Raw genomic sequence first — 57,671 nt, 5'->3', positions numbered from 1 at the left:
CGTCGGTCGACAGGCGCCAGTGTTCGAGCAGCTCCTCGCCGTCGAAGACGCCGACCACGGTGTTCGAGTTGCCGACGTCGATGGCCAGCAGCACGTCAGGCTCCGCTTCCGTCGCCGCCGGCGCCACCGAGGTGGATGTCCAGGCCGATGTCGAGCTGCGGCGCGGAGTGCGTGATCTCCCCGACGGCGATCCGGTCGACGCCGGTGCGGGCGTAGTCACCGGCCGTCGCCAGCGTCACGCGTCCAGACGACTCCAGCAGGATCCGGCCGTGCCGGGCCTCCAGCTCACGCACGCGGGCGACCGCCGTGCGGGTGTCCTCGAGGCCGAAGTTGTCGAGGAGCAGGTCGCGGGCACCCGCCGTGACGGCCTCCTCCAGCTCCTCCAGCGAGTCGACCTCGACCTGCACCGGGCGGCCACCGCTGCGGGCGATGGCACGGCGCGTGGCGGCCGCCACCGACCCGGCCGCGGCGACGTGGTTGTCCTTGACGAGCAGCGCGTCGTAGAGTCCGACGCGGTGGCTGACCCCGCCGCCGGCCCGCACGGCGGCCTTCTCCAGCAGCCGGAGGCCGGGGGTCGTCTTGCGGGTGTCGCGGACCACGCAGTCGGTGCCGGCCACGGCCCGGGCGTACGCGAACGTGTGCGTCGCAATGCCCGACAGGTGGGTGAGGAAGTTCAGCGCCGTGCGCTCGCCGGTGAGGATCGAGCGCAGCGGGCCGGTCACCTGCCCGAGCCGCTGCCCGGCCGAGACGACGTCGCCCTCGCGGACCTCCAGCGCCACCTCGACACGCGGGTCGACCTGTTCGTAGACCGCCGGCACCAGCGAGGTGCCGGCCACGACGCCCTCGGCGCGGGCCACGAGGTCGGCGCGGCCGGTCGCGTCGGCGGACACGGTCGCGACGCTGGTCACGTCCCCGTGGGCCCCGAGGTCCTCCTGCAGCGCGCGCCGCACGGCGTCGCGGCTGGCAGCGGCCAGCCCGCGCGCGTCCAGCGGTGGCTGCGCGTGGCGCGGCGGGGTGATGGTGGTCGACTCAGGCGACGGCGCCATGGATCTCGCTCCCCGTGGAGGTCGGGCGGTTGTCACCGTCGACGAACACCACGGTCGGCTCCCAGGTGCGGGCCTCGGCGTCGTCGAGTTCGGCGTAGCTGATGATGATGACCGTGTCGCCCGGCTGCACGAGCCGTGCGGCCGCGCCGTTGAGGCAGATCGTGCCGGTGCCCCGCGGGCCCTCGATCACGTAGGTCTCCAGCCGGGCGCCGTTGTCGTTGTCGACCACCTGCACCTTCTCGTTGGGCAGCAGGTCGGCGGCCTCCATGAGGTCGCGGTCGATGGTGATCGAGCCGACGTAGTGCAGGTTCGCCTCGGTCACGGTGGCACGGTGGATCTTGGACTTCATCATGGTGCGGCGCATCAGGGCTCCGTGTCGTTCCTGCCGTCCACGCGCCGGGATCGGCGGCCGTGGCCGGCGTGGTTCCAACCGGTCAGTCGTGCGGCGTCGCGGTGGGCTCGGTCGCGGCGAGCAGCCGTTCCTCGTCGTCCGGGTCGCCGATCTCCACGTTGTCGATCAGCCGGACGTCACCCACGAAGGCGGCCACCGCCACGAGCAGCCGCCGTGACGGGCCCGGCGCGGACGTCGGCTCGGTCGAGGTGCCGCCGGCCTCCTCCCCGCGCGGTGCGTCGGGGGGTGCCAGCGTGTCGGGATCGACCACCTCGACGTAGTCGACGTCCAGGTCCGGGCCGCCCGTGAGGGTAGCGAGGGCCGCCTCGCGTACCCGGACCGGGTCGGGTGCCCGGCCCTCGGCCCGCGCCCGGCGTGCTGCCGACACGGCCGCCCGCAGCGCCCGCGGGATCGCCGCGGCCGTGGCCCGGCCGTCGGCGTCCAGGCGCTGGTTGCGCGACGAGCGGGCCAGTCCGTCGTCCTCGCGGACGGTCGGGGTGAACACCAGCCGGACGGGTTGGTCCAGGTCCTCGACGAAGCGGCGGATCACGACGTTCTGCTGGAAGTCCTTGCGCCCGAAGACGGCGACGTCGGGCTGGACGATGTTGAACAGCTTGGTCACGACGGTCGCGACCCCGTCGAAGTGACCGGCGCGTGAGGCCCCCTCGAGGACCTCGGTGATGCCGCTGACGTGGACGGTGGTGCGGGGCGGGCGGGGGTACATCTCCCGCTCCTCCGGGACGAACACGTACGCCGGCGTGTGCTCGCCGAGGGCGCGCAGCGCCGCCTCGTCGGCGGCGAGCGTGCGCGGGTAGGCCGCCAGGTCGTCGGGCCGGTCGAACTGGGTCGGGTTGACGAAGATGCTGACGACGACCACGTCGGCGAGGCCGGCGGCGATCCGCACGTTGGCGAGGTGGCCGTCGTGCAGGGCACCGAGGGTCGGCACCAACGCCACCGTGTGCCCGTGACGGCGTTCCGCGGCGAGGTCCTGGCGCAGCGCCGCGATGGTGGTCACGCGCCTCACGTCGACTCCTCCTCCAGCAACTGACGCAGCGCGACGACGGTGGCCGGGTCCACGGCGGGGGCGGCCTGGTCGAGGACCGCGGCGGTGAGGCGACGGTAGGTCGCCGCCAGCCCCGGCAGGTCGGCAGCGAGGGTGTCGAGGTGCCGGGCGATCGTGCCGGTGTCACCGCGCACCACCGGCCCGGTCAGCGCGGCCGCGCCGTCGCGCAGCACGTTGGCGACGCTCGCCTCCGCCAGCGGGGCGAGGAAGGTCTCCGGGTGCCGGATCCCGGCGGCCAGCAGCGCCTGGCGGGCCGCGGCCACGGCAGCGGCCGCCGCGTTGGAACCGAGGGTCAGGCCGGCGTGATAGAGCACGCGGGCCGACTCGGGCACGTCGACCGGGTCGCCGCCGAGATCGCGCACGAGGTCGTGGGCCCAGTCCCGGTCCGCGGGCGCCGCCGTCACCGCCCAGGCGACGCCGTGGAGGCGTTCGGGCTCGACCGCCTCGGACGGGACCGTCATCGCCGGGTGGCACGCGGCCACGCGCGCCCCGGCGCGCCGGGCCAGGTCCAGCGGTGCGAGCCCCCGCGAGCCGGCGACGTGCACGAGGTGGAGCGCCGCGTGCAGGCCGTCCGCGCGGGCGAGGTCGCGGACGACGGCCTCCAGGGCGTCGTCCGGGACGGCCAGGACCAGCAGGTCGGCGTGCGGGACGGCCTCGACGGGCGTGTCGAACCCGCGGACGCCGGCAACCGCGGCGGCGACCCGCGCCCTTGCCTCGGGCCGGCCGCCGGCCACGGCGGTGACGCGATGGCCGGCGCGGGCGAGCGCGACGGCGAGCAGCGTGCCGACCCGGCCGGGCCCGACGACGGCGATCCGGTACCTCACCGGCCACCCGCTCGGCCGTCGCCGACGTCGGGGCGCTCGAATGACGCTGGGGGCGCCGTGGGGCCTTCGGGACGCTCGAGGCGGCGGCCGGGCAGGTCCTCGAGGCGGACGACGAGCTCGATGCCCTCGATGGGGGCGAGCGCGGCCAGCAGGCCGGTCAGCCGGCGCCCGTCGGGCAGCGCACCGCCGGGCAGGAGCTCGAGCAGCGGCACCAGGACGAACGCGCGCTCGGCGATGCGCGGGTGCGGGACGACCAGGTCCGGCGTGTCGATCTGCCGGTCACCGAACAGCAGCAGGTCGATGTCGAGGGTGCGTGGCCCCCATCGCGCCTCGCGGGCACGGTCGCGACCGAAGGCGCGTTCCAGCAGCTGTGTCTCGGCCAGCAGGGCGTGCGGCGCCAGGTTGGTCACCGCCTTGACGACCAGGTTGTAGTAGGGCTCCTGCGTCACGGATCGAGGGTCGTCCGGCGGCGGCCAGGGCGGCGTCTCGTAGACGGCCGAGACGTCCTCCACGGCCACACCGTCGAGGTCGTCGATCGCGTGCACGGCCGCCGCCAGGGTCTCCAGGCGGTCACCGACGTTGGCGCCGAGCCCGAGCAGGACCTGCTCGCTGCTCATGACCGACCCTCCGAGACCGCTGAAGGCCCCACCAACCCCATCACGGGCCTTCACCGCCGCTCATGACCGATCCTCCGAGGCCGCTGAAGGCCCCACCAACCCCATCACGGGCCTTCACCGCCGCTCCTGACCGATCCTCCGAGACCGCTGAAGGCCCCACCAACCCCATCACGGGCCTTCACCGCCGCTCCGTTGCCTGCGCAGCGTCACGGCGACCTCGGCGGCGACGACGGGCAGCGGAGCGGCCGGCTTGTGCACGGTCACCTCGGTCGCCGTGACCCGCGGGTCGGCGAGGCACCGGTCGGCGATGCGGCCGGCCAACGTCTCGATCAGGTCGACCGGTTCCCCGCCGACGATGGCCGCGACGTCCCCGGCCAGCTCGCCGTAGTGGACGGTCTGGGTGAGGTCGTCCGACGCGGCGGCCGCGGACAGATCGAGTTCGAGAACGACGTCGACCCGGAAGCGCTGCCCGAGTTCGCGCTCGTGCGGGAGCACGCCGTGGTGACCGAAGACCTCGATCCCGGTCAGCGTGATGCGGTCCCCCATCCGGTGCGCTCCTAGGCCTCGTCGCCGGCCGTCGCCGTGGCGTGGGCCAGTGCCACGGCCTGCCGCGTCTCGGCCACGTCGTGGACCCGCACGATGCGTGCGCCGGCCGCGACCGCCAGCGCCGCCGTGGTGACCGAGCCGATCTGGCGTGCGGCGGGGTCGTCCACGCCGGTGACCCGGCCGAGGAACGACTTGCGCGAGGTGCCGACCAGCAGCGGCCGGCCGAGGGAGGTGAACTCGCGGAGGCGGCGCAGGAGCACGAGGTTGTGGTCGGCGGTCTTCGCGAACCCGATGCCGGGATCGACGGCGACCCGCTCACGGGGGACCCCGATCCGTTCCAGCGCGTCGAGGCGGTCGGCCAGGAAGTCGAACACCTCCCCGACGACGTCGTCGTAGCTGGCCTCCTGCTGCATCGTCTGCGGCGTGCCGCGCAGGTGCATCAGCACGTACGTCGCGCCGAGGTCGGCGACGGTCGGCAGCAGTTCCTCGTCGTAGGTCCCGGCGGACACGTCGTTGACGATCGCGGCGCCGGCCGCCACGGCCTCGCGCGCGACGCGGGCCTTGGTGGTGTCGACCGAGACGACGGCGCCCTCGCCGGCGAGCTCCTCGACGACCGGCAGGACCCGACGCAGCTCCTCGTCCGTGCCGACCGGCGCGGCGCCGGGGCGGGTCGACTCGCCGCCGACGTCCAGGAGGTCGGCGCCAGCCTTCAACAGCGCCCGGGCGTGGCGGATGGCCGCACCGGGATGGTCGTTCGGGTCGTAGCCGACCCCGCCGTCCGAGAAGGAGTCGGGGGTCACGTTGACGATGCCCATGACGACCGGACGCTGCGAGGTCGGCAGCGGGTCCAGGCCGGGCAGGGGCAGGTCGGGTGCCGGCCGCAGCCAGGCCGCCACGGCCGGGTCCACGCTCGCACCGACGAGATCGGCCAGTTCACGACCGCCGACCCGTCCGGCGGCGTCCACCAGCCGGGACGGCACGGCCGTCACGACCAGGCGGCCGTCGACCCACACCGACACACCTCGCGCGGCGGCGGCCGCGTCGGCGATCTCGCCGGCGCGTGGCAGTCGCGACAACGACAGGCGCGCCGGCCCGCCGGCGGGCACCAGCCCGGCGTCCTCGACGCGCGTGATGGGGGGTTCGGTCACGTTCGAAATGCCCTGTCCGTGGACGGGCGCGCCTCGCCGTCGACAGCGGGGAGGGGTCGCGCGCCGCGAGCCTACGGCACACACCGCGGTGAAAGGTCCCCGAACGGCGACGGATCTCAGCGACGCGGGTCGCCGCGCAGCAGGGTCAGCGCCTCGGCGCGCGTGCGGGGATCCTGGCGGAAGATGCCGCGGACGGTCGAGGTGACCGTCTCTGCTCCGGGCTTGCGCACGCCCCGCATCTCCATGCAGAAGTGGCGGGCCTCCACGACGACGATGACGCCCCGCGGGTCGAGCGCGCGCTCCAGTGCGTCGGCGATCATGGTGGTCATGCGCTCCTGCAGGCCGGGCCGCTTGGCGCAGACGTCGACCAGCCGGGCGAGCTTGGACAGCCCCGTCACCTGGCCTTCCTCGTTGGGCAGGTAGCCGACGTGCGCGTGCCCGACGAACGGGACCAGGTGGTGCTCGCACTGGCTGTGGAACGGGATGTCGCGAATCAGCACGAGTTCGTCGTGGTTCTCGTCGAACACGACCGACAGCACGTCGGACGGATCGTCGATCAGCAACCCGGCGAAGATCTCGTCGTACTCGCGGGCGACCCGCGCCGGGGTCTCCACGATCCCGGGGCGGTCGGGGTCCTCCCCGATCGCCTCGAAGATCATGCGAACGGCCTGCTGGATCTTGGCGTGGTCGAACGTGCGGGCGGGATCGACGCGGGCGAGCTCGGCGACCGAGTTCGCCTCCTCGTCGAGCTCGTGGCGGCTGGGCAGCTCGCTCACGACTCGTCGCGCTCGCTGCCGGTGGTCCCGGCGCCCGCGCCGAGCGAGCCCTGTGGTCCGTGACCGTTGCCCTGGCCGTTGCCGGTGCTGGCGCCCGTCAGGCGCCGCAGCTTGCGGATGACGGCGGTCGGCTCCTCCGCCTCCGGGGCCGACACGGCGCGGGTGGGCCGCTTGCTGATCGGCGCGAAGATCTCCTCGAGCAGCCCGCCGTCGACCGTCTCCACCTCGAGCAGCTTGGTGGCGAGGTTCTCCAGCACGTGGTCGTTCTCGACCAGGATCTCCAGGGCCTCGTCGTGGGCCTCGTCGAGCAGGTGGCGGACCTCCTCGTCGATCTGGAACGCGACCTGGCCCGAGTAGTCGGGCGCGTGGCCGAACTCCTTGCCGAGGAACGGCTGCGAGTCGCGCTGGCCCAGCGTGATCGGACCCAGCTTCGAGCTCATGCCGTACTGGGTCACCATCTCCTTGGCGGTCGCGGTGGCCTTGCGGATGTCGTCACCGGCGCCCGTGGTGATGTCGCCGATCTTGATCTCCTCGGCGACCCGGCCCCCGAGCATGACCGCCAGGCGGTCGATGAGCTCGCTGCGCGAGATGAGGTACTTGTCCTCGGTCGGCAGCTGCATCGTGAAGCCCAGCGCCTGGCCGCGCGGGATGATCGTGATCTTGTGGACCGGGTCGGCGTTGGGCAGCGCGTGCCCGACGATCGCGTGACCGGCCTCGTGGTAGGCGACGGTGCGCTTCTCGTTCTCGCCCATCAGGCGGGTCTTGCGCTCCGGACCGGCGATGACGCGCTCGATGGACTCCTCGAGCTCCGCGTGGCCGATCTCCTTCTTGCCGAAGCGGGCGGCGAGCAGCGCGGCCTCGTTGATGAGGTTGGCGAGGTCGGCGCCCGTGAAGCCCGGCGTCTGGCGGGCCAGCACGGACAGGTCGACGTCGGCGGCCAGCGGCTTGCCGCGGGCGTGCACCTTCAGGATCGCCTCGCGGCCGATGAGGTCCGGGCGGTCGACCACGATCTGACGGTCGAACCGGCCCGGGCGCAGCAGGGCCGGGTCGAGGATGTCAGGGCGGTTCGTGGCCGCGATCAGGATCACCGAGCTACGGACGTCGAAGCCGTCCATCTCGACCAGCAGCTGGTTGAGGGTCTGTTCGCGCTCGTCGTGGCCGCCGCCCATGCCGGCGCCGCGGTGGCGGCCGACGGCGTCGATCTCGTCCATGAAGATGATCGCCGGCGCGTTGGCCTTGGCCTGCTCGAACAGGTCACGCACGCGCGAGGCACCGACCCCGACGAACATCTCGACGAAGTCCGAGCCGGAGATGGAGAAGAACGGCACCCCGGCCTCGCCGGCCACGGCGCGGGCGAGCAGCGTCTTACCGGTGCCGGGGGGTCCGAACAGCAGCACGCCCTTGGGGATCTTGGCGCCCATCTGCTGGAACTTGGTCGGGTTCTCCAGGAACTCCTTGATCTCGCGGAGCTCCTCGATGGCGGAGTCGGCGCCCGCGACGTCGGAGAAGGTGACCTTCGGCGCGTCCTTGGAGACCATCTTGGCCTTGGACTTGCCGAACTGCATGACGCGGCCGCCGCCACCCTGCATGTTCTGCATGAGCAGGAAGAACACGACCAGGATGAGCAGGAACGGCAGGACGGTCGCGAGGATCGACGTCAGCGCACCCGGCTGTTCCGGGTCGAACTGCACGGAGCCGATCTGGCCCTGGTCGATCCAGTTGGCGAGCTGTTCGCGGTTGATCGACGGGCTGTAGAAGACCGTGAAGGGCTCGGTCGAGTCGCCGACGCGACGTTCACCCTCGATCTGCTCGGACCGGTTGCCGATCGTCGCCTCGAGGTCCTGCCCCTGGAGTTCGCCGTTCTCCACCGCCTGTGCGAACTGGGTCCAGGTCAGCTCGTCCGGGGCGGCCTGCCCCTGGACGAAGCTGACACCGAGCCAGAGGGCGGCGGCGAGCGCGAGCACCCAGGGCAAGGGGCCGCGGAGTAGGCGCTGGCCTGGCTTCACGATTCCTCCACCTGTCCGACGCGGCGGGGAGCGTTCGTTCGACGCCCGAGTGGCCGTGGACGCGCGCGGACGAGCATCTCACTGAAGGTTCGATGCTACCACCGCCGCAGACGGGATCCCCGGGCCTGCGTCGGGTACCCGCAGCCCCGTCCGTGCACGTGACCGGCGCTTCAGGCCCCCCGGTACACCTCGGGGCGCAGGGTGACGATGTCGCGCAGCGAGCGGTAGCGCTCCGCGAAGTCGAGCCCGTAGCCGACGACGAACACGTCGGGGACCTCGAAGCCGACGTACTTGACCGGCAGGTCCACCTCACGCCGGCTGGGCTTGGTCAGCAGCGACAGGATCTCCACGCTGGCGGGGCGGCGCGAGCGCAGGTTCTTCGTCAGGTAGTCCAGCGTCAGGCCGGAGTCGACGATGTCCTCCACGATCAGGACGTCGCGGCCCTCGATCTCCGTGTCCAGGTCCTTCAGGATCCGCACGACGCCGGACGACGACGTCGAGGCGCCGTACGAGGAGACGGCCATGAAGTCCATGGCCGTGGACAGCGTCAGGTGCCGGGCCAGATCGGCCATGACGAAGATCGCGCCCTTCAGGACCCCCACCAGCAGCAGTTCCCGCCCGGCGTAGTCGCGGTCGACCTCGGCGGCGAGTTCGGCCAGCCGCGCGTCGAGCCTGGCCTGGGGAATGAGGACCGACTCCACGTCGTCGCGGAACGCCGGCGGGATCGAGGCGAGTTCGTCCATGGCGGCAGCGCGCTTTCGTGACCGGGGGCGCGGGGGCGCGGAGCCTAGACGGCCGGCTGCACGACGAGCAGTGCCCGAGGGGCCTCACGGCCCGCCCGGACGACCTCGACGTCGGCGGCGACACCGGGAACCCACACCACCCGGTCCCCGGTCGCCACCACCGGCCACAGGTCGCGTACCGGGCGCGGCACGCCGGCGTCCACGAGCACGTCCTGCAGACGTCGCGTCCCACCGCCGGTGCGCAGACGGTCGCCGGGCTGGCGGTGTCGCAGTCGCAGCGGCGGCAGGTCGGGACCGAGCGCGAGCGACATGCGCTCGGTGCGCCCGCCCGGCGGGACCAGCCGCTGGGGCACCCGCACGGCGGGCGGGCTCCAGGCCCCGGCCAGTTCGAACGCGATCTGCCCGCCGTCCGCGGCCGGCGGCGGCGTCACGTCCGGGGTGAGCGCAACGATCCGGGCGGCCGTCGGCGCCCAGGTGGTGTCGCCCGGCACGACGATGCCGCGCGGCGCCTCGGCCGGTGCGACCGGCGGACCGAGCGTGCGCCAGCCACCGCCGGCGGTCGCCCGCAGACCGCCCGGCAGGTCGAGCGCGGCGCCCGGGAGGAGCGCGAGGATCCGTTCGACGGCGACGGCGCCGACCGGTTCGTCGAGCAGTTCGGCCAGGACCCGGCGCACGACGCGGCGGCGCAGCGCCTCGGGCAGGCGGGCGAGGGCGGCGTCGGGGAGACTGCGGACCGGGCCGGTGCGCACCACCAGCTCGCGGACGTGCGTCTCCGCGAGGTCGTCCAGCGCGGTCGCGTCGGCGCGGCTGAGCTCGGCGAGCCGTCCCAGCGCGCCAACCGGGTCCCCGGCCGCGCGCGACAGCGCCGGCAGCACCTCGTGACGGACCACCGCCCGTCGCACCCGCGGGTCGACATTGGTCGGGTCGTCGACCCACGGCAGGCCCTCGGCCGTCAGGAACGCCCGCAGCGCCGCCCGGCGCAGGCGCAGAGCGGGTCGGACCAGCTGCCGGCGGGCGTCCAGCGGTCGGCGGACCGGCATGGCGGCCAGCCCGTCGGTGCCCGTCCCGCGGGCCGCCCGCAGCAGCACCGTCTCGGCCTGGTCGTCGGCGGTGTGGCCCACGACCACCCAGTCCGCGCCGAGCTCCGCGGCCGAAGCCGTCAGCGCGGCGTAGCGGGCGTCCCGTGCCGCCGCCTCCACGCCCCTGCCACCCACCGCAACCTCGACGTCGATGCGGTGCAGGTCCAACCCGAGCCAGCCGGCGTGGACCTCCAGCACGGCCTGTTCCTGCTCGTCGGGGCGCAGGCCGTGCCGGACGTGCACGAGCGTGAGCCGCAGGTCCGGACGGGCCTCGGCGACCAGGTACGCCACCGCCGTCGAGTCGGGCCCGCCGGAGACCGCCACGACGGCCGCGGCCCCCTGCGGGACGTCGCTCAGCCCGGCCCGCACCGCAGTAACCAGGTCGTCACGTGGCCCGTCGGGCGGCAGCGGACCGAACGGCGGCTCCACCTCAGGCGGCCCGGACCCGGGCCAGCCAGGCGGCCGGATCGGCGACCTCGTGGCCGGCGGGCAGGTGTTCGGCGGCATGGAAGGCGAGGTTGAGCGCCTCGATGCCACCCAGGTCCAGCACGCCGCGTACGAACTCCTCGCCCTCGCGGTACTGCCGGCGCTTGAGCTCGAGCCCGGCGACGGCCGTGAGGACCTTCGAGGTGACGTCGCCGTGCCGCTCGGCCAGCGCCTCGCGGACAGCGTCCGGATCGCGGATCAGGTCCCTGGCGGCGGCGTCGAACATGGCGGTGTTGCCGTGACCCTCCAGCAGGCTCATCAGCCCCTGGGCCTCCGCCACGACGCGGGCCTGCTCCTCGGTGAGCACGGCGTCCACCAGTGGCTGGATGGTGCCAGTGTCACGGACCTCGGCGACCAAGCGCGGCAGTTGCGGCGCCATCTGACGCACCGCCTCGCGGTCCAGGCGGGCGTCGGCCAGGTACCGGTCGACGAGCCCGCGCAGGTGGTCGGCGAGCCACGGGGTGCCGTCGAACTGCAGCCGGTGGGTGATCTCGTGCAGCACCACGGTGCGCCGGATGTCGGTAGCCAGGTCACCGTGCCGCTCGCCGAGTTCCAGCACGTTCGGGCCGACGACCAGCAGCTGGCCCCCGCCGGGACCGCCGAAGGGCAGCACGAACTGGCCGAGCACCTTGGCCGACAGCAGGCCCAGCAGCGCGCCGATCTGCACGCCGACCACCCGCGAGGCCAGGACCCGGTTGCCGGTCAGCTTGTCCCGCAGCGGCTCGAAGGCACCGCGCAGGCTGGACAGGTTGATCTTGACCCACCCGAGCCGGCCGACCACTCGGGCCTCGGTCGGGGGCAGCCCGTGCCCCAGCCGCGTCCAGCGACGTGCGGCCGCGTCGAGGTCCGGCACGTCGGCCGCAACCTCGGCACGCAGGGCACGGGCGGCGTCGGGACGGTCCCGTCGGCGCGGGGCGACCAGCGAGGCGGCCCACAGTGCGGCGCGCTCGTCGAGCAGCGGCACGGCAGAGGGATCGCCCTCCGTCGTGGCCGAGAAGGGCGTGGGCACGGGCGCGCCTTTTGTCCGTCGGCTCTAGCGCCGGCCGGCAGCAGCCTCGCGCTGGGGCCGGTGCACCAGCAGGTAGTACAGACCACCGAGGACCGTCAGCCCGGCCACACCGGCGACCAGCAGGATCCACGCGGCGCCCCAGGTGAACTGCAGCTCGCGGTCCTCGTAGCCAGCCAACGTACGGGCAGGATTGTCCTCCTGCTCGCGGGGCGCCGGGTCCGGGCCCGTCGGTTCGCCGGCCTCGGCCGCGAGCACGATCGCGGTGTCGGGCGTGTCGGCGAACGCCACCGTGGGAGCCGCCAGCAGGCTGACGAGGAGCAGCACGGGCACCAGCAGCCCGAGAAGGCGGCGCATGGGTCGGGAACCTCCCAGATGCGAGAACGGCGTTGCGCGAGACGTTCGGCCGAATGCTAGCCGAGCGCCGCCCCGGCCCCGAAGCCGCGGGCCGTGGACGCGCCCGTGGCGCCCTACGCCTGCTCCTCGTCGGGTACCTCGCCGCGGTCGCGCGGCGCCGGCACGGCGATGTGCAGGTGGTCGAGGTGCACGGCGTCGGTGAAGGAACGGCCGCCGAAGCCGTCCAGCGCCCACGGGCTGCCGATGATGGGGCGCGCGTCGTGGTCGTAGAGCCACTCGACCATGCGGTGCACGGTCGAGCCCTCCTCGCGCGCCTCGACGACCAGTTCCTCGCCGACCCGGTGCACGTCGACCGCCCGCCCGCGCAGGTGGTCGCTCATGCGGTCGGTGCCGAACACGTGGTAGGGGTGGCCGGTCTCCAGCACGATGACCCCGTACGGGCCGAACTCGTCGGCGAGCTCGCTCATCAGGGCGAGCAGCTCCGGCACGATCGCGCCGCGGTGGATGTCCCAGCGGGCCGAGTCGGGCAGGTCGATCCGCTCGTCGTCCAGGACGGCGACCGCCTCGTCGGGCAGGTCGTCGGGCCGCTCGACGGGTTCACCGCCGGCGTCGGCGAGCTGGTCGAACACCCACGCGCCGTCGCGCAGCCGCAGCCGCACGTCCAGGGTGCGGACCTCCTCGAGGATGCTGCCGTCAGGCAGCCCGACGGTCTGGCGCACCACGACCATCTGGGAGGTGCGCTCCTCGGTGAGGCCACCGAACTGCGGGTACTCCACGACGCCGCGCGACCACGCGCCCTCGTGGTGGAGTGGGCCGGCCGCCTCCACCAGTGCGTCGCGGTCGTCGCCGTCGGCCACCCGGGACGCGAGGTCGCGCAGGCCGTCCTCGGGTCCGTAGTTGGTCAGCGCCTGCACGACCTCGGCCGCCAGCTGCTTGGCGTTGGGATGGGTCTCGTCGTCGGACGGCTCGTACGGCGGGGCCACCTCGGGCGCGGCCGGCAGCTCCGGCGGGGCGTCCTCGGCCCGTTCGTCGTCGCCGGGCGCCTCGACCTCCTCGGGCGCCGGCGCCTCCGCCTCTTCGTCCCCGGGCGCGGACGGCGCCGGTTCCTCGGTGGGGGCCGTCGTCGGCGGCGGCTCCACGGTCACCGGCTCGTCGGCGAGTCCGCACCCGGCCAGCAGGACGGCGACGCCGAGACCGGCGAGCGTGCGGGTGGACTTCACGAAGGCGCGTTCTCGTGCAGCGACAGCCGGAATTCGCGCACGAGGCTACCGCCGGAGCCGTGACGGACCTGGCCGGGTGTCCATCCCAGCCGCCGGTAGAACGCCTCGGCCGGGCCGCCCGCGTCGGTGACCAGCCGTGCCTCGGTGACACCGGCCTCGCGCGCGGCGGCGACGAAAGCCTCCACGAGCGCACGCCCGGTGCCGTTGCCCTGGGCGCGGGTGCCCACGGCCACGTGGGTGAGCACGGCCACGGGCGCGGCCGCGGGTTCAGCGGGCGCGTCCTCGCCGGCGGGGTCCGGTCGCGTTTCGGCGGCCGGCGCCGTCAGGTCCTCGGCTGTCGAAGGCCGTCGCGCGGGCCGGAGCGGGTAGCGCAGGGCCCAGCGCAGGTAGCGGCCGGCCCGGGTGCGCAGGAACGTCCAGGCCAGCCGCGGACGGGCCGCCAGTGCCAGCAGACCGCGTGCCGCGAGACGCACCCCGCAGCAGCGCACCACGAAGCGGTAGTGCTGCCGGTTGCTCAGCGTGCCGACGAGGAACCCGTCCGCGTCGCCGGCGGGTCCGGTCACGAACGCCACCGCGTGGGGGCTGCGTGCGAAGGTGCGGTGGTAGCTGCACAGGAAACCGCGGCCGAGCCGGGCGAAGAACCCGTCGGGCAGCAGCTGACGGTGCAGCCGCGAGGTCGCGCGCAGGTCGTCGGGCGCGGCGGGTCGAACGGTGGGCACGCGGAGTCCTGGACGTCGGAGCCGGCCGCGGAGGATCCGAGGCGGGCCGACGCTAGGAACCGGTACGTCATCCGAGCGAGCCGGGCCCGTGGCCGTTCGGACGGTGCGGTCACGGCCGCCGCCCGACGGCCATTCAGCGGAAGTCGGGATCGGTCTCGCGAACGAGCCGGGTCACGCCGTCCTCGAGCCGGCCGCGGCGCGCGACCGCTTCGCGCTGCCGGTGGGCACTCGTGCCGCCCGTCAGGAGGTCGTCGAGCAGGTCGCGGGCCGCCTCGTGGTCGCCGTGCCGCTCGAGCGCCGGCCCGACGTCCTCCAGCAGCGCCTCGACGAGCTCGCGGGCGGGGCGGGCATCGCCGGCGACGGGATCGACGAGCAGGTCGCCGAGTCCCGAGCGCGCGGCGCGCCAGGCCGCGGCCTCCAGCAGGGTCGGATGGGCCGCCGGTGGCGGGACGCCGGTCGCGTCGCGCTCGAGGGCGGTCGCCACCAGCCCGCGGCACAGGGCGGCCTGCAGCACGGTCTCGTCGAGACGCGTGCACGAGTCGGCGATGCGGAACTCCAGGGTCGGGAAGTCCTCGGACGGGCGCACGTACCAGTAGAGCTGGGCCGCGTCGAGGACCGTGCCGGTGCGCAGTAGCCGCTGCGTCAGCTCCGCGTAGTCCTCCGGGCCCGCGAACTCGGGCGGGAACCCGGCCGTGGGCCAGCGGCTCCACACCTGGGTGCGGTAACTGCAGTAGCCCGTGTCGCGACACTGCCAGTACGGCGAGCTGGTGGAGAGTGCCAGCAGGACCGGGAGCCACGGCACGACGTGGCGCATCGCGCGCAGCCCCGTGGCGCGGTCCGGCACGCCGACGTGGACGTGGCAGCCGCACACGATCTGCTCGCTCGCGACCCGGCCGTGCTCGCGGGACATCCGCTCGTAGCGCGGCTGCGAGGTGATGGACTGGTCCCGCCAGTCGCTCAGCGGCACGGTGCCGCTGGCCACCAGCCACGCACCCTGGTTCTCCGCGGCGGCGCGCAGGGCCCGCCGCCGGGCGGCGAGGTCGGCCCGCAGGTCGGCCAGCCGTTCGTGCACGCCGCTGTGGGTCTCGACCATGGAGCGCTGCAGCTCGTGCTCGTACACGTCGCCGTCGAGCTGCTCGAGGACCGCGTCGGCGACCGAGACCAGCGCGCCCGTCCGCGCGTCGAGGAGCTGGTACTCCTCCTCGGCTCCGAGGGTGAGGGGTTCCTGCGCCGTGCCCATCCGGTGTCCGCGCTCCTGGTCGAGGTGGTCGGGGCCGTGAGCCTGCGGTCCCCCGACCGTGGCCGGCGGCGGGCGGATCGGACCGACAGCCGGGGACCCCGGTCGGCTGCCGCGATGGCGGCGACCGACCGGCCAGGACGTCAGCGGTAGTCGTCGAGGTCCACGAAGCGGTAGCCGCGCGCCTCGATCCGGGCGATCACGTCCGGCAGCGCCGCCGCGTCCAGCATGGAGCGGTCGCGCGGATGCGAGCCGACGTGCATGAGCACGATCTGGCCGGGTTGCAGCGTGTCCAGCACCCGCCTGGTGACCGTGGCCTTCGACTGGCCGCCCGAGGTCCCCTGCCAGCCCAGCGTGTCCACCGTCCAGCGCACCGAGCCGTAGTTGGTGCAGTTGACGATGCCGATCGTGCGGGCGTCGCGGGCGCCGAAGGGGAAGCGGAACCACGGCCGCGGGTCCACACCGGTGGCCGCCCGGATCGTGCGGTCCGCGCGGACGACCTGCGAGCGCACCTCGGTGTCGCTGCGGGTGGTCAGGTCGGGATGCGAGACGGTGTGGTTGCCGATCGGGTGGCCGGCGGCAGCGATCGCGCGGGCCTGCGCCGGGAACTCCGTCACCCAGTCGCCGGTCAGGAAGAACGTCGCCGGCGTGCCGGTGTTCCGCAGGGTCCGCAGGATCGACGGCAACGCGTCCGCGTTGGCGCCGGCGTCGAAGGTCAGCGCCACGACCCGCTCGGAGGTCGGCAGCCGGGTCCATTCGGTACCGCGCATCGAGGTTGGCACGCCGGGTTCCGTCCGGGCCGAGCCGGTGCTGAGCGGCGCGTCGCCGCAGGCGCCGAACGCGAACGACTGGCTGGCCGCGCCGGCGCTGAGCGGGTTGCGCAGGTACCACGAGCGTCCGCGCACGACGCCGACGCCGCTGCGGCCGGTGCCGTTCCAGTCGCCGGTCACGGGGACGTCACCGACGTTGCCGAACCGGAAGTCGTGGTTGGGGGCACCGGCGGACCGGGCGTTGCGCAGCAGCCACCGGTTGTTGCGCACGACGCCGATGCCGGTGCGACCGTTGCCGTTCCAGTCACCGGTCACCGGCACGTCGCCGATGCGCCCGTAGGTGAAGTCGTGGCTCGCCGGGCCGGCCGAGAGCGGGTCGCGCAGCAGCCAGCGGGCGCGGCGTACGACGCCGACGCCGTCCCGGCCGTCGCCGTCCCAGTCTCCGACGACGGGTACGTCGCCCGCGCGACCGAACGTGAACGAGAGCTCCGTCGCCCCGGTGGCCAGGCGGTTGCGCAGGTGCCAGCGTCCGTCGCGGAACACGCCCGGAGTCGCGGTCCCGTCACCGTTCCAGTCGCCCATCACCTGGACGTCGCCGGTCCGGCCGAACGCGAACGACGGGCCGCCGCGCACGGACCACGTCCGGTCGCGGACGAGCACCGGCTGGTCGGGCGTCGCCGCGGCCGCCGGCGGGGCACCGGCCGCCACAGGCCCGACCAGCAGCGCGGCCAGGGCCACGCCCCCGGCCCGCGACAGCCACGACCGCTTCCCCCCACGCTGCGCGCGCACGTGCCACCCACCTGCTCGGCACCTGCCTCGAGCATGGGCCGAAGCCGGTCGGAGGACCAGAGTCCACCGACCCGTCCTGCCCGCAGCGGTCCCCGTCCGGGCCGGCGTCAGGCGGCGGCGTCGGGCGGCGGCGTCAGGCGGCGGCGGGGAGTCCGTGCGCCTGCGCGACCAGATCCAGCGCCCGCAGCTTGGCCTGCCGGTCGGGGCCGGCGGCGGCGAGGATCAGCTCGTCGGCACGTGCGTGACTCGCGAAGGCCGTCAACTGCTCGGCGACGTCCGCTGCCGTGCCCACCGCCGTGTGGCGCAGCATGACCTCCACCTGTTGACCGGCGGGCGAGGCCAGCAGCGCGTCCAGCTCCTTGGGGGACAGCCGACGCCCGCGTCCGAGCAGCAGCTTCGCCCGGCGCCGGCGCGCCGCGAGCAGGTGGGCCTGGGCCTCCTCGTCGGTGTCCGCCGCGATGACGTTCATGCCGGCGATGACGTAGGGCTCGCGCAGCTGCTCGGAGGGCCGGAACTCGCGACGGTAGAGCGCGACCGCCTGCTCGAGCGCCTGTGGCGCGAAGTGCGACGCGAACGCGTAGGGCAGGCCCAGCACGGCGGCCAGCTGCGCCCCGAACAGTGACGAGCCGAGGATGTAGAGCGGCAACTCGGTGCCCCGTCCGGGGATCGCCTCGACGCCGGGGATCCGGGAGGTCTCGGACAGGTAACCCTGCAGTTCCAGCACGTCCTCTGGAAAGCGGTCGGCCGCCGCGAGGTCGCGGCGCAGCGCCCGGAACGTGGCCTGGTCGCCACCCGGCGCACGCCCGAGCCCGAGGTCGATCCGGCCGGGGTGCAGCGAGGCCAGGGTGCCGAACTGCTCGGCGATGGTCAGCGGCGAGTGGTTGGGCAGCATGATGCCGCCGGCCCCGACGCGGATCGTGCGGGTGTGGGCCGCGACGTGCGCGATCAGGACGCTGGTGGCCGCCGACGCGATGGTGGGCATGTTGTGGTGCTCGGCGTACCAGACCCGCCGGAAGCCGAGCCCTTCGGCGCGGCGGGCGACGTCGACCGCCCCGGCAAGGGCGTCGCCGGCGGTCTCTTCCGGGCCGATCTCGGCCAGGTCCAGGATCGACAGGGGGAGCGACGTCACCGGCGGTCTCTCGTCTCGTGCGGGTCCAGGGGCGACCAGGCACAACGGTCGACCGCGCCCGGGGCATTCCCGCCGCGGGTCCGGACGCGTGCCGCCGCCACGTGCGCCTGCCGGGACGACGCGGCGAACGGCGGCATGAAGCCGTGCTTCACGTCTACCCTTCCCGGTGACGCAACGGCGCGTCGGCACCTCCCCCGTGCGGGGCCGGTCGACGCATGCCGTCGTGCCTGGTCGCGTGCGGGTCCCCGACGAGGAAGGACTCCACGTGACCCTCGACCTGCACCAGCAGGCCCTGGCCACCATCGACGCCGCGGCGGACGAGCTGCGGCTGGACGACTGGATGCGGGCGCTGCTGCACCGCCCCGAGCGCGCCATCGCCGTCCAGGTGCCCTACGTCGGTGACGACGGCGAGATGCGCGTCGTGCCCGGCTACCGCATCGCGCACTCGACCGCACGGGGCCCCGCCAAGGGCGGCACGCGCTTCCACCCCGACGTGACCGCCGAAGAGGTCGCCGGCCTGGCGACGCTGATGAGCGTCAAGACCGCGGTCGTCGACCTGCCGCTGGGAGGCGGGAAGGGCGGCATCACGGTCGATCCCAAGCGGCTGAGCGAACGCGAGCTGGAGTCGTTGACCCGCAGCTACACCCGGGCCATCGCCGGAAGCATCGGCCCCGACGTGGACGTGCCGGCGCCGGACGTCAACACCGACACGCGGCACATGGACTGGATCGCCGACGAGTACGCGCGCGTGACCGGCGCACCCGCACCCGCGGTCGTCACCGGCAAGTCGCTCGCCGCGGGCGGGTCGCTCGGCCGCGACACCGCGACGGCGGCCGGCTGCCGCACCGTCGTGCTCGCGAGCGCCCACCGTCTCGGTCTGCCGGCGGACGCCCGGGTCGCGATCCAGGGCTTCGGCAATGCCGGCGCGCACCTCGCCCGGTTGCTGGCGGCCGACGGCCTGCGGGTCGTGGCCGTGTCGGACAGCGGCGGCGCCATCCACGACCCGGACGGGCTGGACGTCGCGGCCGTCGCCGCGGCCAAGGCCCGCAGCGGTTCGGTCGTCGCCCACGGCGCCACGGAGATCGGCCCCGAGGAGGTGCTGACCGTCGACTGCGACGTGCTGGTCCCGGCGGCGCTCGAGGGCGCGATCGACGCCCGCCTCGCCGAGCGCGTACGCGCACGGCTGGTCGCCGAGGCCGCCAACGGCCCGTGCACCCCCGAGGCCGACGCGGTGCTGCAGGAACGGGGCGTCACCGTGGTCCCCGACGTGCTGGCCAGCGCCGGAGGCGTGACGGTGTCCTGCTTCGAATGGCAACAGAACCTGGGCGGCGAGCAGTGGAGCGCCGCCGAGGTGGCACGCCGCCTGGACGAGCGGATGAGCGCCGCGCTCGACGACCTGTGGCGGGTGTCGGAGTCGCGCCGCCTGCCGCTGCGTGCCGCGGCGGCGGTGCTGGGCGTGGGACGCATCGCCGCCGCCCTTGCCGAGCGCGCCGGCGTCGTCGAGGAGGCGTTGGCGTCCTGAGCCTCGCCTAGCGTGCGCACCCCGGGCCAGGTGGGTGATGACGGTGCAGGGACCGACGAGCGGGACGGCGCTGCTGGACGAGCTCGTGGACGACGTGCGCATCGGCGACAACCTCGTCCTGCTGGGCGCCGGCTCGCCGCCGCTCGACCTGCTGGTCGACCGGTTCACCGCGGCCGTCGGTGACACCACCCCGCTGGTCGTCGTGAACGTCGGCCGGCCCTGGGACGCGCGTGTACCGGTCACGGCGGCCGTCCTGGATTGGTCACCGGTCGTCACCGGCCGGACCTCACCGGTACCGGACGCGCTGACGCCCGGTGCCAGCTTCGACGACGCCCTGACCTCGCTCCGGGCCGCGGACGAGCGGGTCGGCGCCGGCGCGGCGTTCGTCTTCGACCGGCTGACGGCCGTCGAGGACGCGTGGGGCCGCGGCCGGGGACTCGACCTGTTCCTGGCCGCGTGCCCGCGGCTGTACCGCCGGCGCAGCCTCGCGCTGTGGCCGGTGGAGCGCGAGCGCCACCGGCCCTCCTTCCTGCGACGGCTGCAGGAGATCACGCAGGTCGTCGTCGAGGTCGACCAGGAGGAGGACGGCGACCTGCGTCTCACCGTGCGCAAGGCCGACGGCCGCCGCGCCGGGGTGGTCGGGCGCAGCGTTCGCGCGCACGTCGTCGACGGCGACCTGGTCGCGACGGATGCACCGGTCAGCGCCCGGGAGAAGCTGGGCACGGTCCTGCGTGACCAGCGGCTCCGCCACGGCCTGTCGCAGGCGGAGGTGGCGCGCCGGGTCGGCATCAGCCCGTCCGCCCTGTCCCAGGTCGAACGCGGGGTCCGGGGGCCCTCCGGTGACACCCTGGTACGGCTGTGGGAGGTGCTCGGCGTCCCGTTCGGACCCGAGGCGGACGCGCCCGCCGGCTACGTCGTCGCCCGTCGAAGCGGACGCGACCGCAGCCGCCTCCAGGACGGCCTCGTCGGCGAGCGCGTGGTCGCGGACACACGGGTCGGCGAGGTGTGGCACCTCGAGGTCGCCGCGGGTGCCGCCGGCGACCGCGCGCCCTTCGCCGTCAAGGGCCCCGAGGTGGCCACCGTCGTGCGCGGCGTGCTCGACGTCACGGTGGGCGGACGCACGGAGACGCTGCACGAGGGCGACGCGCTGGTGGCGACGGAGGCGAGCGTCTCGGGCTGGCGCAATCCCGGGGCCGAACCGACCGAGGTGCTCTGGCAGGTGGGGCCCGCGAGTTCACGGTGATGCTGTATCGTGAAGCTCTGCTTCACGGCGCGTCCCGACGAGCGGGGGGCGGGACGTGCCGAGACGATTCGCCGCCGAGGACGCCATGGTGACCAACACGACGTCGCCGATCCTGACCGCCGCCGGCCGTCGGTGGGTGGAGGGCCGCCTGGAGCGGGCCGAGCAACGGCTCGCGCGGCTCAACGCCGACCTGGCCAGCGAGCGCAGCGACGCGCTGCTCGAGGATTGCCGACACGCCGAGGCCCAGGTCGAGGAGCTGCGCCAGCTGCTGCGCGTCGCGGTCTCGCCGGGTGACGTCGCCGAGGACCCCTCGGTCATCGAGCTCGGCGACGAGGTCGAGGTCGAGTTCGACGACGGCAGCCGGGAGTCGTTCCTCGTCGTGCATCCGGTCGAAGCGCCGATGGACGACCATCGCACCTCGTTCGACTCGCCGCTGGCGCAGGCCGTCCTCGGGCACCGTCCCGGCGACGAGGTGACCGTGGTCTCGCCGGCCGGGTCGTACCGCTGCGTCATCGTCGGCCGTTCGCGCCTGGACTGAGCGGCAGCTGTCCGCGTCGTGTCCGACGCGGGCGGGAGGTCCGTCATGCACCTTCGCTTCCGTCACCGCGGCCCCCTCCGTGGCCGGCGAGGGACGACGCCGGGGACCGGTCCGGGCGCCGCGGCCGCCGTCGAGGCCGGTCGCCGGCCGGCCGTCGCGATCGTCGGCTCCGCGTCGCCGTTCACGAGTCGTCTGCACCGGCTGGCCCGGCAGTGCGGCTACCGCGTCAGCTCGGCCGCCGTCGGTGATGGATCGCCGCCGGTGCTGCCCGAGGGGACCACGGTCGTCGTCGTGGCCCCGGACGAGGGGGACACGGCCACCCTGCTCGACCTCGTGCCGTGGCTGCACCGCGCCCATCCGCTCGTCCGCCTGGTGGTCGCCGCGCGCGGCACGGATGGATTCGAAGCGGTCTTCGAGCTGGGCGCCGACGTCTTCATCGACCAGCGCGCCGACGACGACACGGTGATCGCCGCCATCGCCGGACCCGGCTGGCGCCACGCGCACTGACGGGACGCAACGACGAGCGTCGACCGCCCGGTCGCCCGAATTCCGGGACGGCCCGCCGCCGGCCGGCGAGACTTCCGCTCCCGCCGGCGGGGCTGCCGGCACGGACAGCGGGGAACGACATGGGGCACGTGGGGTCGTCGCGTCGAGCCGCGCGCTGGGGCGCCGCGGTCCTGGCCTGTGCACTGGTGGCGCCACCGGCGGCGTCGGCCGTCACGGGGACGGAGGCCGCGGCCTGGGCCGCAGACGACGACGCGCGGCGCGCCGCGGCCGCGAGCCTCGACACCGAGGTCACGACGGTCCCGGGCCGCTGGATCGTGCGCGCCGTCGACGGTCGCCTCGACGAGGCGCTGGCCGCCGCGCGCGGCCTCGGCGTCGGGGTCGACGACCACTTCGCGTCGACCATCAACGGCTTCGCCGCGACCGGGAACGAGCGGCTCGCGACGCGACTGCGCGCCGAACCGTCGGTGCAATCGGTCCGTCCCGTCCAGCGCATCGCCTTCGCGGCCACGCAGGCGTCGGCGCCGTGGAACCTCGACCGCATCGACCAGCCGAAGCGGCCACTCGACCGCACCTACACCTATGCCGAGACCGGCAAGGGCGTCCACGTCTACGTGATCGACAGCGGCGTGCGGGCCGACCACGCCGAGTTCGGTGGCCGGGTCGTCACCGGGCTGCGCGGGTAGGGCGCCAGCAGCGACTGCTTCGGTCACGGCACGCACGTCGCCGGCACGATCGCCGGCGCGACCCACGGCGTCGCGAAGCGGGCCACGATCATCCCGCTGCGGGTCGGGCGCCCGAACAGCAGCGGGATCTGCGGCGCGGTCGACACCGACCGTCTCCACGCGGCCCTGCGTTTCGTCGTCGACCACCACAAGGCCGGTCAGCCCGCCGTCGCCAACCTGAGCCTCGGCGGCTGGGCCGACCCGGACGTCGACGCCGCGGTCCGTCGGGTCGTCTCGGACGGCGTGAGCGTCGTGGCGGCGGCCGGCAACACCGGCGACTGGGCCTGTAACTACTCCCCCGGCCGGGTCGGCGCCGCCCTCACCGTCGCCGCGACCGACAAGAGCGACTACTCGCCGATGTGGTCGAACTACGGCAGCTGCGTCGACCTCTTCGCCCCCGGGGTCGGCATCCGGTCCGCGGCACACACCTCCCGCACCGGCACCGTCGTGTACGACGGCACCTCGATGGCGGCGCCGCACGTGACCGGCGCCGTCGCCCGCTACCTGCAGGGACGACCCGGCGCCTCGCCGAAGACGGTCCATGCCGCCATCGTGAAGTCGGCCGCCACGGGCCGCGTGTCCAACCCGGGCAGTTCGACCCCGAACCGGCTGCTGCTGGTCAAGGGGGCGGTGCCGACGCGTCTCGCCGCCTCGGCGAGTGCCAGCACGACCACGGTCGACGAGCCCATCGCGATCCGCGGCGCCCTGACGAACCGGGTCAGCGGCACGGTGCTCGCGGGCCGCACCGTGGTGCTGCAGTCCCGGCGCGTCGGCGCCACCTCGTGGTCGTCGGTCACGTCGAAGAACACCGACGCCCGGGGCGAGGTGGCCTTCTCGCACCAGCCCGGCCGGAGCACCGAGTACCGGCTCTCGCACGGCGGCACGGCCCTCACGCAGGCCGCGACCAGCCAGGTCCGCACCGTGAAGGTCCGGCAGAGCGTCGTCGCGAACGCGAGCGCCGTCGACGGACTGAAGATCGGCGCCACGATCCGGCCCCAACCGGCGAGTGGGGACCGCGTCACGGTGCTGCTCGAGTGGCAGGACCCCTCGACCGGCACCTGGGTCGAGGTAGACCGCAGCGACTGGCGCGGCACGGCCACCGACGGGTCCCTCGCCTGGTCCGCGGCCAAGCCGCCGTCCGGTGAGCACCGGCTCCGGGTCCGTGCCCTCGCCACGACCCGGAACGTCGCCGGCACCAGCGCGCCGATACGTGTCGTCGTGCCGGGCGAGGGCTGCACCACCGAGGCGTGTCCGCCAGCCGCTGCCCCGCCGGTTTTCGTGCGCGGGTGACCGGCTGAGCGCGCCTCGGTCGGCGGGCGTACCCGGTGCCCCGACGCCATCCGGACGGGGCTCACGGGCCGACCGGCACGGCTACTTTGCCGCCATGACCGTGCGTCTGCGCCTCCCCACGCTCCTCGTCCTGCTGCTCGGGCTCCTGGCGGCGCCGGGGCTCCTGGTCGCGGCCGGCGCCCAGGACCTGCCACGGCTGTCGGACGAGGTGACCGACGACGCCGGGCTGCTGGGCGACGACGAGGACGCCGTCCGCGAGGCGCTGGCCGAGGTGCGCGACCGCGTCCAGCTGTTCGTCCTCACCACCGACACCACCGGCACGCGCACCATCGACGAGTACACCAATGCCGTCGCGGAGGCCAACTCGCTGGGCGGCGACGACGCGCTGCTCGTGGTGGCGATCGACGACCGCAGCTACTACCTGTGGGCCGCCGAGGGTCTCAGCGGCGTGACCGACGCGGACGTCCAGCGCATCGCCGTCGACGTGGTCGAGCCCCGCCTGGCCGAGGGCGCGTTCGCCGACGCGGCGATCGAGGCGGCACGGGCACTCGCGGCCGCGGAAGCGGATGGGCCGGGTGGCGCGGCGGCACCGCCGCCGGCGCCCGAGCCCGCGGACGGCGGGTCACGAATTCCCTGGCTTTTGGTGGTCCCGCTGCTGGCGTTCGGGGCGCTGGCGCTGCTGTCCTGGGGCAACGAGCGTCGCGGCCGGCGCCGCACGGCCGAGGAACGCGACCGGCGGCTCGGTGAGCTGGCACGCCGGGCCAACGCCCGCCTGGTCGCCAGCGACGAGGCGGTGCGTGAGGCCACGACCGAGCTCGGGTTCGCCGAGGCGCAGTTCCATCCCGACGACGTCGCGCCGCTCCGTACCGCCGTGACGAACGCGCGGCAGGAGCTCCACGCCGCCTTCGAGATCCGGCAGCGGCTCGACGACGACGTCCCGGAGACCGTCGAGCAGCGCGAGCAGATGCTGCAGCAGGTGCTCGGCCACACCGACCGGATCGATCAGCTCCTGGCCGCCGAGTACCGGCGCCTGGAGGCGCTGCGTGACCTAGAAAAGCGCGCGCCGGAGGTGCTCGAGCAGATGCGCGGGCAGGTCGCGACGGCCGACGAACGGCGCGAGGCCGCCGAGCCCCTCCAGCAACGGGTCGCCGCCGCGTCGCCGACCGCGCGCGAGGCGACCAAGGGCAACCTGACCGAGGCGACGAAGCACCTGCGCGGCGCCAGCCGATCGCTGGCGACCGGCCTGGAGGCCGTGGAGCTGGGCGCGACCGCCGAGGCCGCCCGGGCGGTCCGCGAGGTGCAGGTCGCGCTGGCCGCGGCCGATCAGCTGATCACGGCCGTGGAGCACGCGGCCGAGCAGCTCGACGTGGCCAGCAGCGACATCGACGCCGCCCTGCGCGCCGCGGCCGCGGCCGTGGACGAGGCGGCCACGGCCGCCGCGCAGGCGCCGCCGGCCACCCCGGCCCGCGCCGCGGCTGCGACGGTGCGCGACGGTGCGACAGCGTCTCGTGCCAGCGCGACGCCGCCCCCGCCGCCGTCGCCGCCGGCGCTGCTCACCGAGGCGCGCGGCCTGCTCGAGCGGGCGCGGGCGCACCGGGACGACGACGTGCTGCTCGCCCACGAGCACGCCCGCGGCGCCGAGGCCGCCGCCAACCAGGCGCTCGCCCTCGTGCACGCCGCCCACGAGCGGCGCGAGCGGGACACCGCCGCGGCCCAGGCCGCCCTGCGGACCGCCACGGCCGTGTACGACCGCGCCGCGGACTACCTCGCGACCCGGCGGCAGGGCGTCGGTCGCGAGGCCCGGACCCGGCTCCACGAGGCCGAGCGCCACCTCGACCGTGCCCGGGCACTGCTGGATCCCGACCCGGCCGAGGCCACCCGGGAGGCCCGCGAGGCCGAGCGGCTCGCCGGTGAGGCCTATCGGCTCGCCAGCCGCGACTTCGACCAGTACGACCGCTACCGGGGCCCGTTCGGACGCGGACCCTACGGCGGGCGCGGCGGGCCCACGATCGTGATCGGTGGCTTCCCCATACCGCTCGGCGGCAGCGGCCGCGGCGGTGGTGGCTTCGGCGGGAGCGTGTGGGGCTCCCCCGGTGGCGGCCGCGGCATCGGCGGCGGGTTCGGCGGCGGCCGCGGTTTCGGGGGCGGCTTCGGCGGTGGCCGTGGCATGGGCGGCGGCTTCGGCGGCGGAGGCCGCGGCGCCGGCGGACGCTTCTAGACGTGCAACACATCGATTCGCGCCCGAGCGGGCGTCGTGACAAGGAGGAACGCGGTGGCACGCACGATCCTGGGACGGCTCGGGCAGTTGCTCCGGGCGAACGTCAACGCGCTGATCGACAGCGCCGAGGACCCCGAGAAGATGCTCGACCAACTGGTGCGTGACTTCACCGCCAGCATCACCGAGGCCGAGGCGGCCGTGGCGCAGAGCATCGGCAACCTGCGCATGCTCGAGGAGGACCGCGACGAAGCCCGCTCGGCTGCCGAGGAGTGGGGCCGCAAGGCGGCAGCGGCGGCCGCGCGTGCGGACCAGATGCGTACCGAGGGCTCGTCCGACGCCGACCGGTTCGAAGAGCTGGCGAAGGTCGCCCTGCGCAAGCAGATCTCCTTCGAGCAGCAGGCCGACACGTTCGACGGGCAGATCGCGCAGCAGACCGAGATGGTCGACAAGCTGAAGGACGGTCTGGAGAAGATCCGCCGCAAGCGCGAGGAGCTGGTCCAGAAGCGCAACGAGCTGGTCAGCCGCGCCAAGATGGCCGAGGCCCAGAGCCGCGTGCAGGAAGCGGTGCGCAGCGTGTCGGTCCTCGACCCGACCACGGAGCTCGGCCGCTTCGAGGACCGCATCCGCCGTGAGGAGGCGCGGGTGCGCGGCATGGACGAGGTCGCGGCGTCCTCGCTGGACGCGCAGTTCGCGGAGCTCGACGAGCTCGGCGACGACCTCGAGGTGGAGCGCCGGCTCCAGGCGCTGCGCAATCCCTCGCAGTAGCCGCCCGGCGACCGCGATTCGAGGTGGTACCCGGGCCGTCCGGTGGTCCGGCCCGGGCCGCCCTCAGGTCGCGACGGCCAGCAGGTCGACGAGCACGAACGTCGCGAGCCCGACGGTGACCGTGACGATCGGGTTGCGGGTGCGCCAGCCGGCCAGCGCGGCGGCGCCCCCGGCCACCAGGGTCGGCGCGGGGGCGACGGCGGCGCTGTTGCCGAGGTGCACGGCGATCATCGCGGCGAAGGCTGCCGGCGCCACGTCGCCGAGTCGGGTGCGGACCCACTCGGGCAGCCGTTCGGGGGGCACGACCGCGATCAGGGCGACGCGCAGCATCCAGGTCGCCACGGCGACCAGCAGCAGGACCAGGACGACCTTCACGAGGTCTCCTTTTCGTGACGTGGGGCGGCGGCGACGCCGACCATGATCGCCAGCACGATGCCGAGGCCGGCCGGCAGGGCACGTCCTGCGACCGCCACGCCGGCGGCGACCAACGCGACCCGGCGGGCGCGCGGGTCCGTGAACTTCGGCGCCAGCAGGGCCAGGAACGTGCAGGGCACCGCCATCCCCAGGGCGGGGTGCGGGGGCACGACGGCGCCCAGTCCCATCCCGAGGCCGATCCCGGTGAGGTAGATCACGCCCAGGACCGCGCCGGCGGTCAGCCAGTAGCGCCGGAACGACGACGGCTCGTCGGGGGCGCCGGCCGACGCGGTGGCGTAGGTCTGGTCGACCAGCACGAGGGGCCCGAGCCAGCGGAACCAGGTCGGTTGGCCCGCGAAGCGTCCGGCCATCGCCGCACCGTAGAGCAGCAGGCGGGCGTTTATCAGCGTGGCCACCCCGACGGCGCCGAGGAGCACGACCCCCTCGTCGAGTGCAGTCATGGCCGCCAGCTGGGCCGAGCCGGCGTACACCAGCCCGCTGGCCACCAGTGCCGGACCGGCCGGCACGGCGAGCGCGCCCAGTGCCACCCCGAGCACGGTCGCGAACGGCAGCACGGCTAGCGCGACGGGCAGGATGTCACGGGCGGCGCGGACGTCGACGCGTGGGCGTCGGCGTTCGCGTGGCAGGGCGATGGTCGTCACCGCGGTCACCTCCGGGTCGTGACCACCGTGCGCCGCCCGGCCCGTGGGCACCTCGGCGACACCTACCCACCTCGGCGCTCGCGATCACCCAGCTCCCACGTCACGGGCACCGACGCCGGTCGGCCCGGGGGCGCACGTCCGCCCGGCCAGCGCGCCGGCCTCGTCCGCAGCGGGGATGGAGATGGACGGGCTCAGATGGTGAGCACGAGGTGGCGTCGCAGCGAGGTGACCAGCGCATGCAGGCTGTTGGGCACCCGCCGCCAGCGCCGCCCGTCGGGGCCGGGATGGAACACGAGCCCCCATGCGGTCAGCCGCACCCCGTCGGCCAACAGGATGCGGGTCCGCCAGGTGTTGCAGACGAACGCCTCGACGCGGACGTCGAGCACCTCGGCCGCATCGATCCGGCGGGTCCGCAGCCCGTTGCACACCACCAGGCGGCCGCTCGGCTCCACGGCCACGTGCGAGCGCCGGATCGCGACCAGCGTCATGGCGGCGCCGAGGGCGAGAGCCGTGGCCAGCAGCAGGGCGGGCCGGGCGTGGCGCGCCACCAGCGGGACCGTCGCCAGGCTCAGCGCGGTGACGAGGCCGGCCGGGAACGTCCACACCCGGCGGAGCGACGGATGGCGGTAACGGGCGGCGTACATCGGGCGCGGATGTCCTCGTGGATGACGGATGTCCCGGACAGGTTCGCCGTTCATCCCTGACCCGAACGAACCAGCGTCCGATCGGCGCAGCCGGATGTGCCCGCTTCGCCCGGCTCCGGCACAACGGCCGCGCACACGCGCCGCCGAGCATCGACGTCGGTGGGCCCGGACGCGTGGACTGCGCCCGGGCCCGCCGACGGTGGTGCTGGGGTCAGCCGATCGCCGCGCCGATCGCCACGAAGGCCAGGACCAGGACGAACAGGATCCCGAGCAGTGGGGCGATGAACCGCAGGAACTTGTGGTAGCCGACACCGGCCAGCGCCAGACCGCCCATCACGACCGCCGAGGTGGGCGTGAACAGGTTCATCCAGCCGGACGCCGACTGGTAGGCGGTGACCACGATCTCGCGTCCGACGCCGGCGAAGTCGGCCAGTGGCGCCAGGACCGGCATGGCCAGCGTGGCGTGACCGGAGCTCGACGGGACCAGGAACGCCAACGGGACGTTCACGACGAACATGACGGCCCCGAACAACGCCGAGGAGGTGCCGCTGACGGCGCTCTCGAAGGTGTTGAGGATGGTGTCGGTGATCATCGAGTTGTTCATGATCACGGTGACGCCCCGGGCCAGCACGATGATCAGCCCGGCGGCGATGAAGTCACCGGCACCGGCCGCGATGGTGTCGGTCATGCCCTTCTCGCCCAATCCGGAGACGAGCCCGATGACGACCGCCATGACCAGGAACAGCGCCGCGAGCTCGGGGAAGTACCAGTCGAGCTGCCAGGTGTAGGAGTCGGCCTCCGGGCCGACCAGGATCTGCGCCCACGGCACGATCGCGAAGACCATCATCGCGAAGGTTCCGCCCATCAGCCACAGCACGAGGCGGTGCCGGCGGGTCATCTCGATCTTCTCCGCGGAGGCGACCACGTGGGCGTCCTCCTCGCGGAACCCGACCAGCGAACGGCTCGGGTCCGCCCCGACGCGCCGGGCGTAGCGGACGACGTAGGCGATCGTGACCGCCGTCAGCACGACGAACATCAGGGCCCGCAGGCCGATGCCGTCACTGATCGAGATGCCGGCCGCGGCCGAGGCCGCACCGGTCGCGAACGGGTTCACGGTCGAGGCCAGCGTGCCGACGCCGGCACCCAGGATGATGACGCCGGCGGCCGTCAGGCGGTCGTAGCCCAGGCTGAGCACCAAGGGCACCACCAGCCCGTAGAAGCCCAGCGTCTCCTCCGCCATGCCCTCGGTCGTCCCACCGATGGCGAAGATGACCATCAGCACGACGATGAGGGGCACGGCCCGGCCGCCGAAGCGCTCGCCGATGCGGGAGATGCCGGCCTCGATCGCGCCCGAGCGCATCGTCATCGTGATGAAGATGCCGATGGCCAGCACGAACAGGAACACGCCGGCGGCGCCGAACAGCTCACCGGCCTCGTAGGCGCCGATGTAGCCGGTCTCGCTGCTCTGCACGCCGTACAGGCCGTTGACCGGCGCCATGAACAGCTCGTAGAGGCGGTCGGTGAACGACAGGCCCACGTCGACGCGTTCGTAGCTGCCCGGGACAGGACCGCCGGTGGCGGGGTCGACCGCGTAGCGGCCGGTGGGGATCAGGAAGGCGAGGAGCCAGACGGCGACGGTCACGCCGAACAGCACGGTGAACGCGCTCGGGAAACGTAGGCGCTTCGGGGGCGGAGGTGGTTCCGTCCTGGCCGGGGTCGGGGTGGTGGCGGTGCTCATGGGGGCCTCCGAACGGGCAGGGATGTCGCCACCGATCATTGGGGACGCCCGCCCCGGGCCGTAGGGCCGCTGGGCACGGCGGAGAGGGTCCAACGGACATCGGTTTGCATGTCCATCGCCCGGCGCGCGTGAGCCGGCCGACGTGGGACCGTGCCCCCGGCGCAGCGGACCGTCGCTTGCGACCCTCACAGGAGCACCCACGCCATGACGTACCACGTCGGTTCGGAGGTCGGCAGGCTCCGGCAGGTCATCCTGCACCGCCCCGACCTCGAGTTGCAGCGGCTCACCCCCTCGAACAAGGACGAGTTCCTGTTCGACGACGTGCTCTGGGTCAAGAAGGCCCGCCACGAGCACGACGCGTTCGCCGACACGCTGCGGGACCTCGGCATCGAGGTGTTGCTGTTCCGCGACCTGCTCACCGAGACCGTGCACGCACCCGAGGCCAGAAAGCACATCCTCGACGCGGTCTTCGACGAGCGCGTGCACGGCCCGCTGGCGGTCGACGCGCTGCGCAACACCTTCGACGCGATGGACGAGGAGACGCTGACCCGCTACCTCATCGGCGGCATCACCAAGCGGGAACTGCTGGAGCGGGTGGAGGAGCCCGCCTCGGTGGCCTTCCGGGCGCTGGACCTCGACGGGTTCGTGCTGCCGCCCCTGCCCAACCACCTGTTCACGCGGGACACCTCGGCGTGGATCTACGGCGGGGTGTCCATCAACTCGATGCGCAAGAAGGCGCGCATGCGCGAGACGGTCCACTACGAGGCGATCTACCGCTGGCACCCGCGGTTCGCGGACGCCGGTTTCGACGTCTGGTCGCCCGGGTCGGCCAACGGCGTGGCGACGACCGAGGGCGGTGACCTGCTCGTGCTCGGCCGCGGCGCCGTGCTGGTCGGCATGAGCGAGCGCACCCGCCCCGCAGGGGTCGAACGCCTGGCCGCGTCGCTGTTCGCCGCCGGTGCCGCGAAGCGCATCGTCGCGTTGCAACTGCCGGAGAAGCGGGCGTTCATGCACCTCGACACGGTCATGACGATGCTCGACGAGGAGACCTTCACCCAGTACGCCGGCCTCGGCTCGTTGCCGTCGTTCACGATCGAGCCGGGCGACAACGACAAGGAGATGAAGGTCACCCCGCACCCCGCGGAGGACATGCACCAGGCGATCGCCGATGCAATGGGCCTCGAGCGGATCAGGGTCCTGACGGCGACGCAGGACGTCCACGCGGCCGAACGCGAGCAGTGGGACGACGGGTGCAACGTGCTGGCCGTGGCCCCGGGCATGGTCGTCGCCTACGAACGCAACGTCACGACCAATACGTTCCTGCGCCGCAACGGCCTCGAGGTGATCACGATCACCGGCAACGAACTCGGCCGTGGACGTAGCGGCCCACGGTGCATGTCGTGCCCGACCCGGCGCGACGGCATCTGAACCCCCTCGACGAGCCCGCGGGCTCACGACGCGAACAAGGCAGACCCGATGACCATCGACCTGCGCCGGCGCAATTTCCTGAAGGAACTCGACTTCACGCCGGCCGAGTGGAAGCACCTGCTCGACCTGGCGGCCGAGCTGAAGGCCGCCAAGCGGGCGGGTGACGAGCGCCGGCACCTGACCGGCCGCAACATCGCACTGATCTTCGAGAAGACCTCGACCCGCACCCGGTGCGCCTTCGAGGTGGCCGCCTTCGACCAGGGCGCCCACGTGACCTACCTCGACCCGTCCGGGTCCCAGATCGGGCACAAGGAGTCGATGAAGGACACCGCCCGGGTGCTCGGCCGCTACTACGACGGCATCGAGTACCGCGGCTCGTCCCAGCAGCACGTGGAGACGCTGGGCGCGTACGCCGGTGTCCCGGTCTGGAACGGGCTCACCGACGAGTGGCACCCGACCCAGATGCTGTGCGACATGCTGACGATGCGGGAGCACCGTGCCAAGCCGGATGGCGAGATCGTGTTCGCCTACCTCGGCGACGCCCGCAACAACGTCGGGAACTCGCTGCTGATCGCCGGCGCCATGATGGGCATGGACGTCCGCATGGTGGCACCCGAGGAGCTTTGGAACGAGCCGGCCATCATCGAGCAGGCCGGCAAGATCGCCGCGGAGACGGGTGCCCGGATCACCCACACCACGGACGTCGCGGCCGGCGTCGCCGGGGCGGACTTCCTCTACACCGACGTGTGGGTGTCGATGGGCGAGCCGGCCGAGACCTGGGACGAGCGCATCGCGCTGCTGCGTCCCTACCAGGTCTCCATGGACACCATCCGCGCCACCGGCAACCCCGAGGTGAGGTTCCTGCACTGCCTGCCGGCCTTCCACGACCGGGAGACGACGGTCGGCGCGGCGCTCTACGAGCGCACGGGACTGACGGCGCTGGAGGTCACGGACGAGGTGTTCGAGTCATCGCACTCGATCGTGTTCGACCAGGCCGAGAACCGGATGCACACGATCAAGGCCGTGATGGTCGCCACGCTCGGCGACCGCGAGCCCGGGGAGCGCTGACATGCGCATCGTCGCCGCCCTGGGAGGCAACGCCCTGCTCGAGCGCGGGCAGCGTCCCGACGCGTCGGTCCAGGCCGCCAACGTCGCGCGGGCCGTCCGCGCCCTTGCGCCGCTGGCCGAGGAGCACGAACTCGTGCTCACCCACGGCAACGGCCCGCAGGTCGGCGTGCTGGCGCTGCAGAGCGCCTCGGACCCGAGCCTGACGACCCCATACCCCTTCGACGTGCTCGGCGCACAGACGCAGGGGATGATCGGCTACTGGCTGTTGCAGTCGCTCCAGAACGAGCTGCCCGGACGGCAGGTCGCCAGCATCATCAACCAGACACTGGTGTCGGCCGACGACCCCGCCTTCGCCAACCCGACCAAGTTCATCGGCGAGGTCTACGACGAGCAGCGGGCCCACCAGCTGGCGACCGAACGCGGCTGGACGGTACGCCAGGACGGTGCCGGCTGGCGCCGGGTGATCGGCTCACCCCGGCCCCAACGGGTCGTGGAGACGCGGCTGATCCGGCTGCTGCTCAACAGCGACGCGGTGGTGGTGTGCGCCGGCGGCGGCGGCGTGCCGGTCATCCGCAACGAGCACGGCCGACTGCAGGGCGTGGAGGCGGTGGTCGACAAGGACCTCACCGCCGCCGTGCTGGCCGAGGCGCTGGACGCCGACGTGCTGCTGATCCTCACCGACGTACCCCACGTGTACCGCGGCTACGGCACGCCAGGCGAGGAGCCGATCCTGCGGGCGACGCCGGCGGCCCTGCGCCGCGAGGACCTGCCGGCCGGGTCGATGGGCCCGAAGGTCGACGCGGCGTGCCGGTTCGTCGAGGTGACCGGCGACATGGCCGCCATCGGCCGCCTCGACGACGCCGAGGCGATCCTCGCCGGCAAGGCGGGAACGATCGTGACGCCGGCCGGGCAGTACGGCGGACCGGGCGACCTCAGCCCCACCCGCGGCCCGGCCCGACGCGCCGGGTGAGCGTGCTGCTCAGTCCGGGGGCGCGGCCACGTAGCGGTCGCGCCCCTGGGCCTTGCCGGCGATCAGGGCCCGGTCGGCCCGGTCGACGGCGTCGTCGGTGCTCTCCTGCGACGGCGCGACCAGCACGCCGGCGACGGTGACGGTGATCACCTCCGGTGGCGCGGGGCGGCCGCGGTGCGGCAGCGCGCGGTCGCGGATCCGCTCGACGAGCCGGGCCCCCGCGGCGTCCACGTCGCCGGGGCTGCGCGCCCCCGGCAACAGCGCCGTGAACTCCTCACCGCCGTAGCGGTACACCGTGGCGCCGGGCAGCGCGGCCGTCAGCGTCTGCCCGACCTTGCGCAGGGCGCGGTGTCCGGCGAGTTGGCCGTGTACGCGGTTGTACTCGTGGAAATGGTCGATGTCGGCCATGAGCAGCCCGTAGGGATGGCCAGCCCGTCGCGACTGGTCGTGGAGGCGGGCGACGTCCTCCTCGAAGCTCGCGTGGTTGCGCAGACCCGTGCGGGCGTCCTGCCGTGCCGCCGCGGACAGCTGGTCACGTTCCGCCCGCAACTCGCGCATCATGCCCGGCCGGGCGATCACCACGCCGCCACGGCGGTGGACCTTGGCGTAGTACAGCGCGTTGTCGGCGAAGCCCAGCACCGTCGCGGTCGTGCCCCGGCGCGAGGAGCCGACCTCGGCCACGCCGACCGAGACGGTCACCGGCCGGGCGCCGTGCACACGCAGGGCCCCGATCTCCGCCACGAGCCGTCGCATGGCGGCGGCCCCCTCCTCCGCCGTCGTGGCGGGCATCAGGACGGCGAACTCGTCACCTCCGAGTCGTGCCGCCTGGTCGGCCGTGCGCAGGCTGGTGGCGATGCGGGCCCCGACCGTACTCAGGAGCCGGTCACCGGCCCCGTGGCCGTAGCGGTCGTTGAAGAGCTTGAACTCGTCGAGGTCGAGGACCGCGACGCAGCCGGGCGGGCCGCCCCGGTCGATGCGGTGCAGCTCACGGTCGAGCGCCTCCTCGAACGCCCAGCGGCCGGGCAGGCCGGTCAGCGTGTCCTGGCCGCGCCCGTCGATGCCCTCGCGTCCGAGCCGCAGCAGCACGTGGCCGCGCTGATCGAAGACGACGACGCCACCGGGCCATCGCCGGCCACGCAACCACTGCCACCACACCCGCCGTCCCTTCCCCCGTGTATCCGGCCGTTTCTAGCAGGCGCCGCTCCGCCCGCACGTGTCGGCGCGGCAACTTGTGGACGGTGACGGTGGCGGATCGGCGCGGTCTTTCATCAATCCTGGCGATGGCCGGCACCACGCCGTTCAGGGGATTCTCAGGCTCGGACCAGTCCGCCCACGGGGGAGCTTCCTGGAATGTCCTCGTCGTACCCGTCCTCGCCTGCCCGCCGCCTGCCGGTGACCGTCGCACTGCTGGTGGCGCTGGTGCTCGGTCTGCTGCCGGCGAGCGCCGCGCCCGCGCAGGCCGCGCCTGCGGCCCCGACGCTCACCGAACCGACGCCGGGCGCGAGCGTGGGCAGCAACCCGCTGCTGGCGTGGAAGCCCGTGACGGGGGCGGTGCGCTATCGGGTGCAGGTGGCGACCAACGCCACCTTCACCGCGCTGGTCTACAGCGTCGAGACCGCGAGCACCGCCGCCACGCCGCCGCAGGATCTGCCGCTGGGGACCCTGTACTGGCGGGTCGCCGGCATCGACGCCAAGAGCGTCGTGGGCGTGTTCGCCACCTCGAGCTTCGAGCGGGCCTGGAGTGCGGCGCCGACGCTGGTCTCGCCCGCGCAGGGGGCGACGCTGCGGTTCCCCAGCGATCCGCTGCTGTTCGCCTGGGATCCGGTGGTGGGCGCGAAGCAGTACCGCATCCAGATCGACGACGCCGAGGACTTCATCGGTGCCGAGGAGTACCTGACCGACAACACGTCGTTCACGCTCAGCGAGCCACGCACCGTCGACCAGGACTTCTACTGGCGCGTGCAGGCCGTGTCCGCGACCAGCAAAGTGAACAGCGCCTGGTCGCAGGTCCGCCGGTTCCGGGTCGCTTGGGGGGCCATGCCGACGCTCGTCAGCCCGCTCGACGACGCCGAGGTGACCGACGTGATCCTGCGCTGGTCGGCCGTCGACGGCGCCGCGCACTACCACCTGCAGGTCAGCCCCAACGGTGACTGGGCCAACAACGTCACCATCAACGAGACGAAGCTGGCGGGCACCGTCTACTCGCCGCCGACCACGCTGGACAACGGCACCTATTTCTGGCGCGTCCGGGCCCTGGATGCGCGCGCGTCCACGCCGAACTTCGGCGAGTGGTCGCCACCGCGCCGCTTCACCCGTTCGTGGCAGACGCGCCCGACCCTGCTGGCGCCGGCCGACCAGGACTGGAACGTCCGGGAGCCGACCTTCCGGTGGTCCCCGGTCGACCACGCCTCCCACTACGAACTGCAGGTCGGAACGGACGTCAACTTCTCTCCCGGAACATTCTCCGCCTGCCCCACGAACCGCACGACTTACACGCCCTATCCGAGGATCAGCTCCGAGCCGGCTTGCACCGTCGTCGGCCTGAACCCCGGTACGCGCTATTACTGGCGGGTCCGGGCCCTGGATGCACCACGCCCCGTCAACGGCCTGTGGTCGAACTTCTCGGACAGCGACGTGCACTCGTTCATCTATCGACCGGGGATCGCCGCCTTGCTGGCGCCCGCGACGGGGAGCACCGAGCATGCCCCCGTGCTTCGGTGGGCACCGGTACCGGACATCGGCAAGTACCGAGTGACGATCCTGCGGGCCAATGGGACGAGCGCGCAGACGGTGGAAACCTTCGCCACGTCGTTCACGCCGACCAACACCCTGAAGATGAGCGACGGGCCGTTCAGCTGGTACGTCGAGACCCTCGACGCACACGGCAAACGCGGTTTGACGCCTCCGGCGAACCAGTGGCGCACGTTCACGCTGACCGAGCCCACCTCCACCGGGTCGACGCCGGAACCGCGTCCGGTGGAACCTTCCGGCCAGCGGATGCCCTCACTGCAATGGCGACCCGTGGCGGGTGCGACCGAGTACCGGGTCTTCTACGGCGGTGCTGGCACGGGCGTCGCGCACCTGCTGGGCAAGACGCCGTACGCGGCCTTCACCTCGCCCGCCACCCCCCTGGCCGCCGGCAACTACTTCTGGTACGTCGAAGCCTGGTCGAAGGACGGCTTCCTCGGCGCCGGCGCCGAGGGAACGTTTTCCATCACGCCCTTCGACCAGGTCGCCATCACGGCACCCACGAAGTGCGAGCCCGGCACCGCTTGCACCACCATCGGTGACACGCCGACGCTGACGTGGGAGGCCGTTCCGAACGCCGGCGGGTACTGGGTCTATGTCGCGACGGACCGCGACTTCACGACCAACTACCGCACGTACTGGACGACCTACACGACGCTCACGCCACGCGAGTCGTTCAAGGACAACCAGGCCGGACAGGCCTATTACTGGTTCGTACGCGCGTGCACGCAGGGCGGGACGTCACCGTGTGGTCGATTCGACAGCGGTGTCCATCCCAAGGCGGGCGCGTTCCAGAAGCACTCGTCGGCGATCGAGACGACGGCGCCCGCGCACGACGGCGCGGCGGTGCCGGACCTGGTCACCTTCAACTGGCGCAGCTTCCTCGACACGAACGGCGACCGGGCCGACGCCGGCACGCCCCGTGCCGCGACACAGGAGGCCCGGCAGTACCGGATCCAGGTCTCGACGGCGGCCGACTTCAAGACCGTCCTGGACGCCCAGGTCGTCGACCAGACCACCTACACGCCGGCGAAGATGACCTACCCGGAGGGACCGCTGTACTGGCGCGTGCAGGCCATCGACAACAGCGGCAACGACCTCACGTTCAGCGACTGCGACGCCGGGACCGCAGGGCAGCAACCCTGCCTCGTCCGCAAGGAGTCGCCGCGCGTCGCGCCGGTGGCCCCGGCCAACGGCGCCACCGTGCGTGGCATGCCGTCGCTGTCGTGGAAGCCGCAGGCCTACGCGGCGCAGTATCAGGTCGAGGTCTACAGGAACAGCGACCTGCAGTTCTCCCCGACCAACCTGGTCGCCAACCCCAAGGCCACGAAGACGACGGCCTGGGCGTCCACCACGGCGCTGCCCTCCGGCGGCTATGCGTGGCGGGTGCGCCGCCTGGACGCCGACGGGCGTCCGGGCCCGTGGTCGGCCGGTCGCACCTTCACGTTGCAGGCCGCGGCGCCGACGCTGTTGTCGCCGGCCAACGGCCTCACCGTGACCGGCGGCGACCCGGTGTTCACATGGAGCGCCGTGGAGGGGGTGGCCCAGTACCGGTTCGAGGTCAGCACCTCGTCGTCCTTCACGTCCTTCGTCGACGCGCAGACGACGGTGATGACGCGCTGGGCGCCGACGAAGAAGTACCCGGACGGAGTGCTGCACTGGCGCGTCAAGGCCCTCGACGCGCGGGGCAACGTGGTCGGCACCTCCTCGGTGCGCACGTTCACGAAGGACGGCACGGCACCGAAGGTCACCCAGAAGGCGCCGACGTCGGCCTTCCCACTGAGCGGGCCGCTGACCGTGACGTTCAGTGAGCCCGTCACCGGGGTGACCACGACGACCTTCAGCCTGCGGGCCGGCACCGCGACGTCCGCGCTGGCAGCCAGCGTCAAGATGACCTCGCCGACGACGGCGGCGTTGACCCCTGCCAGCCCGCTGGTGCCGGGCCAGTCCTACACCGCGTCGCTGACCAACGGCATCCGCGACGCCGCCGGCAACCGTCTGGCCGCGACGTCCTGGACGGCCCGCGCCAAGCTGGCCATCGAGGAGAACGAGCCCGCCATCCGCGCGACGTGGGACCGCGACACGCACAGCAGCGCGAGCGGGGGCGGCTACGCAGCGGCACGGACGAAGAACTCGAGCCTGACGTTCACCTTCACCGGCACGAACGTCACCGTCCTCGGGCGACGCTCGACGGCGGGCGGGTACGCCGACATCTACCTCGACGGGGTCAAGCAGAACAGCGCCCCGGTCAGCTTCCACGCCACCTCGACACAGTGGCAGCGGTCGGTGTGGTCGAAGAGCGGACTCCCGAACGCCAAGCACCGCCTCGAGGTGCGGGTGCTGGGGACGAAGCCCTCCGCGTCGTCCGCTCCGTGGGTGGAGGTGGACGCGTTCAAGGTCGGCACCACCCTCTTCCAGGAGACGCACGCGTCGGTCGTGCACCGCCACCCGCGGGTGAGCCGCGCGGGCGCCAGCGGCGGTGGCGAGTTCGCCGTCAACCACTGGGCGTCAGGGGACAACGGCGGCCGTCCCGAGGTGATGATGCAGTTCCGCGGCACCGGCGTCACCTGGTACGGGACCAAGGGCCCGAACGCGGGTACGGCGACGGTCTTCGTCGACGGTGTGAACCGTGGCACCGTCGACCTCTACGCCAGTTCGGCGTCGACGGGGGCGACGGTCTGGCGCTCACCGACGCTGACCGACGGGCTGCACACGATCCGGATCGTCGTGGACGGCAAGAAGCGCGCCGCGGCGACCGGCACGGTGGTGCACGTCGACCGACTCGTGGTGCGCTGAGCACCGGTGCCCCCCGGCCGTGGCGTGCCGCCACGGCCGGCGCGGTCATCCGACACCGGTCTCCCGGCCTGCCTCGTCGTATCTGCGCCATGGCCTGGGACGGCTGCCACTGGATCACCGGTGGCCGGCCCTCCCACCGTATGACGAGGCGCGCCATGGGGGTTCGCCCGCCTGCTCGCCACGGCGAGCCGAATTCGGGGAGGAGACGGAATGACCGCGACGAGGACGCGAGCGCGACTGGTCCTGCTGCTGGCGATGCTGCTGACCTTGGGGCTGCTCGGCTCCACCGTCGGCAGCAGCACCGCGTTGGCGACCGGCAAGGACACCAAGGACAAGGACTTCGCCCGCCACTGCCCCGACCACCACGGGCACCCCGGCAAGATCGAGAACGGCAAGAAACTCAACGACTACGTGCCGAAGAAGGGCACCATCTTCTGCGTCAAGGCCGGGCCCTATGCCACCGGCAAGCTGAAGGCGGACGGCAAGCGCACCCTGCACGAGTACGTCCGTGACGCCGGCATCCGGGTGGGCAACGGCAAGAACGTCCCCGACGTGTCGTACGTGGTGATCTACAAGAAGAAGCACCACGACAAGCACAAGTGACACCAACTTCGCCCACGCGCTGACAGCCAACGCCTTCCCGGGCCCCGGGCGTGCTCGCACCGGGGCCGGGACGTTCTCGGACGACGCTCCCCGGCCCGCACACCGGGTCGTCCTCGACGCGTGTCCCGGCCGTCCGACCAGTCGGACCCTGCCGCCCGGTCGTGGTCGGGCGGCCGCCACCTGTGCAGGACCCTGACCGTCGGGTCTCGAACGGCGGGCGGGCCGACGACCCTCGCTCCGTAGCGTCGCTGCCTGACTTCATCAGGAGCGAGGTGTGTACGAGGACTGGAGCGAGCGTTGCCGCCGCTGGGCCGGCATCCGCAGCGAGTGGATCGACGTCGACGGCGTCCGCGTTCACGTGCTTCGCACGGACGGCGCCGACCCGCAGGGCACGCCCCAGCTGCTCATCCACGGGCTGGGCGGCTGCGCCACCAACTGGATCGAGGTCATCTGCGACCTCGCCGCCCACGGCCCGGTGGTCGCGCCGGACCTGCCGGGCTTCGGGCGCACGGAACCGACGGAGCCCGGCCGCGTCCGCGTCCCGGACAACGCCGAGTTCCTGCAGCTGCTGCTGGACGAGCTCGGCTGGGACGAGGCCGTCGTCCACGGCAATTCGATGGGCGGCATGCTCGCGGTCCACCTCGCCGGCCTCGCGCCGGAGCGTGTCGCCCGGCTGGTCCTGGCCGCACCGGCGTTCCCGACGCCGCCGACCGCGCTGCACCGGGTCCCGCCGACGACGCTGGCACGCTTCGCCCCGTTCGCGCTGCCGGGACTGGGCCGGTTCGCGATGCGCCTGCTGTCGTCGGCCGTCTCACCCGAACGGTACTTCCAGGAGGCAGCGCGCTTCATCCACGCCGATCCGGACCGCGTGACGCCCGAAGCCAGGGCGGTCGGACTCGAGGACGTCAGCCTGGGACGCGACGCGCCCTGGCGGGTCGCCGCCTTCACGGCGGCCGCCGAGTCGGTGGTGCGCTCGATGCTCGCGCCGGGTGACCTGCTGAAGCTCATCGACGACGCGGCGATGCCCGTGCTCGTCGTCTGGGGCGATGCCGACCGGCTCATCTCGCGCACGGCGATCGACCACGTCATGAAGCGGCAGCCGACCTGGGACCTGGAAGTGCTGCCCTCGGTCGGCCACGTGCCGATGCTGGAGGCGCCGGCGGACTACGTCGCCGCCGTCGACGACTGGCTGCAGGTCGCCACGCCCACGGCCCTGGCCGCGTGACGGCGACGACCCGACGTCACGTGCCCCCGATGTCCTCGCGGTAGCGCTCGGAGCTCTGCATTCCTGGCTGGTCGAGCTGGCGCCGCTCGGTCGGCCCAGCGACGCACCGGTGCGTCATCGGCTCGACCGTGCGTCACTGCCCCGACATCGAGGTGGCGCCGACCGGCACGATCGGACCTGGCGAGTAGGCCGTGAGCGGCGCAAGACGCACGAGAGATGTGGAGCTGGAGAGGGGACTTGAACCCCTGACCTATCGCTTACGAGGCGATTGCTCTACCAACTGAGCTACTCCAGCACGAAGCGCCGCCCAGGTTATCGGACGTCCCGCCCGACCGGCCAACGCGGGCAGGCCGACGGCCCCCGCTACGGTCACGCTCCCCTCACGAGGCCGGCCGATGGCGGCGATCGACTTCAGCGGCACCTGGCGCACGACCGCAGCACGCGACGACGTCTGGCGCGTCGTGGCGGATCTCACGACCTGGCCGCAGTGGTGGCCGGCCATCGACGAGGTCGAGATGCTGGCCGGCACCCCGGAGGCTCCGGAGGCGGCCCGCTTCACCTTCGGCACCCCGATACGGCCGCTGCGTATCGAGATGGCGGTGTCGGCGGCGACCCCGGGCGAGCGGCTCGACGTCGTGACCGTCGACGGGCCGGTGCGCGGCACGGGACGTCTCGACCTGCAGGACGAGGCGGCCTACACCGCGGTCGCGTTCGCCCTGCGCCTGGACATCCGCTCGCGGCTCTTCAAGCCCGTGGAGCGTCTGCTCGCCGGCGCCGCCCGCGGCGACTCGCAACGGCTGCGCAAGGCCGGCGACGACCTGTCGCGTCTGGCCGGCGGGGAGCCGGGTCCGCACGACGTGTGACCCGACGCCCCGCCAGCACCGCCGGTCCCCTCAGAACGTGAAGACGAGCCGGGCCGTCACGTCGCCGGCCTCGACGGCGGCGAAGTCCTCGTTGACGCTGTCGAGGCGGCGTGTCTCGCGGATCACGCGCGTCTGCCCGAGCCGGTGCAGCTCGAACACCTCGGCCAGGTCGACCCGCGTCCCGACGATCGAGCCCACGACGGTGATGCCCTGCAGCACCGTCTGGAAGATCGGCAGCGACATCTCGTTGTCGGCCGGCAGCCCCACCATGGACAGCGTCCCGCCGCGCCGCAGGGAGGCGAAGGCCGCCTCGAACGCGCGAGGCGACACGGCCGTCGCGATGGCCTGGTCGGCACCGCCGAGCTTCTGGATCTCCGCGGCCACGTCCTGCTCGCGGGCGTTGAGCGTGTAGGTCGCACCCAGCTGCTTGGCCATCTCGAGCTTGTCGTCGTGCAGGTCCACGGCCACGACCGTGCCACCGGCGATCCGGGCGTACTGCAGCGCGAGGTGCCCGAGCCCACCGACGCCGAACACCGCCACGAGGTCCGACGAGCGCGTGCCAGCCACCTTCACGGCCTTGTACGTCGTGACGCCGGCGCACGTGAGCGGCGCCGCGTCGATCGGGTCGACGCCCTCCGGCACGATCCCGATGTAGCGGCTGTCGGCGAGGCTGTACTCCGCGTAACCGCCGTCGACGGAGTACCCGGTGTTCTGCTGGGAGGTGCACAGCGTCTCCCAGCCCGTGATGCAGTGCTCGCAGGTCCCACAGGCGGTGTGCAACCACGGCACGGCGACCCGGTCACCTTCTGCCACCCGCGTCACGCCGGCCCCGACCGCGTCGACGATGCCGACGCCCTCGTGGCCGGGCACGAACGGCGGCGTCGGCTTCACCGGCCAGTCCCCGCGCCAGGCGTGGATGTCGGTGTGGCACAGTCCGGAGGCCTCCAGGCGCACGCGCACCTGGGTCGGGCCGGGCTCCGGCAACGGACGTTCCTCGATCTCCAGCGGCGCTCCGAAGGCGCGCACGACGGCAGCTCTCATGATGTGGTTCCTCCGGCCCGCCTCGGTCGGGCGCGCTCGACCCGCAGCCTCCCCCGCGGCTGCGTGGTCCGGCAGGGTCGGGCGGCGCATCCGCGCAGGCCACAGGTCCCGAACGACGGCGCGACGAGCCACGACCGCGCGGACGGCGAGCCGGTCAGCCGTGGTCGGTGACCTGGTAGACCTTGCGGAGGGTCTCGTGCACGGTCCAGCGGGTGCGTGCCCCCTCCTCGAGCACCACCGCGTCGCCCGGCCCCACCTCCAGGGTGTCGCCACCCTCGATCTCGATGGTGGCCCGGCCGGCGACCACGACGAACAACTCGTCGGCTTCCACGTCCGTCACGACGCCTGGCGTGATCTCCCAGACCCCGCGTTCGACCCGGCCGTCGGCCGAGGTGTGCAGCACCCGGGCCCGCACCTGCGGATCGCCCGCGACGACCTGCTCGGGCGCCAGCGAGTCCGGCTCCAGGGCGATCTCGGCGACGTGCACCGCCTGCGACATGACGACACCTCCTCCCCGTTTCCGGTCAGCTGGCCCGCTCGCGGGTCGCCGCCGCGAACAGCGGCAGGGCCAGCTGCAACAGCAGCCGCTCGAGCTGCAGTTCGGCGTTGCCGTTGCGGTCGAGTGCCTCGCGGCAGCGGGCGACGGCGTGCAACGCGGCCACCACGTCGGAGGCCGGCAGCCGCTGCGCGTCGCGGCGGATCGCCGCCTCGTGGTCGAGGTTGACCAGCACCTCGCTGCCGGCGCCGGCCTGGGCGGCGAGCAGGTCGCGCAGGTAGCTGGCGAGGTCGTCGAGGAACAGATCGAGCGCCCGGCGCTGCTCCTGCCGCTCGAGCCGCTCGAACCGGCGCGTCAGCCGCTGGCGCACCCCCGGCGGCCAGCCCTTGTTGCCCTCGACCCCGAACGCCTCCTCCAGCCGGACCAGCTCGGCCTGGTTGCGTTCCTTGAGCGGCGCGATCCGCGACCTGGCCCAGGTCACGATCTCCTTCGCGGCCGGCACGACCTGGCCGGGCCCCCCGGTCGCGAGGCGGTCGAGCAGGGCGAGGTGGTTCCAGCGGGCCTGCCCCACGGCGGGGTCGGCCAGGTCCCGGAGCCGTTCGGGCGAACCGAGGGCGGCGCGCCCCAGGGCGGTGCGCTGTTCGGGCGGCACGCCGAGCCGCTCGGCCAGCACGAGCATCGCGTCAGGCCCCCACGGCACGAGGTCGAGGCGCCGGCAACGGGACACCACGGTCTCCAGCAGGGCGCCCTCGTCCTCCACGTCCAGCACCCACACCACCGATGGCGGCGGTTCCTCGAGGATCTTCAGGAAGGCGTTCTGTGCGGCCTCGTTCATGCGGTCGGCCGCCACCACGCGCAGCACCCGTCGCCGGCCCTCGGTCAGCGTGCGGGTGGCCAGCGGCATCCAGTCCTCACGCACGCCCTCGACGAGGTGGAAGCTGCCCTCGGGCTCGAGGTCCGTCTGGGCCGGGTGGGTGCCACGGTCGATGCGCTCGCAGGTCGAGCAGACGCCACAGGCGCCGTCGGGCTCGGTCGCCTGCGGACAGTTGAGTGCCGCCGCCAGCGCGCGGGTGATCTCGCGCTGGCCGACGCCGCGCGGGCCGACCAGCAGCCAGGCGTGGGCGACCTCGTCGGCGCGCAGCGCGGCCCGGACCGAGGCCACCGCGGCGGGCTGCCCGAGCACGTCGTCCCAGCTGGTCATCCACCACCCTCCGTGGTCTCGCCCGCCAGCCCGCCGCTGACGTCGATGCGTTCGCCCTCGTTCGACGGCAGCTGCTGCAGGCGGGCGACGACGGCCGCGCGGATCTGGGCGTGCAGTTCGTTGACGGGACGGGTGGCATCCAGGACCAGGTAGCGCGCGGCGTCCGTGGCCGCCCGCAGGCGGTAGGCACGGGCCACCGTGCGGTGGAAGTCCAGCCCGGCGGCCTCGAGCCGGTCGGGCTCGCCCTCCACCCGCTGCAGTCCTTCGCCGGGGTCGAGGTCGAGCAGCACCACCAGGTCGGGCTGGAGCTCGGCGGTGGCCCAGCGGTTGAGCTGTTCCACCTCGCCTTCACCGAGGCCGCGGCCGGCACCCTGGTAGACGACCGAGGAGTCCACGAACCGGTCGCACAGCACGACGGTGCCCTCCTGCAGCGCCGGGCGGATCACCTCGTCGACGTGCTGCGCGCGCGCCGCGGCGTACAGCAGCGCCTCGGCACGGTCGACCATGCCCTCGGACGAGCGCGACAACAGGATCTCGCGGACCCGCTCCCCGATCGGCGTGCCGCCGGGTTCACGGGTCACCAGCACGTCGTGGCCCTCGCGCTCCACCGCGGCCCGCAGCAGCCGCATCTGCGTGGACTTGCCGGCCCCGTCGCCTCCCTCGAACACCACGAACAGGCCGCGCGAGGCGGGACGCGGCGGCAGGTCCGCCCCGATCGGCCGGTCGAGCTCGGGATGCTGCGTCACGGCCCGGTGGAACGTCCGCCCGGTCAGCACCGCGCCGACCAGCGCGAGGGTGCCGGCCGCGACCAGTGTCAGCCGGATGCCGCCGACCGCGTACGCGTAGACCCCGTCGACGCGCCGCTCGGGCCCGATCAGGCCGACCAGGAACGGCGCCGTGGTGGTCGAGAGGAAGATCGCGGCCCGCACGCCGGAGTTCATCGCCCCGAACGTCCGGCCCCGGATCCGGTCGTCGGCGCGCGACTGCAGGATCGTGTAGCCGACGATGAACGACACGCCCGCGCCGGCGCCCATCACCATGGCCGGCAGCGCCGCGAGCGTCAGCGTCGGCATCAGCGCGGCGACGATCAGCGCCCCGCCGGCCACGCCGATCCCGGGTGCGAACAGCCGCTCGGGCGCCAGTCGGGCCGACAGCACGGAGCTGGCCGCCAGGCCCGCCACGAGGCCGACACCGACGACGGCGACGAGGATGCCGAAGCCGGACTGGCCGGCGTTGAGTATCCGGGCGAAGAACTGGCCGGTGGAGATCACGGCCCCGGCGGCCGCGAAGGCGACCATGACGCCGAGGATCAGGGCGCGGATGACCGGGTGCCGGCCGATGAAGACGAACCCTTCGCGCAGCTCGACCCAGGCGCTGGGTGCGGCGGTGTCGCCGAGCCGGCCCCGCGGGTGTGGGGTACGCAGGCGCGCGATCAGCGGTGCCGAGGCGAGGAACGACACCGCGTTGAACCAGATCGGCAGCGCGACGGCGCGCTCGGCCAGGTACGGGATCGTCCCCGACAGGGGTCCGGCCAGCCCGATCATGCTGGCGAACAGGACACCGGCCAGCGGCAGCGTGCCGTAGGTCAGCATCAGGTTGAGCTGGTTGGCGGCGACCAGTTCGTGGCGCTTGACCAGCGTCGGGAACACGGCGTCCTTCGCCGGCCCGAACAGCGACGACATCACCTCGATGACGAGGGTCGCGAGCAGCAGGGTCAGGATCTCGTCGCTGAACGGGATCAGCGCCATGACGATGCCGCGGCCCACGTCGCAGGCGATCATCAGGCGCTTGCGGTCCCAGCGGTCGACGAACACGCCGGCCACCGGCCCGAGGAGCATGCTGGGCAGCACGCGCGCCGCCATCACCGCTGACACGGCGAACGCGGCGGCGCGGGTCTGGCCGAGGATGTCCTCGGTCAGCGCCAGGATGGCGAGGAAACCGATCCAGTCGCCCAGGGCCGACGCGAACGTGGAGACGCTGAGGTTGCGAAAGTCCTTGTTGCGCAGCAGCGCGGCATAGACCCGGGGCGCGGCGCCTCCGGGCGTCACCTGTGCGGTGGGCGGAGACGCCCCGTCGTCGGCCTGACCCATGATGCCGCTCACCCTAGCGAGGTACCCGGCCAGCTCCGGACCGCAGGCCGGAAGACCAGGGATGTCCCGGAGCGGTCAGTGAAGCCCCTCGGGGATCGTCAGGACTTGCGCCTGGTCGACTTCTTGGCCGTCTTCTTGGCGGTCTTCTTGCCAGTCGCCTTCTTGGCGGCCGTCTTCTTCGCGGTCTTCTTCGCCGTCTTCTTACGCCCGGTCTTCTTGGCGGGCGGTGGCTGCTCACCCGTGTAGGTCAGCGCGATCGGCTCCGGCAGCTCGTCCTGGTGCAGCGGCGTGCCGCCCAGCTCCGGGTCGTACTTCTCCACGCCCTCGACGACCGTCCACGTCGCCACGGTCGGCTGGTCGAAGTCGTCGACCTCGAACACGTGGTTGACGGTCGGGTTCGTGCACACCGCCAGCGGCACCTTGCGGTTGCGCGGCGGCGGCCGCAGCGGCGCGCCGCACTTCGGGCACGGCGTGGCGATCGGCACCGACCACACCGCGAACTCGTCCTTCGGGTAGCCGGTCGAGCCCACGAACGGCTTGCCGTACCTCGACGTGCGCAGCTCCATGAAGCTGTCGGGGTCGGTCGGCGAGCGGAACGGCACGGCCTGCCCGTCGGTGTCGCGGTACATCAGCCGCTGCTGCAGGTTCCGGATGCCCTTGCACTTGGGGTAGTCGACGCAGCCGAAGAACCTGCCGAAGCGGCCCTCGCGCAGCAGCATCGGCTTGCCGCACTCCGGGCAGCGCACGTCCTCGTCGGGTTCGGGCTCCGGTTCCGGCTCACCCACCGTGCCGTCGTCGTTGAGCGGCAGCGTGCCCTCGCAGTCCGGCCACCGGCTGCAGGACGCGAACCACTGCTTCGACTTCCCGGAGAACACCCGTTCCATCGGCGAGCCGCAGACCGGGCAGTCGGCCGGGTGGTACAGCGGTAGGCGTGGGCGCTCCGGCTTGCGTTCCTTGACCCAGTCGTCGACCTCGTCGAGGAAATGGGTCACGGTCCGGCACCACGGCTGCGAGCCGGTCGCGATCTCGTCGAGGGTCTCCTCCATGCGGGCGGTGAACCCGATGTCGACCACCTCGCCGAAATGCGCCTTCAGGAAGCTGACGACGACCTCGCCGAGCGGGGTCGGGAAGAACCGGCGGGACTCCTTCAGCACGTACTCGCGCTGCTCGAGCGTGGAGATGATCGACGCGTAGGTCGACGGGCGACCGATGCCCTCCTCCTCGAGCGCCTCCACGAGCGTGCGCTCGGAGTAGCGCGGCGGCGGCGAGGTCTCGTGCTGCTCCGGCAGCAGCTCGGCCAGGTGCAGGCGCTGGCCCTGCTCGAGCTGCGGCAGCCGGTCGGTGACCTCGTCGGCCTCCTCGTCCTCGTCGCGCACGGCCCGGTAGGCCCGCAGGAAGCCGTCGAACTTCTCCACCTGGCCGGTGACCCGGAAGGTGACCGCCCCCTGGGCGTCGGATCGGGTTGCGTGCTCGCTGTCGCTGCGCTCGACACCCACCACGTCCGCCGACACCCGGTCGAACACGGCCGGCTGCATCTGGGTCGCGACGGTGCGCTTCCAGATCAGCTCGTAGAGGCGGGCCTGCTCCTCCGAGAGGTAGCGGCGCACCTTCTCCGGCGTGCGGTTGACCGAGGTCGGCCGGATCGCCTCGTGCGCCTCCTGGGCGCCCTTGGCGGTGCCGGCGAAGCGGCGCGGCTCCTTCAGCGCGTAGCGCTCACCGAACCGCTCGCGGACGAGCCCGCCGATCTCGCCCAGCGCCTGCGCCGACAGGTTGAGCGAGTCGGTACGCATGTAGGTGATGAGCCCGACCTGCTCGCCGCCGAGGTTGACGCCCTCGTACAGCTGCTGGGCCACGGCCATGGTCTGCCGCGCGGAGAAGCCGTACTTGGACGCCTCGCCCTGCAGCGTGGAGGTCTTGAACGGCGGCTTGGGGTTGCGCCGGGCCTCGGTGCGGCGCACCTCGGCGACGGTGTAGTCGAGGGAGCGGGCGCGCTCGGCCAGGCGGGTGGCCTCCGGCTCGGAGCGCACGACCACGAGCCTCGCCCGTTGGGCCTCGGACTTGTCCTCGAGGTCCTTGGGGGTGGACAGCCGCAGGCCGTCCACGGCGTGGAGGTTGGCCTGGATCTCCGGGGCACCGCCCCGGTCGCGGGCGAACGCGCCGGGGAAGCTCCAGTACTCCTCGGGCACGAACGCGCGGATCTCGTCCTCGCGGTCGACGATCATGCGCAGCGCGACCGACTGCACCCGGCCGGCGGAGATCCCCGACGCCACCGTGCGCCACAACACCGGCGACAGGCGGTAGCCCACGATCCGGTCGACGGCGCGGCGGGCCTGCTGGGCGTCGACGAGCGCGGTGTTCAGCCGCCGCGGCGCCTCGAAGGCGGCGCGGATCGCCGACTCGGTGATCTCGTCGAAGGTGACCCGGTTGGTCTGTTCGACGTCGAGGTTCAGCAGCTCGGCGATGTGCCAGGCGATCGCCTCGCCCTCACGGTCGAGGTCGGGGGCCAGCCAGATCGTGCTCGCCTGCTTGGCGGCCTGCTTGAGGGCGCTGACGTGCCGGCGCGACTTCTCCGGCACCTCGTAGCGCAGGTGACAGCCGCCGCCGTCCTCGACCTCCACGGCGAAGTCCGAGCGTGGCAGGTCGCGGATGTGCCCGTACGAGGCGAGGACCTTGAAGCGGTCACCGAGGTACCGCTCGATGGTCTTCGCCTTCGCGGGCGACTCCACGATGACGAGGTTCTCTGCCACGTGCTGGCTCGACTTTCCACGGGGGAGACGGAAGCGGCCGGGTGGGCCGATCGGGGCGGGAAGGTGGCGGTCGCTCGCGCCGGCTGTCAACTCTCTCATATGACAGCCGTCCCGCTGGCGATGCCGGGCCCCCCGTAGGGGGGCCGGGTGACGCCGGGGCCCGCACCGCGCCGAGCGATCTGCGCACGCCGCCCCGGTCGGCGAACGGCGCGTCATTGGCGAGCGGGGCGTCGAGGCGGAACGGGTGGTGCTCTACCGTTGCCGCACCGAGCAAGAGAAGGCGCCTCGCGATGCCCCGTCGTCCCCTCCCTCCGTCGGCGTGCCGCCGTCGTGCCGCGCCGGCCCGTGGCGGGCTGCTGCTGGCCGTGCTGCTGCTCGCCGGCGCCTGTACGTCGGGCGACGGCGGTGGCGCTTCCGCGGCGCGCGAGGCGGGTGACGACAGCGACGACGTGCGTATGGTCGGGAACGCGGCCACCGTCGACGGCGTCACCCTGACCGTTCCCGACGGCTGGCGGACGGTCGACACGGAGGTGCCGCCCGACGTGGTCGGCTCCCACCGGTGGTCGCCCGGCGCGAACGACGTCCGCAACCTGCAGGTGGTCGTCGGCTGCGGCGGCACCGTCGACGAGTTGGTCGACGGGACGCTGCAGAGCCCCCGCGGGCCGCTGGTGGTCACCGGGGCGCAGGAGGACCGGGCGCAGCAGCGCGTCCCCGGCCTGGACGCGGCGCGCCGCCTGACGCTGACCTTCGGCGCCGGCCGGGACGACGACGCCCAGACGATCCGCACCGACGGCCTCTACGGCCACACCGGGGACGCGCTGGTCCTGGTGGAGGTCTCCCAGCAGGCACGCACCGCCGACGGCGACCTCGCCGACCGCGTCCTCGACGCCGTGGAGGTCGACGAGGCGACCGTGACCGCCGCCTGCCAGGGGCAGCCATGACCGAGGCGATGGGCGTCTTCGAGCAGGTCGCCGCCGTCCTGGTGGTCTGCGTGGCCGCCGGCATCCTCGCGACGGTGCTGCGTCAGCCGCTGCTGGTGGGGTTGATCGCGGCCGGCATCGCCGTCGGGCCCGAGGTGCTCGGCCTGGTCGAGGCCACCGAGGAGATCGAACTGCTGGCGGAGATCGGCATCGCCCTCCTGCTGTTCGTGGTCGGGCTGAAGCTCGACGTGCGGCTCGTTCGTCGCCTGGGACCGGTGGCGCTGGCCACGGGTCTCGGCCAGGTGATCTTCACCTCGGCGTTCGGCTACCTGATCGCCGTCCTGCTCGGCTTCGCCACCGTGCAGGCGATCTACATCGCCGTGGCGCTCACGTTCTCCAGCACGATCATCATCGTGAAGCTACTCACCGACAAGCGCGAACTGGACGAGCTCCACGGCCGGATCGCGCTGGGCTTCCTGATCGTCCAGGACATCGTCGTGGTGCTGGCGATGATCGCCATCACCGCCGCCGGCGACACGGGCGAAGGCGGCCTGGCCCGCGAGTTCGCCGGCATCGCCGTGCGCGGCGTGCTCCTGCTGGCCGCCGTCGCCGCGGTCGGCAAGTGGGTGATGCCGCGGGTCACGCACGTGCTGGCCCGCCAGACCGAACTGCTGGTGCTGGCCGCCGTGAGCTGGGCCGTGGCGCTCGCGGCGCTGACCCACCTGCTGGGCTTCAGCGCGGAGGTCGGCGCCTTCCTCGCCGGGATGTCGCTGGCCTCCACCCCCTACCGGGAGGCGCTGAGCGGCCGGCTCTCCACGCTGCGGGACTTCCTGTTGGTGTTCTTCTTCATCCAGCTCGGGACCAGCTTCGAGCTGACCGCCGCCGCCGAGCAGATCCCGGCCGCGCTGCTGTTCAGCGTGTTCGTGCTCGTGGGCAACCCCATCATCGTGCTCGTCATCATGGGCCTGCTCGGTTATCGCAAGAAGGTCGCGTTCAAGGCCGGGCTGACCGTGGCGCAGATCAGCGAGTTCTCGCTCATCCTCGTCGCACTCGGCGCGGCGCAGGGCCACGTCGGCAACGACGTGATCGGGCTGGTGACCGCCGTCGGGCTGATCACCATCACGGCCTCGACCTACCTCATCTACGGCTCCGACCGGATCTACGACCGGATCGAACCGCTGCTGCGGGTGTTCGAGCGCTCACGGCCGACCGCCAGCATCGACCTCGACGAGGCCGCGGTCGAGCCCGAGTACGTGGTGGTCGGGCTGGGACGCTTCGGTCGCACCGTCTGCGCGGAGCTCGAGAGCCGTGGTGACGAGGTGGTGGGCGTCGACTGGGATCCGCGCAGCATCCGCGACGACTGGTCGATCCCGGTCGTCTACGGCGACGCCGACGACCCGGACCTGCCCGAGCAACTGCCCATGCAGCGCGTCCGGTGGGTCGTCAGCACGCTCCGCGGCCACGACACCAACATGGGGCTGGTGCGGGCGTTCCGCAGCCACGGCTTCCAGGGCAGCATCGCGGTCGCCGCCGACGACGAGCCGAGCGAGATCGAGTTGCTGCGTGCCGGGGCCGACCTCGTCGTCCGACCGCTGCACGTCGCCGCGGGACCGCTGCTGCAGCGCATGCACAGCGACGGGTCCGGCGAGGGACGCCGGTTCAGCGGTTGAGCGTGCCCAGCGCGACGACCCAGGGACGCCGGCGGTCGTGGATCGGGTCCGGGCGGACCTCGATGGTGACCTCCTGCAGGCCGTGGGAGGTGAACAGCGCCTCCACCTCGGTCTCCACCGCGGCGGAGACGTACACCTCGCCCAGCACGGGATCCTCGAGCCGCTCCAGATCGGCGTTGCCGCGGTAGCAGGCGAGGTAGACCGGCCCACGGTCGAGCAGCCCCAGCAGGTCGGCGAACACCGGCCGCCACGCGGCCCTCGGCAGGTGCGTGAACGTCCCCGACAGCCACAGCCCACCGAACGAGCGGCGCCGGAACGGCAGCGCGTGCAACGGCGCGCGCACGAGCGGGTGACGGGGCAGCAGCATCCGGGCCTCGCGCAGGGCGCCCATCGCCAGGTCGACGCCGACCGGGTGCACCCCCGCGTCGCGCAGCAGCCGCAGGTCGTTGGCCGGACCGCAACCGGCGTCCAGCACGAGGGCGTCGCGACGGGTGCGGTCGGCGAACCGGCGCACGTCGGCGACCGGCCGCTTGAGGCGTAGGGACTGCTGGTAGGCGGCGGCGTGCTCGTCGTAGGCCGCAACGCTGGTCAGCGTCCGCTCGTCGAGATCCACCCGTGCCCTTCCTGCGTCGCCGCGTTCCGCAACGCGGCCCGTCCGCCGCGCTCCGCCACGCGGCGGACCGATGCTAGCCCCCGGACCCGACCACCTCGGCGGGATCGGCAACGACCGTCAGAACGGTGTCGAGACCGGTCAGCGCCAGCAGTTGCGACATCCGCTCCGACGGGCGGGCGAGCACGAAGCGGCCGTCGTGCGAACGGGCACGCTTGTGCCCGCCGACCAGCACGCCCAGGCCGATCGAGTCGACGAACTCGATGCCGGCGACGTCGACCAGGACCTGCGACGCACCGCCGTACTGCGCCTCGACCAGCACCTGGCGGAACTCGGGCGCGGTGGCGACGTCGAGCTGCCCGGCCACCTCCACCACCGTCCAGCCGTGGTCCTCACGCGTGTCCGCGCGCAGCAAGGGCACGGGTGACCTCCTCCTCGGGCGTCCGGGCGAATGGGGGCCGCACGCTAGCGGTACCGTCCGACGGCTCAGGTCGTGCCCGACAGGAGGACGCGTACGGACCCGCGCGACGTGCTGGAGCTGCTCGGGCGCACCTCGGCGTCGGGGGCCGTGCGCGAGCGCGCGTCCGAGGGCGGCGACACCGACGAGGAGGGACTGGTCCACCTCGCGCACCTGCCGGCCCGGCAGGCGGTGACGGTGGCGCTGCCCGACGAGCTGCCCGCGACCCTGCGCGGCCGCCTCGAGCATGCCGGCGTGTCCGCCCTGTACGTGCACCAGGCCGAGGCCTGGCGGCGGGCGCGAGCCGGCGAGCACCTCGTCGTCGCGACCGGCACCGCCTCCGGCAAGTCGCTGTGCTACCAGCTGCCGGTGATCGAGCGGCTGATGACCGACGACCGCGCCGTCGCGCTCTACCTCGCACCGACCAAGGCGCTCGCGCACGACCAGCTGCGTGCCGTGCGCTCGTTCCGGCTGCCGCAGGTCCGCGCCGCGGTCGTCGACGGGGACACGCCACCGCCGGAGCGCGAGGCGGTACGCCGGACCGCCAACTGGCTGCTGACCAACCCCGACCTGTTGCACCACGCGATGCTGCCCAACCACCGCTACTGGCGCGACCTGGTCCACCGCCTGGCCTACGTGATCGTCGACGAGGCGCACGTCGCACGCGGCGTCTTCGGTGGCCACGTCGCACTGGTGCTGCGCCGGTTACGGCGGGTCGCGGAACGCTACGGCGCCGACCCGACGTTCCTGCTCACCAGCGCGACGGTCGGCAACCCGGCCGAGCACGCCTCCGCGCTCACGGGCGTCGAGGTGGCCGAGATCGTCCGCGACGGCTCGCCCCGGGGGCCGATGGACATCGGGCTGTGGCAGCCCGGCTTCGTCGAGCGCGGCGGGTCCGCAGGCTCGGACGACGGCGAGCGCGATTCGCGCCGGTCGCTGCTGGGCGAGACCGGCGACCTGCTGGCCTCGTTCGTGGCGGCGGACGTGCAGACGCTGGTGTTCACCCGCAGCCGCAAGGGTGCCGAGGTGATCGCACTCAACGCCCGCGAGCGATTGGGCGACGCGAGCGACGCGGGTGGCGAGCCGCTGGCGAAGAAGGTGGCCGCCTACCGGGCCGGCTACCTCGCCGAGGAACGCCGGGCGCTGGAGACCGACCTCCGCACCGGCGCGCTGCGCGGCGTGGCCGCCACCGAGGCGTTGGAGCTGGGGATCGACGTCGCCGGCCTGGACGCGGTCATCCTGGCGGGCTGGCCGGGGACGACCGCGTCGTTCTGGCAGCGGCTCGGCCGGGCGGGCCGGGCCGGTGGCGCGGCCGCCGGGGTGCTGGTGGCCCAGGAGGACCCACTCGACCACTACCTCGTCACCCACCCCGACGAGCTGCTGACCCGCCCGCCCGAGGACGCCATCCTCGACCCGGCCAACCCCTACCTGCTCGGCCCGCACCTGCGCTGCGCGTGCCAGGAGTTCCCGCTGGACGTGGACGAGGCGGCCGCCTGGTTCGGCGAGAGCGCCCCCGACCTGCTGGCCGCGGACGTCGAGGCGGGCCGGCTGCGCCTGCGGGGCGGCCTGCACTACTGGACCTCCCGCAGGCGCGCCAGCAGCGAGGTGGACCTGCGCTCGGCCGGCGGGCGCAACGTCCGGATCGTGGACGTGGACACCGGCGCGCTGATCGGTGACGTCGAGGAGTCGCGCGCGCACCGGCAGGTCCACACCGGTGCGGTCTACCTCCACCAGGGCCGCCAGTACGAGGTGCAGGAGCTCGATCTGGGCGGCGCGATGGCCCTGGCCAGCGAGGCGCCGCGGCTGGCCCACACGACCCGGCCACGCAGCGACACGGACGTCCGGGTGCTCGCGACGATCGAGGGCGACCACTGGGACGAGGTGGAGATCGGCCTCGCCCGGGTCGAGGTGACCACGCAGGTGACCGGCTACGACGTGCTGCGGCTGGGCTCCGACGAGGTGCTCGACCGGGTGGAGCTGGACCTGCCACCGATCGAACTGCGCACCGTGGCGGTCTGGTACGCGATCCCCGAGGACGTCCTGGAGACGGCCGGCGTGCCGTTCCGGTCCGTGCCAGGCTCGCTCCACGCGGCCGAGCACGCCGCCATCGGCATGCTGCCGTTGCTGGCGCTGTGCGACCGGTGGGATCTGGGCGGCCTCTCGACGGCGCTGCATCCCGACACCGGGCGGCCGACGGTGTTCGTCTACGACGGCTACCCCGGCGGGGCAGGACTGGCGGAGCGCTCGTATCGGCGCCTGCCCGAGCACCTGTCGCGGACGCGCGAGACGATCGCGACCTGCCGCTGCCGGCGTGGCTGCCCGTCGTGCGTGCAGTCGCCGAAGTGCGGAAACGGCAACGACCCGTTGGACAAGATCGGCGCCGTGCGGGTCCTGGATCTGCTGCTCGCCCGGGCACCCGCGCCCGGGCCGCATTGACCTCCGCCGGGGTCCGCCGGCGGGGCGGTGGGCGTCAGGGCTGCCGGGAAGCCCGGGTCCAGCGCCACAACCGCAGGCCGGCGGCGGTGAACAGCAGCCCGCCCGCGACCGGCAGCACGGCGTCGCCGCCGCCCGACCAGCCGCCGCGGGCCGCCCGCGTCTCCGGCGAGGCGACCACCACCTCGCCGTCCGGTTCCACCTCGGACCGGTCGCCGTAGTCGAGCGTGCGGCCGAAGTCGTCGTCCTGCGTGGCGCCGTCCGAGGTCGCGGTGCGCGGGTCGGTTTCGAGCGACGGGATGTCGGCGCTGCCGGTGGGCACGTCCGGCGGGGTCGCCCGCGGCCGTGCGTCCGGGCGCCCGTCCGCGTCGCGGTGGGTGCCGTCGCCGGCGCCGGCCTCGGGGTTCGGCTGCGATTCTCCGTCGCCGCCAGCCGGGTCGCCGCCCGAACCGTCGCGACTCGCGCCGTCGCCGACCGCGGCCGGGTCGTCGGGGGCGGGGCCGGCGCCGGTGGACGGCGCCACCTCGACGACCACCTCGGGGGAGGCGGCCTCGTAGGTGGCGCCGCGTCCGTCGGGGCGCAGGGCGACCAACCGGTAGGCGTGCCGGCCGGGACCAGGTCGGTCGCCCAGGGTGGTGGCGTCCGCGGGCAGGTCGGCGAGCACCGCCCAGTCGCCATTCCGCGCGTGCTCCACCCGGTACCCCGTGACGTCGGGCTCGGGTGCGGGCGCCCACCGGAGCACCACCTCGTCGCCGTCGAGGTCGCCAACGACGTCGGCGGGCGCGCTCGGTGGCGCGGACAGGGTGATCGGCAGGTCGAGGGTGTCGCGTTCTCGGGCCAGCGGCCGGGCGAGGTGCAGCCGAAGGACGTAGGAGCCGTTGGGCAGGATGCGGGCGGTATCGGTCAGGAACGGCGCGCCCGAGCGCGGGTCGAAGGCGAGCACGTGGTCGGCCTCGCGCTGCGAGCAGGCCTCGCGACCGTCACAGAGCACCGGTCGCTGGGCGTCGGTGACCTCCGCGTCGCCGCGCCGCAGCGAAACCTCGATGTGCTCGAGGACCTCCATCCGGTCGGTGGTGACGCGCACGACCAGGTCGCCGGCGCCGGTGACCACGCCGTCCGCGGGGGCGCGGAGCGCGGCGCCCGCCGCACCGGCCGCGACCGGCAGCGCGAGGAGCAGCAGCACGGCGGGCGGCAGCGCGCGCAGCAGACGTCGGGTCACGGCGATCTCGATGGTCGTCACACGCCGGCCGGCGCGTCGTCCTGCTCGGGCGTCGCGGGTGCGCGGGTACCGGCGGGATGGGAGTCGGCGAGTTCGGCGCGCACGACCAGCCGCTGGGCCGCCGAGCCCTTGGGGTGACAGGTGGTCAGCGTCAGCAGTGCCTGGTCGCTGGGCGCGACCACGCTCCAGTCGTAGGGATGCGTGAGGCAGCCCGCGCCATCCGCCAGGGGCTGGCAGTCGCCGTCGTCGGGTGGGGCGGTCACGACGTAGCGGTGGTCCCCCGCCGGGGTCAGCAGCCAGATCTCGTCGCCGACGGCCAGTTCGTCGATCCGGTTGAAGGGCCGCCCGTAGGTGGTGCGATGGCCGGCGATACCGACGTTGCCGACGGCGCCGGGCAGCGGCGTGTCGGGGTAGTGACCGGCGCCGGCGCGCAGCGCCGCCGGGGTGGTGCCGGCGACGACGATCGTGTCGACGTCGAGGTCGGGGATCAGGATGCGTGTCAGCGGCGAGCCAGCGCTGGCCGCCGGCTGCCAGTCGGCGGCCTCGAGGCGCTCGAACTCGCCGGCGAGTTGCTGCTGGACCACGCGGTCGGCGTAGAGGTCGGTCAGCAGCGGGTAGGCGAAGAGTCCGGCACCGGCCACGAACAGCGTCACGGTCAGCGTGGAGAGCAGGACGCGACCGCCCCGCCGGCGGCGCAGCGCGTCGAGGAGGAAGCGTCCGCCGCCGCCGGCCGGCGGTTCGGGGACGTAGCGGAACCCGCCGCCCGGCTGGGCCGGCGGCGCCGACGGTGCGGGGTGCTGCCCGTCCAACCTCGCCTCGGATGGGTGCGGCGCCGCCCTCGCCGCGGCGCGTCGTCGCGGGAACAACGAGG

51 protein-coding genes and 1 tRNA gene (1 of these 52 running past the window's edge) are annotated in these 57,671 nt (G+C 73.5%); 18 read left to right on the top strand and 34 right to left on the bottom strand.

All coding sequences use genetic code 11. The annotated features are described in order from the left end of the window. From ACERM0_RS20375 to ACERM0_RS20285, 19 genes are all read right to left on the bottom strand, one after another. Positions 1 to 94, bottom strand: partial view of a type III pantothenate kinase gene (locus ACERM0_RS20375; protein ID WP_373680474.1) — the start only. 674 nt of this gene lie to the left of the window's left edge; the window shows 94 of its 768 coding nt (coding positions 1-94); the start codon lies at positions 92 to 94; its stop codon lies off the left edge, out of view. Position 95: 1 nt separating this feature from the next. After that, positions 96 to 1,046, bottom strand: coding sequence for a carboxylating nicotinate-nucleotide diphosphorylase (gene nadC / locus ACERM0_RS20370; RefSeq protein WP_373680473.1), 951 nt, complete (start codon positions 1,044 to 1,046; stop codon positions 96 to 98). After that, positions 1,030 to 1,410, bottom strand: coding sequence for an aspartate 1-decarboxylase (panD, locus tag ACERM0_RS20365; RefSeq protein WP_373680472.1), 381 nt, complete (start codon positions 1,408 to 1,410; stop codon positions 1,030 to 1,032). Before panD ends, nadC begins: the two co-directional genes overlap by 17 nt. 70 nt (positions 1,411 to 1,480) lie before the next feature. Next, positions 1,481 to 2,461 carry a pantoate--beta-alanine ligase gene (gene panC / locus ACERM0_RS20360; protein WP_373680471.1) on the bottom strand — a complete coding sequence of 327 codons (981 nt, stop codon included), beginning with the start codon at positions 2,459 to 2,461 and terminating at the stop codon, positions 1,481 to 1,483. Beyond that, positions 2,458 to 3,324, bottom strand: a complete 867-nt coding sequence (locus tag ACERM0_RS20355) for a Rossmann-like and DUF2520 domain-containing protein (protein ID WP_373680470.1) — start codon at positions 3,322 to 3,324, stop codon at positions 2,458 to 2,460. Before ACERM0_RS20355 ends, panC begins: the two co-directional genes overlap by 4 nt. Continuing rightward, positions 3,321 to 3,941 (bottom strand): 2-amino-4-hydroxy-6-hydroxymethyldihydropteridine diphosphokinase, encoded by a 621-nt coding sequence (gene folK / locus ACERM0_RS20350; protein ID WP_373680469.1) that lies wholly within the window; start codon positions 3,939 to 3,941, stop codon positions 3,321 to 3,323. Before folK ends, ACERM0_RS20355 begins: the two co-directional genes overlap by 4 nt. Before the next feature lie 168 nt (positions 3,942 to 4,109). Next, the gene (folB, locus tag ACERM0_RS20345; protein ID WP_373680468.1) at positions 4,110 to 4,487 is read right to left on the bottom strand and encodes a dihydroneopterin aldolase; all 378 of its coding nucleotides are present in this window, start codon (positions 4,485 to 4,487) and stop codon (positions 4,110 to 4,112) included. 11 nt (positions 4,488 to 4,498) lie between these two features. Then, on the bottom strand, positions 4,499 to 5,635 hold the full coding sequence (gene folP, locus ACERM0_RS20340) for a dihydropteroate synthase (RefSeq protein WP_373680467.1): 1,137 nt from the start codon (positions 5,633 to 5,635) through the stop codon (positions 4,499 to 4,501). 116 nt (positions 5,636 to 5,751) lie between these two features. Next, complete coding sequence (gene folE, locus ACERM0_RS20335; protein ID WP_373680526.1) at positions 5,752 to 6,294, bottom strand: GTP cyclohydrolase I FolE; 543 nt, start codon at positions 6,292 to 6,294, stop codon at positions 5,752 to 5,754. Positions 6,295 to 6,407: 113 nt separating this feature from the next. Then, the gene (gene ftsH, locus ACERM0_RS20330; protein WP_373680466.1) at positions 6,408 to 8,417 is read right to left on the bottom strand and encodes an ATP-dependent zinc metalloprotease FtsH; all 2,010 of its coding nucleotides are present in this window, start codon (positions 8,415 to 8,417) and stop codon (positions 6,408 to 6,410) included. Between the two features lie 170 nt (positions 8,418 to 8,587). Continuing rightward, positions 8,588 to 9,160, bottom strand: a complete 573-nt coding sequence (gene hpt, locus ACERM0_RS20325) for a hypoxanthine phosphoribosyltransferase (protein ID WP_373680465.1) — start codon at positions 9,158 to 9,160, stop codon at positions 8,588 to 8,590. A gap of 44 nt (positions 9,161 to 9,204) precedes the next feature. After that, entirely contained in the window at positions 9,205 to 10,608 is a 1,404-nt protein-coding gene (tilS, locus tag ACERM0_RS20320) for a tRNA lysidine(34) synthetase TilS (RefSeq protein WP_373680464.1), read from the bottom strand. A gap of 61 nt (positions 10,609 to 10,669) precedes the next feature. Then, entirely contained in the window at positions 10,670 to 11,734 is a 1,065-nt protein-coding gene (locus tag ACERM0_RS20315) for a zinc-dependent metalloprotease (RefSeq protein ID WP_373680463.1), read from the bottom strand. A gap of 24 nt (positions 11,735 to 11,758) precedes the next feature. Then, a complete protein-coding gene (locus tag ACERM0_RS20310) occupies positions 11,759 to 12,088 on the bottom strand; it encodes a hypothetical protein (protein ID WP_373680462.1) in 330 nt (109 codons plus the stop codon). A gap of 113 nt (positions 12,089 to 12,201) precedes the next feature. Next, positions 12,202 to 13,308 (bottom strand): hypothetical protein, encoded by a 1,107-nt coding sequence (locus tag ACERM0_RS20305; RefSeq protein ID WP_373680461.1) that lies wholly within the window; start codon positions 13,306 to 13,308, stop codon positions 12,202 to 12,204. After that, positions 13,305 to 14,027, bottom strand: coding sequence for a GNAT family N-acetyltransferase (locus ACERM0_RS20300; protein ID WP_373680460.1), 723 nt, complete (start codon positions 14,025 to 14,027; stop codon positions 13,305 to 13,307). Before ACERM0_RS20300 ends, ACERM0_RS20305 begins: the two co-directional genes overlap by 4 nt. 133 nt (positions 14,028 to 14,160) lie before the next feature. Further along, complete coding sequence (locus ACERM0_RS20295; protein WP_373680459.1) at positions 14,161 to 15,267, bottom strand: glutamate--cysteine ligase; 1,107 nt, start codon at positions 15,265 to 15,267, stop codon at positions 14,161 to 14,163. A gap of 140 nt (positions 15,268 to 15,407) precedes the next feature. After that, on the bottom strand, positions 15,408 to 16,823 hold the full coding sequence (locus tag ACERM0_RS20290) for a polysaccharide deacetylase family protein (RefSeq protein WP_373680458.1): 1,416 nt from the start codon (positions 16,821 to 16,823) through the stop codon (positions 15,408 to 15,410). A 133-nt stretch (positions 16,824 to 16,956) separates the two neighbouring features. Further along, on the bottom strand, positions 16,957 to 17,952 hold the full coding sequence (locus ACERM0_RS20285; RefSeq protein ID WP_373680457.1) for an LLM class flavin-dependent oxidoreductase: 996 nt from the start codon (positions 17,950 to 17,952) through the stop codon (positions 16,957 to 16,959). 265 nt (positions 17,953 to 18,217) lie between these two features. Between ACERM0_RS20285 and ACERM0_RS20280 the strand changes: the two genes are divergently transcribed. The 8 genes from ACERM0_RS20280 to ACERM0_RS20245 all read left to right on the top strand — a co-directional run bounded on the left by ACERM0_RS20280 (position 18,218) and on the right by ACERM0_RS20245 (position 26,757). After that, positions 18,218 to 19,474, top strand: a complete 1,257-nt coding sequence (locus ACERM0_RS20280; protein ID WP_373680456.1) for a Glu/Leu/Phe/Val dehydrogenase — start codon at positions 18,218 to 18,220, stop codon at positions 19,472 to 19,474. Between the two features lie 37 nt (positions 19,475 to 19,511). Continuing rightward, a complete protein-coding gene (locus tag ACERM0_RS20275; protein WP_373680455.1) occupies positions 19,512 to 20,717 on the top strand; it encodes a helix-turn-helix domain-containing protein in 1,206 nt (401 codons plus the stop codon). Positions 20,718 to 20,772: 55 nt separating this feature from the next. Then, on the top strand, positions 20,773 to 21,255 hold the full coding sequence (locus ACERM0_RS20270) for a GreA/GreB family elongation factor (protein WP_373680454.1): 483 nt from the start codon (positions 20,773 to 20,775) through the stop codon (positions 21,253 to 21,255). Positions 21,256 to 21,300: 45 nt separating this feature from the next. Further along, positions 21,301 to 21,762: a hypothetical protein gene (locus ACERM0_RS20265; protein WP_373680453.1), complete on the top strand. Its 462-nt coding sequence runs from the start codon at positions 21,301 to 21,303 to the stop codon at positions 21,760 to 21,762. Between the two features lie 119 nt (positions 21,763 to 21,881). After that, the gene (locus ACERM0_RS20260) at positions 21,882 to 22,445 is read left to right on the top strand and encodes a hypothetical protein (RefSeq protein ID WP_373680452.1); all 564 of its coding nucleotides are present in this window, start codon (positions 21,882 to 21,884) and stop codon (positions 22,443 to 22,445) included. 48 nt (positions 22,446 to 22,493) lie between these two features. After that, a complete protein-coding gene (locus tag ACERM0_RS20255) occupies positions 22,494 to 23,774 on the top strand; it encodes a S8 family serine peptidase (RefSeq protein ID WP_373680525.1) in 1,281 nt (426 codons plus the stop codon). Between the two features lie 94 nt (positions 23,775 to 23,868). Next, positions 23,869 to 25,992 (top strand): TPM domain-containing protein, encoded by a 2,124-nt coding sequence (locus ACERM0_RS20250; RefSeq protein WP_373680451.1) that lies wholly within the window; start codon positions 23,869 to 23,871, stop codon positions 25,990 to 25,992. A gap of 54 nt (positions 25,993 to 26,046) precedes the next feature. Further along, positions 26,047 to 26,757, top strand: a complete 711-nt coding sequence (locus ACERM0_RS20245) for a PspA/IM30 family protein (RefSeq protein ID WP_373680450.1) — start codon at positions 26,047 to 26,049, stop codon at positions 26,755 to 26,757. A 63-nt stretch (positions 26,758 to 26,820) separates the two neighbouring features. On the opposite strand, the gene ACERM0_RS20240 is transcribed toward ACERM0_RS20245, so the two are convergent. The 4 genes from ACERM0_RS20240 to ACERM0_RS20225 form a co-directional block, all read right to left on the bottom strand. After that, positions 26,821 to 27,132, bottom strand: a complete 312-nt coding sequence (locus tag ACERM0_RS20240; protein WP_373680449.1) for an AzlD domain-containing protein — start codon at positions 27,130 to 27,132, stop codon at positions 26,821 to 26,823. Beyond that, on the bottom strand, positions 27,129 to 27,833 hold the full coding sequence (locus ACERM0_RS20235; RefSeq protein WP_373680448.1) for an AzlC family ABC transporter permease: 705 nt from the start codon (positions 27,831 to 27,833) through the stop codon (positions 27,129 to 27,131). Before ACERM0_RS20235 ends, ACERM0_RS20240 begins: the two co-directional genes overlap by 4 nt. Before the next feature lie 191 nt (positions 27,834 to 28,024). Then, complete coding sequence (locus ACERM0_RS20230) at positions 28,025 to 28,477, bottom strand: hypothetical protein (RefSeq protein ID WP_373680447.1); 453 nt, start codon at positions 28,475 to 28,477, stop codon at positions 28,025 to 28,027. 211 nt (positions 28,478 to 28,688) lie between these two features. Beyond that, a complete protein-coding gene (locus ACERM0_RS20225; protein WP_373680446.1) occupies positions 28,689 to 30,215 on the bottom strand; it encodes a YfcC family protein in 1,527 nt (508 codons plus the stop codon). Between the two features lie 204 nt (positions 30,216 to 30,419). Here ACERM0_RS20225 and ACERM0_RS20220 point away from each other — a divergent pair, with 204 nt between their 5' ends. Genes ACERM0_RS20220 through arcC form a run of 3 tightly spaced genes read left to right on the top strand, consistent with a single transcriptional unit; the run spans position 30,420 to position 33,681 of the window. After that, positions 30,420 to 31,643 carry an arginine deiminase gene (locus tag ACERM0_RS20220; protein ID WP_373680445.1) on the top strand — a complete coding sequence of 408 codons (1,224 nt, stop codon included), beginning with the start codon at positions 30,420 to 30,422 and terminating at the stop codon, positions 31,641 to 31,643. A 48-nt stretch (positions 31,644 to 31,691) separates the two neighbouring features. After that, on the top strand, positions 31,692 to 32,711 hold the full coding sequence (argF, locus tag ACERM0_RS20215) for an ornithine carbamoyltransferase (protein WP_373680444.1): 1,020 nt from the start codon (positions 31,692 to 31,694) through the stop codon (positions 32,709 to 32,711). Between the two features lies 1 nt (position 32,712). After that, complete coding sequence (gene arcC / locus ACERM0_RS20210) at positions 32,713 to 33,681, top strand: carbamate kinase (RefSeq protein ID WP_373680443.1); 969 nt, start codon at positions 32,713 to 32,715, stop codon at positions 33,679 to 33,681. Between the two features lie 9 nt (positions 33,682 to 33,690). Here arcC and ACERM0_RS20205 read toward each other — a convergent pair whose 3' ends face one another. Then, complete coding sequence (locus tag ACERM0_RS20205) at positions 33,691 to 34,836, bottom strand: diguanylate cyclase domain-containing protein (protein ID WP_373680442.1); 1,146 nt, start codon at positions 34,834 to 34,836, stop codon at positions 33,691 to 33,693. Between the two features lie 195 nt (positions 34,837 to 35,031). Here ACERM0_RS20205 and ACERM0_RS20200 point away from each other — a divergent pair, with 195 nt between their 5' ends. The 3 genes from ACERM0_RS20200 (at position 35,032) to ACERM0_RS20190 (ending at position 41,053) form a co-directional block, all read left to right on the top strand. Continuing rightward, the gene (locus tag ACERM0_RS20200) at positions 35,032 to 39,225 is read left to right on the top strand and encodes an Ig-like domain-containing protein (protein ID WP_373680441.1); all 4,194 of its coding nucleotides are present in this window, start codon (positions 35,032 to 35,034) and stop codon (positions 39,223 to 39,225) included. Positions 39,226 to 39,435: 210 nt separating this feature from the next. After that, positions 39,436 to 39,828 (top strand): hypothetical protein, encoded by a 393-nt coding sequence (locus ACERM0_RS20195; protein ID WP_373680440.1) that lies wholly within the window; start codon positions 39,436 to 39,438, stop codon positions 39,826 to 39,828. 274 nt (positions 39,829 to 40,102) lie between these two features. Beyond that, positions 40,103 to 41,053, top strand: coding sequence for an alpha/beta fold hydrolase (locus ACERM0_RS20190; RefSeq protein ID WP_373680439.1), 951 nt, complete (start codon positions 40,103 to 40,105; stop codon positions 41,051 to 41,053). Between the two features lie 219 nt (positions 41,054 to 41,272). Here ACERM0_RS20190 and ACERM0_RS20185 read toward each other — a convergent pair. Further along, a tRNA-Thr gene (locus tag ACERM0_RS20185) sits at positions 41,273 to 41,348 on the bottom strand. 100 nt (positions 41,349 to 41,448) lie between these two features. On the opposite strand from ACERM0_RS20185, the gene ACERM0_RS20180 reads away from it, so the two are divergent. Continuing rightward, on the top strand, positions 41,449 to 41,916 hold the full coding sequence (locus tag ACERM0_RS20180; RefSeq protein WP_373680438.1) for an SRPBCC family protein: 468 nt from the start codon (positions 41,449 to 41,451) through the stop codon (positions 41,914 to 41,916). A 30-nt stretch (positions 41,917 to 41,946) separates the two neighbouring features. On the opposite strand, the gene ACERM0_RS20175 is transcribed toward ACERM0_RS20180, so the two are convergent. The 5 genes from ACERM0_RS20175 to topA all read right to left on the bottom strand — a co-directional run bounded on the left by ACERM0_RS20175 (position 41,947) and on the right by topA (position 49,491). Continuing rightward, a complete protein-coding gene (locus tag ACERM0_RS20175; protein WP_373680437.1) occupies positions 41,947 to 42,957 on the bottom strand; it encodes a zinc-dependent alcohol dehydrogenase in 1,011 nt (336 codons plus the stop codon). Between the two features lie 154 nt (positions 42,958 to 43,111). Then, positions 43,112 to 43,456, bottom strand: coding sequence for a cupin domain-containing protein (locus ACERM0_RS20170; protein ID WP_373680436.1), 345 nt, complete (start codon positions 43,454 to 43,456; stop codon positions 43,112 to 43,114). 25 nt (positions 43,457 to 43,481) lie between these two features. Next, positions 43,482 to 44,654, bottom strand: a complete 1,173-nt coding sequence (locus tag ACERM0_RS20165; RefSeq protein ID WP_373680435.1) for an ATP-binding protein — start codon at positions 44,652 to 44,654, stop codon at positions 43,482 to 43,484. After that, on the bottom strand, positions 44,651 to 46,756 hold the full coding sequence (tmk, locus tag ACERM0_RS20160) for a dTMP kinase (protein WP_373680434.1): 2,106 nt from the start codon (positions 46,754 to 46,756) through the stop codon (positions 44,651 to 44,653). Before tmk ends, ACERM0_RS20165 begins: the two co-directional genes overlap by 4 nt. A gap of 86 nt (positions 46,757 to 46,842) precedes the next feature. Next, positions 46,843 to 49,491 carry a type I DNA topoisomerase gene (gene topA / locus ACERM0_RS20155; RefSeq protein ID WP_373680433.1) on the bottom strand — a complete coding sequence of 883 codons (2,649 nt, stop codon included), beginning with the start codon at positions 49,489 to 49,491 and terminating at the stop codon, positions 46,843 to 46,845. 290 nt (positions 49,492 to 49,781) lie between these two features. Between topA and ACERM0_RS20150 the strand changes: the two genes are divergently transcribed. Together ACERM0_RS20150 and ACERM0_RS20145 are read left to right on the top strand one after the other, a co-directional pair. Continuing rightward, positions 49,782 to 50,432, top strand: coding sequence for a hypothetical protein (locus ACERM0_RS20150; protein ID WP_373680432.1), 651 nt, complete (start codon positions 49,782 to 49,784; stop codon positions 50,430 to 50,432). Continuing rightward, positions 50,429 to 52,081, top strand: a complete 1,653-nt coding sequence (locus ACERM0_RS20145; protein ID WP_373680431.1) for a cation:proton antiporter — start codon at positions 50,429 to 50,431, stop codon at positions 52,079 to 52,081. The genes ACERM0_RS20150 and ACERM0_RS20145 overlap by 4 nt, the downstream gene beginning before the upstream one ends. On the opposite strand, the gene ACERM0_RS20140 is transcribed toward ACERM0_RS20145, so the two are convergent. Then, on the bottom strand, positions 52,071 to 52,694 hold the full coding sequence (locus ACERM0_RS20140; RefSeq protein WP_373680430.1) for a methyltransferase domain-containing protein: 624 nt from the start codon (positions 52,692 to 52,694) through the stop codon (positions 52,071 to 52,073). The genes ACERM0_RS20145 and ACERM0_RS20140 overlap by 11 nt on opposite strands. A 73-nt stretch (positions 52,695 to 52,767) precedes the next feature. Beyond that, positions 52,768 to 53,112, bottom strand: a complete 345-nt coding sequence (locus ACERM0_RS20135; RefSeq protein WP_373680429.1) for an STAS domain-containing protein — start codon at positions 53,110 to 53,112, stop codon at positions 52,768 to 52,770. A gap of 108 nt (positions 53,113 to 53,220) precedes the next feature. Between ACERM0_RS20135 and ACERM0_RS20130 the strand changes: the two genes are divergently transcribed. Beyond that, positions 53,221 to 55,584, top strand: coding sequence for a DEAD/DEAH box helicase (locus ACERM0_RS20130; RefSeq protein WP_373680428.1), 2,364 nt, complete (start codon positions 53,221 to 53,223; stop codon positions 55,582 to 55,584). A 34-nt stretch (positions 55,585 to 55,618) separates the two neighbouring features. On the opposite strand, the gene ACERM0_RS20125 is transcribed toward ACERM0_RS20130, so the two are convergent. Then, the gene (locus tag ACERM0_RS20125) at positions 55,619 to 56,800 is read right to left on the bottom strand and encodes a hypothetical protein (RefSeq protein ID WP_373680427.1); all 1,182 of its coding nucleotides are present in this window, start codon (positions 56,798 to 56,800) and stop codon (positions 55,619 to 55,621) included. A gap of 17 nt (positions 56,801 to 56,817) precedes the next feature. Further along, the coding region (locus tag ACERM0_RS20120) for a sortase (RefSeq protein ID WP_373680426.1) at positions 56,818 to 57,671 on the bottom strand (854 nt) is incomplete at its 5' end.

Origin of the sequence: Egicoccus sp. AB-alg2 (assembly GCF_041821065.1) — a bacterium.
Classification (GTDB): domain Bacteria; phylum Actinomycetota; class Nitriliruptoria; order Nitriliruptorales; family Nitriliruptoraceae; genus Egicoccus.
This window is presented reverse-complemented; position numbering and strand designations above follow the sequence as displayed.

Bases quoted from the DNA above. Each gene is read 5' to 3' on its own strand.
- ACERM0_RS20310 (WP_373680462.1), bottom strand. From the start codon at position 12,088: ATGCGCCGCCTTCTCGGGCTGCTGGTGCCCGTGCTGCTCCTCGTCAGC.
- ACERM0_RS20225 (WP_373680446.1), bottom strand. From the start codon at position 30,215: ATGAGCACCGCCACCACCCCGACCCCGGCCAGGACGGAACCACCTCCG.
- ACERM0_RS20260 (WP_373680452.1), top strand. From the start codon at position 21,882: ATGGGGCACGTGGGGTCGTCGCGTCGAGCCGCGCGCTGGGGCGCCGCG.
- argF (WP_373680444.1), top strand. From the start codon at position 31,692: ATGACCATCGACCTGCGCCGGCGCAATTTCCTGAAGGAACTCGACTTC.
- panD (WP_373680472.1), bottom strand. From the start codon at position 1,410: ATGCGCCGCACCATGATGAAGTCCAAGATCCACCGTGCCACCGTGACC.
- arcC (WP_373680443.1), top strand. From the start codon at position 32,713: ATGCGCATCGTCGCCGCCCTGGGAGGCAACGCCCTGCTCGAGCGCGGG.
- ACERM0_RS20180 (WP_373680438.1), top strand. From the start codon at position 41,449: ATGGCGGCGATCGACTTCAGCGGCACCTGGCGCACGACCGCAGCACGC.
- nadC (WP_373680473.1), bottom strand. From the start codon at position 1,046: ATGGCGCCGTCGCCTGAGTCGACCACCATCACCCCGCCGCGCCACGCG.
- ACERM0_RS20295 (WP_373680459.1), bottom strand. From the start codon at position 15,267: ATGGGCACGGCGCAGGAACCCCTCACCCTCGGAGCCGAGGAGGAGTAC.
- hpt (WP_373680465.1), bottom strand. From the start codon at position 9,160: ATGGACGAACTCGCCTCGATCCCGCCGGCGTTCCGCGACGACGTGGAG.
- ACERM0_RS20220 (WP_373680445.1), top strand. From the start codon at position 30,420: ATGACGTACCACGTCGGTTCGGAGGTCGGCAGGCTCCGGCAGGTCATC.
- ACERM0_RS20170 (WP_373680436.1), bottom strand. From the start codon at position 43,456: ATGTCGCAGGCGGTGCACGTCGCCGAGATCGCCCTGGAGCCGGACTCG.
- ACERM0_RS20150 (WP_373680432.1), top strand. From the start codon at position 49,782: ATGCCCCGTCGTCCCCTCCCTCCGTCGGCGTGCCGCCGTCGTGCCGCG.
- folB (WP_373680468.1), bottom strand. From the start codon at position 4,487: ATGGGGGACCGCATCACGCTGACCGGGATCGAGGTCTTCGGTCACCAC.
- ACERM0_RS20250 (WP_373680451.1), top strand. From the start codon at position 23,869: ATGACCGTGCGTCTGCGCCTCCCCACGCTCCTCGTCCTGCTGCTCGGG.
- ACERM0_RS20265 (WP_373680453.1), top strand. From the start codon at position 21,301: ATGCACCTTCGCTTCCGTCACCGCGGCCCCCTCCGTGGCCGGCGAGGG.
- ACERM0_RS20175 (WP_373680437.1), bottom strand. From the start codon at position 42,957: ATGAGAGCTGCCGTCGTGCGCGCCTTCGGAGCGCCGCTGGAGATCGAG.
- ACERM0_RS20275 (WP_373680455.1), top strand. From the start codon at position 19,512: ATGACGGTGCAGGGACCGACGAGCGGGACGGCGCTGCTGGACGAGCTC.
- ACERM0_RS20200 (WP_373680441.1), top strand. From the start codon at position 35,032: ATGTCCTCGTCGTACCCGTCCTCGCCTGCCCGCCGCCTGCCGGTGACC.
- ACERM0_RS20145 (WP_373680431.1), top strand. From the start codon at position 50,429: ATGACCGAGGCGATGGGCGTCTTCGAGCAGGTCGCCGCCGTCCTGGTG.
- folK (WP_373680469.1), bottom strand. From the start codon at position 3,941: ATGAGCAGCGAGCAGGTCCTGCTCGGGCTCGGCGCCAACGTCGGTGAC.
- ACERM0_RS20230 (WP_373680447.1), bottom strand. From the start codon at position 28,477: ATGTACGCCGCCCGTTACCGCCATCCGTCGCTCCGCCGGGTGTGGACG.
- ACERM0_RS20195 (WP_373680440.1), top strand. From the start codon at position 39,436: ATGACCGCGACGAGGACGCGAGCGCGACTGGTCCTGCTGCTGGCGATG.
- folE (WP_373680526.1), bottom strand. From the start codon at position 6,294: ATGATCTTCGAGGCGATCGGGGAGGACCCCGACCGCCCCGGGATCGTG.
- ACERM0_RS20165 (WP_373680435.1), bottom strand. From the start codon at position 44,654: ATGACCAGCTGGGACGACGTGCTCGGGCAGCCCGCCGCGGTGGCCTCG.